This is a genomic window from Amycolatopsis azurea DSM 43854 (assembly GCF_001995215.1).
GTDB lineage: Bacteria > Actinomycetota > Actinomycetes > Mycobacteriales > Pseudonocardiaceae > Amycolatopsis > Amycolatopsis azurea.
Map to the genome: position 1 here is coordinate 1 of NZ_MUXN01000021.1, position 56174 is coordinate 56174.

Annotated in this window: 58 protein-coding genes and 1 tRNA gene (1 of these 59 running past the window's edge); 24 read left to right on the forward strand and 35 right to left on the reverse strand. The window is 68.8% G+C overall.

Annotated elements, in window-relative coordinates; translation table 11 throughout:
* The 4 genes from B0293_RS26850 to B0293_RS26865 all read right to left on the reverse strand — a co-directional run.
* Positions 1-2232: sensor histidine kinase (locus tag B0293_RS26850; protein ID WP_039919693.1), on the reverse strand; the 2232-nt coding region annotated here is incomplete at its 3' end.
* Between the two features lie 373 nt (positions 2233-2605).
* On the reverse strand, positions 2606-2956 hold the full coding sequence (locus B0293_RS26855) for a hypothetical protein (RefSeq protein ID WP_005166738.1): 351 nt from the start codon (positions 2954-2956) through the stop codon (positions 2606-2608).
* Positions 2957-3186: 230 nt separating this feature from the next.
* Positions 3187-4368, reverse strand: a complete 1182-nt coding sequence (locus tag B0293_RS26860) for a kynureninase (RefSeq protein WP_039919697.1) — start codon at positions 4366-4368, stop codon at positions 3187-3189.
* On the reverse strand, positions 4352-4999 hold the full coding sequence (locus B0293_RS26865) for a hypothetical protein (protein ID WP_005166735.1): 648 nt from the start codon (positions 4997-4999) through the stop codon (positions 4352-4354). The genes B0293_RS26860 and B0293_RS26865 overlap by 17 nt, the downstream gene beginning before the upstream one ends.
* Positions 5000-5148: 149 nt before the next feature.
* On the opposite strand from B0293_RS26865, the gene B0293_RS26870 reads away from it, so the two are divergent.
* Together B0293_RS26870 and B0293_RS26875 are read left to right on the forward strand one after the other, a co-directional pair.
* On the forward strand, positions 5149-7008 hold the full coding sequence (locus B0293_RS26870) for an AMP-dependent synthetase/ligase (protein WP_005166734.1): 1860 nt from the start codon (positions 5149-5151) through the stop codon (positions 7006-7008).
* 121 nt (positions 7009-7129) lie between these two features.
* Positions 7130-7786, forward strand: coding sequence for a maleylpyruvate isomerase N-terminal domain-containing protein (locus B0293_RS26875; protein ID WP_005166733.1), 657 nt, complete (start codon positions 7130-7132; stop codon positions 7784-7786).
* A gap of 120 nt (positions 7787-7906) precedes the next feature.
* Here the strand turns inward: B0293_RS26875 and B0293_RS26880 are convergent, their stop codons facing one another.
* Positions 7907-8800: an SDR family NAD(P)-dependent oxidoreductase gene (locus B0293_RS26880; protein ID WP_039919696.1), complete on the reverse strand. Its 894-nt coding sequence runs from the start codon at positions 8798-8800 to the stop codon at positions 7907-7909.
* Between the two features lie 370 nt (positions 8801-9170).
* Here B0293_RS26880 and B0293_RS26885 point away from each other — a divergent pair, with 370 nt between their 5' ends.
* Positions 9171-10385 carry an MFS transporter gene (locus B0293_RS26885; protein ID WP_005166731.1) on the forward strand — a complete coding sequence of 405 codons (1215 nt, stop codon included), beginning with the start codon at positions 9171-9173 and terminating at the stop codon, positions 10383-10385.
* A 401-nt stretch (positions 10386-10786) separates the two neighbouring features.
* Here the strand turns inward: B0293_RS26885 and B0293_RS44345 are convergent, their stop codons facing one another.
* The gene (locus tag B0293_RS44345; RefSeq protein ID WP_005166729.1) at positions 10787-10981 is read right to left on the reverse strand and encodes a hypothetical protein; all 195 of its coding nucleotides are present in this window, start codon (positions 10979-10981) and stop codon (positions 10787-10789) included.
* A 15-nt stretch (positions 10982-10996) separates the two neighbouring features.
* Between B0293_RS44345 and B0293_RS26895 the strand changes: the two genes are divergently transcribed.
* The 4 genes from B0293_RS26895 to B0293_RS26910 all read left to right on the forward strand — a co-directional run bounded on the left by B0293_RS26895 (position 10997) and on the right by B0293_RS26910 (position 16943).
* The gene (locus B0293_RS26895) at positions 10997-12280 is read left to right on the forward strand and encodes a GGDEF domain-containing protein (protein WP_005166728.1); all 1284 of its coding nucleotides are present in this window, start codon (positions 10997-10999) and stop codon (positions 12278-12280) included.
* 54 nt (positions 12281-12334) lie between these two features.
* Positions 12335-14497 carry a phospholipase A2 gene (locus B0293_RS26900; protein WP_077241393.1) on the forward strand — a complete coding sequence of 721 codons (2163 nt, stop codon included), beginning with the start codon at positions 12335-12337 and terminating at the stop codon, positions 14495-14497.
* 161 nt (positions 14498-14658) lie between these two features.
* A complete protein-coding gene (locus B0293_RS26905; protein WP_143254647.1) occupies positions 14659-16287 on the forward strand; it encodes an LCP family protein in 1629 nt (542 codons plus the stop codon).
* A 185-nt stretch (positions 16288-16472) separates the two neighbouring features.
* Positions 16473-16943, forward strand: coding sequence for a helix-turn-helix transcriptional regulator (locus B0293_RS26910; RefSeq protein WP_005165713.1), 471 nt, complete (start codon positions 16473-16475; stop codon positions 16941-16943).
* Positions 16944-17009: 66 nt separating this feature from the next.
* Here the strand turns inward: B0293_RS26910 and B0293_RS26915 are convergent, their stop codons facing one another.
* Positions 17010-18470, reverse strand: a complete 1461-nt coding sequence (locus tag B0293_RS26915) for a flavin-containing monooxygenase (RefSeq protein ID WP_005165709.1) — start codon at positions 18468-18470, stop codon at positions 17010-17012.
* A 103-nt stretch (positions 18471-18573) separates the two neighbouring features.
* On the opposite strand from B0293_RS26915, the gene B0293_RS26920 reads away from it, so the two are divergent.
* Together B0293_RS26920 and B0293_RS26925 are read left to right on the forward strand one after the other, a co-directional pair.
* Positions 18574-19149, forward strand: a complete 576-nt coding sequence (locus tag B0293_RS26920) for a TetR/AcrR family transcriptional regulator (protein ID WP_039919462.1) — start codon at positions 18574-18576, stop codon at positions 19147-19149.
* Between the two features lie 233 nt (positions 19150-19382).
* On the forward strand, positions 19383-19793 hold the full coding sequence (locus B0293_RS26925; protein ID WP_209437348.1) for a hypothetical protein: 411 nt from the start codon (positions 19383-19385) through the stop codon (positions 19791-19793).
* 2 nt (positions 19794-19795) lie between these two features.
* On the opposite strand, the gene B0293_RS26930 is transcribed toward B0293_RS26925, so the two are convergent.
* Positions 19796-20017: a DUF3618 domain-containing protein gene (locus B0293_RS26930; RefSeq protein WP_005165704.1), complete on the reverse strand. Its 222-nt coding sequence runs from the start codon at positions 20015-20017 to the stop codon at positions 19796-19798.
* A 125-nt stretch (positions 20018-20142) separates the two neighbouring features.
* On the opposite strand from B0293_RS26930, the gene B0293_RS26935 reads away from it, so the two are divergent.
* Positions 20143-20216: transfer RNA gene (locus B0293_RS26935), tRNA-Leu, on the forward strand.
* 52 nt (positions 20217-20268) lie between these two features.
* Here B0293_RS26935 and B0293_RS26940 read toward each other — a convergent pair.
* The gene (locus tag B0293_RS26940) at positions 20269-20625 is read right to left on the reverse strand and encodes a hypothetical protein (protein WP_005165703.1); all 357 of its coding nucleotides are present in this window, start codon (positions 20623-20625) and stop codon (positions 20269-20271) included.
* A 43-nt stretch (positions 20626-20668) separates the two neighbouring features.
* Positions 20669-21292, reverse strand: coding sequence for a nucleotidyltransferase domain-containing protein (locus B0293_RS26945; RefSeq protein WP_005165702.1), 624 nt, complete (start codon positions 21290-21292; stop codon positions 20669-20671).
* Positions 21293-21549: 257 nt separating this feature from the next.
* On the opposite strand from B0293_RS26945, the gene B0293_RS26950 reads away from it, so the two are divergent.
* Genes B0293_RS26950 through B0293_RS26960 form a run of 3 tightly spaced genes read left to right on the forward strand, consistent with a single transcriptional unit; the run spans position 21550 to position 22948 of the window.
* The gene (locus B0293_RS26950; RefSeq protein ID WP_039919461.1) at positions 21550-22188 is read left to right on the forward strand and encodes a caspase family protein; all 639 of its coding nucleotides are present in this window, start codon (positions 21550-21552) and stop codon (positions 22186-22188) included.
* 13 nt (positions 22189-22201) lie between these two features.
* On the forward strand, positions 22202-22513 hold the full coding sequence (locus B0293_RS26955; RefSeq protein ID WP_039919452.1) for a hypothetical protein: 312 nt from the start codon (positions 22202-22204) through the stop codon (positions 22511-22513).
* Between the two features lie 39 nt (positions 22514-22552).
* Positions 22553-22948 carry an effector-associated constant component EACC1 gene (locus B0293_RS26960; RefSeq protein WP_005165699.1) on the forward strand — a complete coding sequence of 132 codons (396 nt, stop codon included), beginning with the start codon at positions 22553-22555 and terminating at the stop codon, positions 22946-22948.
* 153 nt (positions 22949-23101) lie between these two features.
* On the opposite strand, the gene B0293_RS26965 is transcribed toward B0293_RS26960, so the two are convergent.
* From B0293_RS26965 to dnaE, 5 genes are all read right to left on the reverse strand, one after another.
* Positions 23102-23701, reverse strand: coding sequence for a dihydrofolate reductase family protein (locus tag B0293_RS26965; protein WP_005165698.1), 600 nt, complete (start codon positions 23699-23701; stop codon positions 23102-23104).
* A gap of 5 nt (positions 23702-23706) precedes the next feature.
* On the reverse strand, positions 23707-24507 hold the full coding sequence (locus B0293_RS26970; RefSeq protein WP_005165695.1) for a metalloregulator ArsR/SmtB family transcription factor: 801 nt from the start codon (positions 24505-24507) through the stop codon (positions 23707-23709).
* A 131-nt stretch (positions 24508-24638) separates the two neighbouring features.
* Complete coding sequence (locus tag B0293_RS26975; RefSeq protein ID WP_005165693.1) at positions 24639-25766, reverse strand: aminotransferase class V-fold PLP-dependent enzyme; 1128 nt, start codon at positions 25764-25766, stop codon at positions 24639-24641.
* A 69-nt stretch (positions 25767-25835) separates the two neighbouring features.
* Positions 25836-26423: an SDR family oxidoreductase gene (locus tag B0293_RS26980; protein ID WP_005165691.1), complete on the reverse strand. Its 588-nt coding sequence runs from the start codon at positions 26421-26423 to the stop codon at positions 25836-25838.
* 55 nt (positions 26424-26478) lie between these two features.
* Positions 26479-29991: a DNA polymerase III subunit alpha gene (dnaE, locus tag B0293_RS26985; protein ID WP_005165689.1), complete on the reverse strand. Its 3513-nt coding sequence runs from the start codon at positions 29989-29991 to the stop codon at positions 26479-26481.
* A gap of 120 nt (positions 29992-30111) precedes the next feature.
* Here dnaE and B0293_RS26990 point away from each other — a divergent pair, with 120 nt between their 5' ends.
* On the forward strand, positions 30112-31038 hold the full coding sequence (locus B0293_RS26990; protein WP_005165686.1) for a LysR family transcriptional regulator: 927 nt from the start codon (positions 30112-30114) through the stop codon (positions 31036-31038).
* Between the two features lie 7 nt (positions 31039-31045).
* Here the strand turns inward: B0293_RS26990 and B0293_RS26995 are convergent, their stop codons facing one another.
* Together B0293_RS26995 and B0293_RS27000 are read right to left on the reverse strand one after the other, a co-directional pair.
* The gene (locus B0293_RS26995) at positions 31046-31399 is read right to left on the reverse strand and encodes a hypothetical protein (RefSeq protein ID WP_005165684.1); all 354 of its coding nucleotides are present in this window, start codon (positions 31397-31399) and stop codon (positions 31046-31048) included.
* Positions 31400-31509: 110 nt separating this feature from the next.
* Positions 31510-32469: a glycoside hydrolase family 25 protein gene (locus tag B0293_RS27000; RefSeq protein ID WP_077241394.1), complete on the reverse strand. Its 960-nt coding sequence runs from the start codon at positions 32467-32469 to the stop codon at positions 31510-31512.
* A 130-nt stretch (positions 32470-32599) separates the two neighbouring features.
* Between B0293_RS27000 and B0293_RS27005 the strand changes: the two genes are divergently transcribed.
* From B0293_RS27005 to bcp, 3 genes are all read left to right on the forward strand, one after another.
* The gene (locus B0293_RS27005) at positions 32600-32782 is read left to right on the forward strand and encodes a hypothetical protein (protein WP_039919451.1); all 183 of its coding nucleotides are present in this window, start codon (positions 32600-32602) and stop codon (positions 32780-32782) included.
* A gap of 200 nt (positions 32783-32982) precedes the next feature.
* Positions 32983-33528 (forward strand): hypothetical protein, encoded by a 546-nt coding sequence (locus B0293_RS27010; protein WP_005165678.1) that lies wholly within the window; start codon positions 32983-32985, stop codon positions 33526-33528.
* 27 nt (positions 33529-33555) lie between these two features.
* The gene (bcp, locus tag B0293_RS27015) at positions 33556-34032 is read left to right on the forward strand and encodes a thioredoxin-dependent thiol peroxidase (RefSeq protein WP_005165677.1); all 477 of its coding nucleotides are present in this window, start codon (positions 33556-33558) and stop codon (positions 34030-34032) included.
* 369 nt (positions 34033-34401) lie between these two features.
* Here the strand turns inward: bcp and rdgB are convergent, their stop codons facing one another.
* The 5 genes from rdgB to B0293_RS27045 are packed head-to-tail and all read right to left on the reverse strand — an operon-like array spanning position 34402 to position 38070.
* Positions 34402-35007, reverse strand: coding sequence for an RdgB/HAM1 family non-canonical purine NTP pyrophosphatase (gene rdgB / locus B0293_RS27025; protein ID WP_005165674.1), 606 nt, complete (start codon positions 35005-35007; stop codon positions 34402-34404).
* Positions 35004-35780: a ribonuclease PH gene (gene rph, locus B0293_RS27030; RefSeq protein WP_039919459.1), complete on the reverse strand. Its 777-nt coding sequence runs from the start codon at positions 35778-35780 to the stop codon at positions 35004-35006. The genes rdgB and rph overlap by 4 nt, the downstream gene beginning before the upstream one ends.
* A gap of 23 nt (positions 35781-35803) precedes the next feature.
* On the reverse strand, positions 35804-36571 hold the full coding sequence (locus tag B0293_RS27035; protein ID WP_005165670.1) for an MBL fold metallo-hydrolase: 768 nt from the start codon (positions 36569-36571) through the stop codon (positions 35804-35806).
* A 30-nt stretch (positions 36572-36601) separates the two neighbouring features.
* Positions 36602-37408: a glutamate racemase gene (murI, locus tag B0293_RS27040; protein WP_005165668.1), complete on the reverse strand. Its 807-nt coding sequence runs from the start codon at positions 37406-37408 to the stop codon at positions 36602-36604.
* Entirely contained in the window at positions 37405-38070 is a 666-nt protein-coding gene (locus tag B0293_RS27045) for a rhomboid family intramembrane serine protease (RefSeq protein ID WP_052014588.1), read from the reverse strand. The genes murI and B0293_RS27045 overlap by 4 nt, the downstream gene beginning before the upstream one ends.
* Before the next feature lie 82 nt (positions 38071-38152).
* Between B0293_RS27045 and B0293_RS27050 the strand changes: the two genes are divergently transcribed.
* Positions 38153-39025 (forward strand): arylamine N-acetyltransferase family protein, encoded by an 873-nt coding sequence (locus tag B0293_RS27050; protein WP_039919449.1) that lies wholly within the window; start codon positions 38153-38155, stop codon positions 39023-39025.
* On the opposite strand, the gene B0293_RS27055 is transcribed toward B0293_RS27050, so the two are convergent.
* The 7 genes from B0293_RS27055 to clpS form a co-directional block, all read right to left on the reverse strand.
* Positions 38986-39699 carry an aspartate/glutamate racemase family protein gene (locus tag B0293_RS27055; protein ID WP_005165662.1) on the reverse strand — a complete coding sequence of 238 codons (714 nt, stop codon included), beginning with the start codon at positions 39697-39699 and terminating at the stop codon, positions 38986-38988. The genes B0293_RS27050 and B0293_RS27055 overlap by 40 nt on opposite strands.
* A 288-nt stretch (positions 39700-39987) precedes the next feature.
* A complete protein-coding gene (locus B0293_RS27060; protein ID WP_005165660.1) occupies positions 39988-40938 on the reverse strand; it encodes a PLP-dependent cysteine synthase family protein in 951 nt (316 codons plus the stop codon).
* 3 nt (positions 40939-40941) lie between these two features.
* Positions 40942-41214 (reverse strand): MoaD/ThiS family protein, encoded by a 273-nt coding sequence (locus B0293_RS27065; protein ID WP_005165659.1) that lies wholly within the window; start codon positions 41212-41214, stop codon positions 40942-40944.
* Positions 41215-41284: 70 nt separating this feature from the next.
* On the reverse strand, positions 41285-41692 hold the full coding sequence (locus B0293_RS27070) for a Mov34/MPN/PAD-1 family protein (RefSeq protein WP_005165658.1): 408 nt from the start codon (positions 41690-41692) through the stop codon (positions 41285-41287).
* Positions 41693-41820: 128 nt separating this feature from the next.
* Entirely contained in the window at positions 41821-42813 is a 993-nt protein-coding gene (locus B0293_RS27075) for a P1 family peptidase (RefSeq protein WP_005165657.1), read from the reverse strand.
* A complete protein-coding gene (locus B0293_RS27080) occupies positions 42810-43367 on the reverse strand; it encodes a DUF2017 domain-containing protein (protein ID WP_005165656.1) in 558 nt (185 codons plus the stop codon). Before B0293_RS27080 ends, B0293_RS27075 begins: the two co-directional genes overlap by 4 nt.
* Entirely contained in the window at positions 43364-43663 is a 300-nt protein-coding gene (gene clpS / locus B0293_RS27085) for an ATP-dependent Clp protease adapter ClpS (RefSeq protein ID WP_005165655.1), read from the reverse strand. Before clpS ends, B0293_RS27080 begins: the two co-directional genes overlap by 4 nt.
* 74 nt (positions 43664-43737) lie before the next feature.
* On the opposite strand from clpS, the gene B0293_RS27090 reads away from it, so the two are divergent.
* Genes B0293_RS27090 through B0293_RS27100 form a run of 3 tightly spaced genes read left to right on the forward strand, consistent with a single transcriptional unit; the run spans position 43738 to position 46288 of the window.
* Positions 43738-45042, forward strand: coding sequence for a nicotinate phosphoribosyltransferase (locus tag B0293_RS27090; RefSeq protein ID WP_005165654.1), 1305 nt, complete (start codon positions 43738-43740; stop codon positions 45040-45042).
* Positions 45043-45062: 20 nt separating this feature from the next.
* Entirely contained in the window at positions 45063-45638 is a 576-nt protein-coding gene (locus tag B0293_RS27095) for an isochorismatase family protein (RefSeq protein ID WP_005165653.1), read from the forward strand.
* Positions 45635-46288, forward strand: a complete 654-nt coding sequence (locus tag B0293_RS27100; protein ID WP_005165652.1) for a bifunctional 4-hydroxy-2-oxoglutarate aldolase/2-dehydro-3-deoxy-phosphogluconate aldolase — start codon at positions 45635-45637, stop codon at positions 46286-46288. The genes B0293_RS27095 and B0293_RS27100 overlap by 4 nt, the downstream gene beginning before the upstream one ends.
* 70 nt (positions 46289-46358) lie before the next feature.
* Here the strand turns inward: B0293_RS27100 and B0293_RS27105 are convergent, their stop codons facing one another.
* Positions 46359-47024, reverse strand: coding sequence for a choice-of-anchor P family protein (locus B0293_RS27105; RefSeq protein ID WP_005165651.1), 666 nt, complete (start codon positions 47022-47024; stop codon positions 46359-46361).
* Between the two features lie 153 nt (positions 47025-47177).
* Here B0293_RS27105 and B0293_RS27110 point away from each other — a divergent pair, with 153 nt between their 5' ends.
* The 3 genes from B0293_RS27110 to B0293_RS27120 all read left to right on the forward strand — a co-directional run bounded on the left by B0293_RS27110 (position 47178) and on the right by B0293_RS27120 (position 50362).
* The gene (locus B0293_RS27110) at positions 47178-47768 is read left to right on the forward strand and encodes a biotin transporter BioY (RefSeq protein WP_005165650.1); all 591 of its coding nucleotides are present in this window, start codon (positions 47178-47180) and stop codon (positions 47766-47768) included.
* A gap of 125 nt (positions 47769-47893) precedes the next feature.
* A complete protein-coding gene (locus B0293_RS27115) occupies positions 47894-49951 on the forward strand; it encodes an ATP-dependent DNA helicase (protein WP_039919447.1) in 2058 nt (685 codons plus the stop codon).
* 57 nt (positions 49952-50008) lie between these two features.
* Positions 50009-50362 (forward strand): hypothetical protein, encoded by a 354-nt coding sequence (locus B0293_RS27120; RefSeq protein ID WP_039919458.1) that lies wholly within the window; start codon positions 50009-50011, stop codon positions 50360-50362.
* Positions 50363-50422: 60 nt separating this feature from the next.
* Here B0293_RS27120 and B0293_RS27125 read toward each other — a convergent pair whose 3' ends face one another.
* From B0293_RS27125 to ctaD, 5 genes are all read right to left on the reverse strand, one after another.
* Entirely contained in the window at positions 50423-50827 is a 405-nt protein-coding gene (locus tag B0293_RS27125) for an OsmC family protein (protein WP_005165643.1), read from the reverse strand.
* Positions 50828-51013: 186 nt separating this feature from the next.
* Entirely contained in the window at positions 51014-52765 is a 1752-nt protein-coding gene (locus B0293_RS27130) for a serine/threonine-protein kinase (protein ID WP_039919445.1), read from the reverse strand.
* A 17-nt stretch (positions 52766-52782) separates the two neighbouring features.
* Positions 52783-53541, reverse strand: a complete 759-nt coding sequence (locus tag B0293_RS27135; RefSeq protein WP_005165638.1) for a peptidyl-tRNA hydrolase — start codon at positions 53539-53541, stop codon at positions 52783-52785.
* Positions 53538-54767 carry a phosphoserine phosphatase SerB gene (gene serB / locus B0293_RS27140; protein WP_005165636.1) on the reverse strand — a complete coding sequence of 410 codons (1230 nt, stop codon included), beginning with the start codon at positions 54765-54767 and terminating at the stop codon, positions 53538-53540. The genes B0293_RS27135 and serB overlap by 4 nt, the downstream gene beginning before the upstream one ends.
* An 88-nt stretch (positions 54768-54855) precedes the next feature.
* Positions 54856-56174, reverse strand: partial view of an aa3-type cytochrome oxidase subunit I gene (gene ctaD, locus B0293_RS27145; protein ID WP_005165634.1) — the 3' portion only. It continues 460 nt past the right edge of the window; 1319 of the gene's 1779 nt are visible here — the last part of the coding sequence; its start codon lies beyond the right edge, outside the window — the gene reads right to left on this strand; its stop codon occupies positions 54856-54858.

Here is a 56174-nt window from a genome sequence, read left to right on the forward strand (position 1 = left end):
GGGCGGCCAGGCGGGCGGCTGCGGCGCCTGCACCGGCTGCGGCCGGGCCTCGGCACGCGCGGGCTCCGGGCGGATCGGCTCGGGCCGCGGCGTCTCGGGCCGGGGCACCCTCGGCTGACGCGCGGGCAGCGGCGGCAACGTGCCACCGGGCTGGTCCTGCCGGTCCTGGAGCTGCGGCTGGGGAGCCACCGGCATCGGCACGGGCAGTTCGGGCCGTTCCGCGGGGAACTCGGTGCGGTGACGGGCACGACGGCCCGGGAGCAGCGGTGCGGCGTCCGGCACCTCGGTGCTCTCGGGGTCCACCTCGTCCTCCTGCTCATCAGACGGGACCGGCGCGAGCAGGTCGGTGCGGACGAGCACGATGGCCCTGGTGCCGCCGTACGCGGATTCGCGCAGGTGCACGGAGATCCCGTGGCGGGCGGCGAGGCGCGCGACCACGAACAGGCCCAGCCGTGGCTCGGCTGACAAGGCCATGATGCCGAAGTCCGGCGGATCGGCCAACATCGAGTTCAGCTCGGCGGCCTGCTCCGGCTCGATGCCGAGGCCCTGGTCCTCGACCTCGATCACGACACCCTTGCCGACCACGTTGCCCCGCAGCTCGACGCGCGACTGCGGCGGCGAGAAGGAGGTCGCGTTGTCGATCAGCTCCGCGAGCAGGTGCACGAGGTCGCCGACGACCGGGCCCTGCACCGCGACCGCGGGCATCTTCGCCGTCTTGACCCTGGCGAAGTCCTCGGTCTCGGCAGAGGCGCCGCGGGTCAGCTCGGCCAGCGTGACCGGCTTGCGCCACTGACGGCCGGGCTGGCCGCCACCGAGGATGATCAGGTTCTCCGCGTTGCGGCGGGCGCGGGTGGAGAGGTGGTCCAGCTGGAAGAGCGTGTCCAGCTGCTCCGGGTCCTCCTGCTTGCGCTCGGCCTGGTCGAGCACCTTGAGCTGGCGGTGCACGATGACCTGGCTGCGGTGCGCGATGTTGAGGAACACCGTCTTGGTGCCTTCACGGGTTCGGGCCTCTTCGACGGCGGCCGCGATGGCGGTCTGCTGCGCCTTGTTGAAGGCCTCGGCGACCTGGCCGATCTCGTCGTCGCCGTGGTCGAGGAAGTGACCCTTGTCGTCGAGGTCGACGGGTTCGCCCGCCCGCACCCGGTCCACCAGTTCGGGCAGCCGGATCTCGGCGACGTCGAGGGTGTCCTCGCGCAGCCGGGCCAGCCTGCCGATGAGCCGGTTGGACAGTCGCAGGGCGACGATGAACACGCCGATCGCCACGAGCAGCGCGATGGCCGCCGCGATGGCCGAGGTGATCAGCGTCCGGTCGGCCTCGTCGATGGCCTCGGTCGTCGCGGCACCACTCTGCTCGACGAAGCCGCGCATCATCGCGTCGCCGACGCCGCGCGCCGCTTGCAGCCACGTCTGCTCGGGGATGGGGAGCGTGGCCTTGCTGTTCTGCAGGAAGGTGTTCTCGACCGTGTTGACGGCCTTCCACGGATCACTCGCGACGAGCTGGTCGAACTTCGCCTTGACGCCCGGGGACATTCGCGTCACGGAAGACTCGAGCAGTGACCGGTACGAACCGACCTGGGTGACGTACGCGCGGTAGGTCTCGTCGGTGAAGCCGCCGCCCGCCACGGCCGCGGCGGCGAGGGAGTTCGCGCGCTGGAACTGGTCGATCGCGGTGAACAGCGGCACCGCGGTGATCCGCTGGTAGGCGTTCTCCGCGTTCGGCGCGTCCTGGGCGAAACCGGTGAGACCCTCGACGAACTGGTCGAGGATCTGGTTGTAGTAGGTGAAGGCGTCGAGTAGCGGCAACTGACCGGAGTCGGCCGACTGCCGGATCTGCGGCATCTTCTGGAAGAGCCCGCTCACCGTGGCGATGTTGCGCTGCACGCTGTCGGGCGAGTTGCCGACCAGGGTCTGGAGATAGCCGACGACACCTTGGGTGGCGGCGTCGGTCTTGGCGCGCTGCTCCACGAGCGCGGCGTGCTGCGAACGGTCGCCCGCGAGCTCGCGCAGCGTCAGCCGGCGCTCCTCCTGGATCTGACCGAGGAAGGGGACGGTGGGCGCTTCCGAGGCCCGGATCCGTTGCGCGTAGTCGCGGCCGTCGACCGCGTCGAAGATCAAATACCCGCCGATCGCGAGACCGACGAGCATCAGCGCGATGCTCGGAATGAGCGCGATCGTGAGAACGCGCGAACGAATCGAAGAGCCGCGGCCTCGTCGAAGGGAAATCTGCTTCACCGTGGTCCGTTTTCCTTCCGGCAGTTATTGGTGTCGGGTCGCCGGGGATCTCATACCCGCGGGATCCGATAGCCGGATCAACACAGCGTGGTCCGCTCCGCCCGCGAAGACGCTAGGAGACCCAAACGGGTGAGTCAAGTCCGGACGCGAAGGGTAGTCGCGTATGGCCGTGACCAGGTGACGAGAGGCCGCCCGACCTCGAAAGTCCACCACGTGGACCTGGGGACCCCGACAAGTGACTCGCCAGTAGATCACCTGGCGGTTTACCGCAGGCAGCGGCTTGATCGACGCTCATCGGACTCGATCAAGTAACACCTTCAAGCGTTCGCGCCCCGGCCGAAAAGCCGCCGAAAACTACTCGCCGTGACCTCGCTCACGCTTTCGGACCAGGGCTCCACATACCGTTCGGTTTGCGAACGACATCACCACGGAGCAACGCCGTCGTAACGCCGTTCGAACCACGGAATCGAGAATTTCCGAAGCTTTTCGCCGCCGTTTCGGCGAAATGATCTTCCCGGACACCGTCGAGCTCGTCCTCGAGGAGCGCGTCGACCCTCCCGGACGCGTCGCGGAGCATCCGGACACCGGCCCAGCACAAGGTCGCCACCCCGCAGACCAGGATCACGACGAGTGCTGTCTCGACCGGATATCGCGAGCCGAATTCATTGAGCAGGAAACCGGAGACGACACCGCACACGGCGACGGCGGTATAGGTGAACGACAAGATCCCCTCCTTCTCCGGGCGTCGCTGCCCGCGCCTTGCCACCGAGACGGGTGACGCGGGTTTCCCTTACGCCGCAGGGGAAGGATCTACGTCACACTCCCGGCGAGAGCGAACGTCGAGATTAACAGCGAATTCGCGAACGATCGCCATGTCTCCCCCGCTGGGGCGAGGTGATCACCTATTTGCCACCGATTCCCGAATGAACTTCACCCTTTTCGCCACAGCGAGTGTCATGCCCGGACGTCTCGGAGCGTCGTGACGGCGCGGAGCACCTCGCCGTAGGTCGTGTAGAGCGGCGCCAGGCCGAACCGCAGCACGTTGGGCGGGCGGAAGTCCCCGATGACCCCGCGGTCGATCAAAGTCGCCATCGTCTTGGCCGCGCCGTCGTCGACCACCGAGACCTGGTGCCCACGATCGGCGCCACGCGGGGTCGGGATCTTCGCGCCGTCGAGGAGTTCGTCCGCGCACCGGAAGAAGAAGTCGCCGAGCGCGAGCCCCTTCTCCCGCAGCGTCCCGCGGTCCACGCCGTCCCAGACGTCGAGGGCCGCGTCCAGCGCGAGCAGCGAAAGGATGTCGGGACTACCGGCGCGGCCACGCGCGATCCCGGCGTCCGCCTCGTACGCGCCCCGCATCGCGAACGGGTCGCGGTCGCCTGCCCAGCCGGCCAGCGGCTGTTCGAACCGGTCCAGCCATTTCGTGGCCACGTAAAGGAAAGCGGGCGCGCCAGGACCGCCGTTGAGGAATTTGTAGGTGCAGCCGACGGCGAGGTCCACCCCCGCCGCGTCCAGTTCGACCGGGAGCGCGCCGACGCTGTGGCAGAGGTCCCAGAGCGCCAGCGTCCCGGCACGGTGCAGCGCGTCGGTCAGCGCGGCCATGTCGTGGGCGCGCCCGGTGATGTAGTCGACGTGGTTGATCAGCGCGACGGCCGTCCGCTCGCTCACCTCGTCCGGCATGTCCTCGGCGACGACCCGGCGCACCGTGTGCCCGGTCAGGCGGGCGACCTCGTCGGCGATGTAGCCGTCGGTCGGGAACGTGTCCGCGTCGACGAGGATCTCGTCGCGACCGGGGTCGATCCGGGTCGCGGCGACCAGCGCCTTGAACAGGTTCACGCTGGTCGAATCCGCGACGACCAGCTGACCCGGCGCGGCGCCCACCAGCGGCGCGATCCGCTCGCCGACCCGCACCGGCGCCTCCCACCAGCCCTCCGACCAGGACCGGATGAGCCGTCCGCCCCATTGCTCACGGACGACCGCGGCGACCCGGCCGGCCACGTGCTTCGGCGGCGCGCCCAGCGAGTTGCCGTCGAAATAGGCGACGTCCGCGTCGAGGTCGAATTCGTTTCGCTTGTGCGCCAAGGGATCGGCCGCGTCCAGCGCCGCGGCCTCGGCTACGAGGTCAGTCACGTCCGCCATCGTCGGCGAGAGTGTTCCAGAAGTCCAGCTCGTACGCCTGGAACAGTCGCGCGTGGGTCCGGGCGTCCTTTTCGGACAGCCGTCCGGCGTCGAGCGCGGCCTGCACGGCCTCGACCGCCAGCTCCTCCAGCTCCGGCGACGGCGCGCCGAAGAAGTCGAAGAAGGCGCACGCCTCGTCGTCGAAGCCGTACCGCTTCCGCATCGCGGCGCCGATCGCGGCGCAGTACCGGCCGAAGGCGGCGAAGTTGGCGACGATCGCCACGATGACGTCCGCCGGTTCGCCGTTGAGCGCCAGCCAGGCGACGAACGCCGGATACGCCTGGCAGCCCGCACGCGGCTCGAAGCCGGGCGACTCCTCGGCGAGGGCGGGCAGCTTGCCGAGCGCCAGCCCCTCGCCCGAGGCCAGGGTCGCGAAGAACTCCCGCGCGTTCTGCTCCCGCGCACGCGACGCGAGGTGGAGGAAACTGCGCCAGTCGCTGCGGACGATCCGGTACTCCTCCGCGGCGATCGCGGCGAAGACCTCCCGTGACGCTTCACCCGCCTCGACCGACGGGACGAGCCGGTTGTCGTCGTCGTGGGGTGCGAGCTCCGCCTGCACCGCGTCGATCAGCTCACGTGCCGAACCGGTCATCGCCGAGGTTCCTCCTTGTTCGGTGCTGACGCGCTGAAAACGGAAAAGGTGGACATTTCGCGTGGCCCAACCGTGGCCGCGATTCTCTATCCACCACTGCCGGGAGCCCTTACAGTGTGCCTGATCAGGCAGCATCGAGGAGGCCAGCGTTGACCACCCAGCCGACCGTCGCCGAGCAGATCGAAGGCCAGACCATCCCCGCCCTGCTTCACCGCAACGCCCAGGAGTTCGGTGACCTGCCGGCGGTCACGTCGCTCGACATCGAGGGCAAGCCGACCCTGAACTGGCGTGAATTCCACACCGCCATCGCCGAGGTCTCCCGCGGGCTCGCCGGCCTCGGGGTCGGCGTCCGCGACCGGGTGCTGATCATGGCGCCGAGCAGTCCCGAACACCTGATCGCCGACCTCGCCGCCGCCCACCTCGGGGCGATCCCCTGCACCGCGTACGCGACGCTCAGCCCGGAGCAGATCGGGTTCGTCGCCCGGCACAGCGCCGCCGGCGTCGTCGTGCTCGCCGGTGCCGAAGAACTCGGCCGCTGGTCGCAGGTCCTCGACGACCTGCCCGCGCTTCGGCACGTCGTCCTGCTCGACGCGTCCGTGCTCCCCCAGGACGACAAGCGTTTCCTGTCGTTCGCCGATCTTCGCGCGGCGGGCGCGGAGGCGCACGCGGGCGACCCGGCGGCGTTCGAGACGACCTGGTCCGCGATCGGCCCGGACGACCCGCTGTCGATGATCTACACCTCCGGCACCACCGGCGATCCCAAGGGTGTCGTGCTGTCGCACCGCAACGCGATCCACGAGGCCAACGCGGTCATGCGGCTGCACGACTCGCCGATGCACGCCACGAACATCGCGTACCTGCCGCTCGCGCACATCGCCGAACGCGAACTGTCGATCTACATGCCGATCGTGTGGGCCGGGCACGTGCACACCGTCGGCGACCCGACCGCCGTCGTCGGCGCGCTGGGACAGGTGCACCCGCTGAGCTTCTTCGGCGTCCCGCGGGTGTGGGAAAAGATGGTCGCGGGCCTGAAGAACCTGCTCGGTTCGCTGCCGGAGGACAAGCGGAACGGCCTGATCGCCGCGAACGAGCTCCTGCAGCAGGGCTACAAACTGCGCAGTGACGGCAACGAGGTCCCGCCGGAGCTCGCGGAGAAGATCGCGCAGACCGACGCCGCCGCGCTCGCGCCCGTGCGGGCGATGCTGGGCCTGGACAAGATCGAGGTCGCCTCCAGCGGCGCCGCCGCGCTGCCGGTGGAGATCCTGTACTTCATCGCCGGGCTCGGCGTCGAGATCCAGGAGGTCTGGGGGCTGTCCGAGACCACCGGCGCGGTCACCTCGAACACGCCGTCGGCGTTCAAGGCGGGTTCGGTCGGCCGTCCGCTGGAGGGCGTCGAGGTCAAGGTGGCCGAGGACGGCGAACTCCTCGTCCGCGGCCCGATCGTGTTCCTCGGCTATCTCCAGGAGGACGGCTCGATCAAACCGGACGTCGACGCCGACGGCTGGCTCGCCACCGGCGACATCGGGACGATCGACGAACGCGGCTTCGTCACGATCACCGACCGCAAGAAGGAACTGATCATCACTTCGAGCGGCAAGAACATCGCCCCCACGAAGATCGAAGGGCTGCTCAAGGAGCACCCGCTGATCGGGCAGGCCGTCGCGATCGGCGAGAAACGGCCGTACGTCACCGCGCTGATCGTGATCGACGACGAGATCGCGCCGGGCTGGGCGACCGCGAACGGCGTCGAACTCGCCGAGGGCGAATCGCTCGCGGACAACGCGCGGGTGCTCGCGGAGATCGAGAAGGCGGTCGAGGCGGCGAACGCGCGGCTGGCCCGGATCGAGCAGATCAAGCGGTACCACGTGATCCCGAAGGCGTGGACGCCGGAAAGCGGCGAGGTGACCCCGACGCTGAAGCTGAAGCGGCGGATCATCAACGACCGGTACGCGCCGACGATCGCGGACCTCTACACCGCCGCCGCTCCGGCCCCCGCCGCCGGTTCCTGAGCACAAGTCCGTGAAGGACTCCTTGAGGGACTCTGGGTCCCTCAAGGAGTCCTTCACGGACATCGCCCCCATCCTGCGAAATGGGTCGCAGTGAGAGAGCGGCCGCTGCTAGCTTGCGGCCGTGGATCTCTTCTCCCGCTCTTGGGCCGCGCTCCTCGCCGCCGTCGCCGAAACCCCCGACGAAGACTTCGCCGAACCGTCCGGCTGCGCAGGCTGGCTGGTGCAGGACCTGGTGTGTCACCTGGTCATCGACGCCCAGGACGTCCTGATCACCCTCGCGACCCCCGCCGACTCGGAACCCATGCGGGACGCGGTCAGCTACTGGGAGGTCAGCGACGAGCCGCCCACCGGCGAGGACGACCTCGACGCGCTGATCGTGCGGCTCGCCGCCGCCTACCGGGAACCGCGGCTGCTCAAGTTCCACCTCGACGACGTCGGTTCCGCCGCGGGCAGGGCCGCCCGCCTCGCCGACCCGGCGACGCGGGTCGCCACCCGCGACATCGTCCTGTCCGCGGGTGACTTCCTGGCCGCGTACGTCCTGGAATGGACGCTGCACCACCTCGACCTCGTCGCGCATCTCCCGCATATCGACGGGCCGGCCGCCGACAGCCTCGCCAGGACGCGTCAGATCCTGGAAGAACGCACCGGGGAGAAGTTCCCCGAGTCGTTCTCCGACACCGACGCGCTGCTGGTCGGCACCGGCCGCCGCGAAGCGACCGACGCGGAGAAGGCCGCTCTCGGCGATCTGGCCGCGAAGCTCCCCTTCGTCATCGGCTAACGGACGACACACGTGACGGGACGGACGACTCGCGTGATCAGGTGGACGACACGCGAGTCGTTCACCTGGTCACACGTGTCGTCCGTCTGATCACATGTGTCGTCCGTCTGATCACGCGCGCTAGGCGGTCCGGGTCGACTCCGTCCACTTGCGCAGCCGGGGCGGGACACGCTTTTCGAGGCCGTAGTTCTCCAGGTGCGCGCTGAAGACCTCGTCGAACGCGCGCTGCACGGTCTCGGTGTCCCACACCGGCCGCTCGAGGATCGGCTGCTTCAGGTACGGCTGCCCCATGACGTGCAGTTGCGGCCCGTTGCAGCGGATCATCTGGCCGGTGATCCCGTCGGATCCGGCGCCGAGCAGGAAGAGCACGACCGGCGCGATCCGCGACGGCGTCCGGTCCGGCGGGCAGGACCGCAGCGATCGTTCGGACTTCCACACCATCCGGGTGTGCGCGAGCGGGCAGACGGCGTTCACCCGGATCCCGCTCTCCTCCAGGTCGAGCGCCCAGGAGTAGGTCAGCGACGCGACGGCGCCCTTGCTGGCGGCGTACACGCCGAGCTTGCGCTGACCGAGCGACGCCCCGGACGAGATGTTGACGATCGAGCCCGGTTCACCCCGCGCGACCATGGCCTTGATCGCGGCGAGCCCGGTGTACATGACGCCGAGGACGTTCACCTCGACCAGTTCGCGGGCCTGGTCGGCGTCGTCCTCCCACGGCAACGCCTCGTAGTTCAGGCCCGCGTTGTTGACCAGCCCGTCGATCGCGCCGAACTCGTCGAGACAGAGGTCGACGATCTCCTGCGCCTGTTTCGGATCCGCGACGCTGTGCCCGCTGGCGACCGCCCTGCCGCCGAACCGGCGGATGTTGTCCGCCGTCCGCCCGGCCAGCTCGGCGTCGACGTCGTTGACCACGACGGCCCCGCCCGCCCGCGCCACGTGCACCGCGAACGCCTCGCCGAGGCCCCGCCCGGCCCCGGTCACGACGACGGCCTTGTCGTCGAGCAAACCGCTCATCGCCTTCACCCCTTTGGCCCAGCCGGCCTCCACCTCCAGGCCGGTCTCTACTCAGTGTTGGCCCATTCGGCCCAACCTGAAATCAGGCGGCGACGAACGGCGTCCGGGCTGCGCCGAGCGAGGGCGGTGCGATCGGCGCAAGATACCGGCGGGCGAGTCAGCCCGACGTCACTCGCCGGTCAGACGGCGTAGCCCGATCGGCCCAACAGGCGAAGGATTCACCGGTGTTCTGTTCGTCTCCCTGTAGCCGGAGGCATACTGAACGTTGTTCGGCGGGACGACAACTGTGACTCCCTCGTCGGCCACGTAACAAGACAGGCAAGAATGCGAGGGAGCTAAGTTCACCCGATCGGGGGGAGGTGGTCACGGAGTGAAGACGAACGCGGCGCCGCGGATGACCGCCGCCCTGGCCAACCGCGAGTTCCGCGCGCTCTGGCTCGCCGAGGTGCAGTCCCTCATCGGGGACCAGCTCACCATCGTCGCGCTGGCGATCCTCGTCTACGACCGCACCGGCTCCGCGCTGCTGTCGGCGGTGGTCTACTCCCTGACCTTCCTGCCCGCGCTGGCCGGCGGTCTCGGCCTGTCGCAGCTGGCCGACCGCTATCCGAGGCGCACCGTCCTCGTCTACTCGTCGCTGATCCAAGCCGTCCTGATCGCGGTCATGGCGATCCCCGGCACCCCGCTCCCCCTGCTGTGCGGGCTGGTGGTGCTGGCCCGGCTGGCGAACGCGCCCGGCAACGCGGCGCAGAACGCGCTGACCCGCGAGGTCTTCACCGACGACGACCTCTATCTCAAGAGCCAGGACATCCGGGGCATCTCGACCAACACCGCCATGCTGCTCGGCCTGGCGGGCGGTGGTCTGCTGGTGTCACAGGTCGGCGCGAGCTGGGCGCTGGCCCTGGACGCCGCGACGTTCCTGCTGAGCGCGGCCGTGGTCCGCTTCGCCGTCTCGCGGCGGGCGGCGGCGTCCGACGGGAACGGCAGCTGGTTCGGCGCGGTGAAGCAGGTCTTCGGCAACCGTCATCTGCGGGTGCTGGTCTGGTTCTCGTGGCTGGTCGGCCTGGCCGTCATCCCCGAAGGGCTCGCCGCCCCGCTCGCTGCCGAGATGGGCGTGGGGAAACAGGCCGTTGGCTGGCTGCTGGCGGCCGACCCGCTGGGCTTCGTCGTCGGGGCGTTCCTGCTGTCCCGGTTCGTCTCCGCGGAACAACGAAGGAAGCTGCTCGGCGTGCTGGCGGCACTGCCGATGGTCGCGCTGATCGCCTTCGCGCTCAAACCGGGGCTGATCCCGGCATTGCTCCTGCTGGCCGCGGCGGGCGCCGCGGGGGCGTATCTGATCACGGTGAGCGCCACGTTCATCACCTGGGTCCCGAACGAGCTCCGGGGCGGCGCGGGCGGTGTCTATCGCACGGGGTTGCGGGTTGCTCAGGGAATAGGGGCGGGACTCGGCGGGCTCGCCGCCGATCGGCTCGGGGCGGCGACCTCGGCCATCGCGCTGGCAGGCGTGGTCGGCCTGCTGCTGGCCGTACTGGTCGCGCTCAGCTGGGGGCACCTCAACGGATCCAGCCCGGAACCGTTGCTGTCATGAGGAATCCACACTGGACGACCCCTGAGGCGGCACGGCCGCCCGGTGGGCTCGAACTCGGAAAACTCGACGGAACACTGCTTCCACACCTTGCTCTTCGGCAGCCGGGTGAAAAGAAACGACTCTCGATCAGAAGTCACGGCTCGACATGGTCTGACACCTCCTGGGAACCTCGCTGCGAACTAATACCTTGTCCGGGCTCAGAAGTCACGGCTGGACACTATCCGTCACCCCTTCCGTACCGCGTCTCGAAAAACATTCAGCCGTCAAGATCAGAAATCACGGGACACGATTGCCACCTCCGGACCGTGTTCGCGGGCACCCTCGCCGGTGTCGAACAACTGATGCGATGGGATGATACCGGCCGTGGAATACGAACGGTGTATCAGTCGGTACCGGTGAGATTACTCAACCGTGCCGTCCGCGCGGAAAAGAGGTAGCAATTGCCAGCCGAGACCGGCGACGGCCGCCAGCACGGCGACGGCACCGGCGACCTTGACGAGCGAGCGGCGGCGGCCGCCGCGGAGAGCGGCGTACCGGTGACCGAACGCGGGCAGGCAAGCCCGGAAGGTGACCAGGACGAGCCGCCGCAGCGCCATCCGTACGATCCCAGGGTGTGGGCGCTCTGGCAGCGGCCCAAGCGATTCATCGCGTTCCTTTTCGCGATGGAGGCCATCGGAATCGCGATCATGGTCTTCGCGACGATGAATTCCACGAATCCGGGAAAAACAGACTGGGTCCGTTTCGCGATTCTCGCCGTCGGCGCGACGGCGCATATTCAGCTCACTCAGCGACAAGAGGAAAGGCGACGTGATCGCAGCCGTACGGTCCTGATCGACCTCACCGCGGTCTGGACATTTCCGGCCGCGGTCATCCTGCCGCTTTCACTGACGCTTTCCATCATCGCGCTCGTCCGGATCCAGCATTGGTTCATCGCCCGGCGTCCGGCGCACAACTTCGTGTTCTCGTCAGTCACCCACGGTGTTTCGGTAACCTTGGCTTCGCTCACCTTCGCCGCGTTCGGACCGCATGAATGGGGACGGATTTCCGGCTGGGACACACTCGGCGAATTCGGCGTCCTGATCATCACCGGGATGGTCTTCGAAGCGGTGCAGATCGCCTACATCGGCGGCATCCTCGCGATCGGCTCGCCGAAGCGGCCGTCGATGTCGACCGTGCTCGGCAACGCGGCGGACAACCTGCTGGAGGCCATCACGATCGGCCTCGGCGCGGTCACCGCGGTACTACTGTTGATCATGCCGCCGATGGTGATCGTGATGGCCGTGGTGACGGTGGTGTTCAATCGCCTCGCCGAGATCGACCAACTGCAAAACGACGCGCGGACGGACCCGAAAACCGGTGTTCTGAACATGCGCGGATGGTCGGAGTCGGCCGATCGGGCGCTCGGAAGGACCGCCCGATCGGACGACAACCTGGCACTTCTGATGATTGATCTCGACCACTTCAAGTGGATTAACGACACTTATGGACACCCCGCGGGCGACGACGTCCTCCGTGATGTGGCACAGAAATTGGACGAGGTCACCCGGCCCGCCGACGTCATCGGCCGGTTCGGCGGCGAGGAATTCCTCGTGCTTCTCCCCGATATCGACGAAACGGCGGCGAAACTGGCCGCCGAGCGAGTGCGCAGCGCTATCGCCGAACTGCATATAGTGACTACCGACAAACGGGGCAGCCGCGTCACCATCTCGGGCCGGACCACCTCGATCGGGGCCGCGCTGTTCCCTCGTCACGGTGAATCACTGGAGGAACTCCTGCACGCCTCCGACGCCGCCGTTTACGTGGCGAAGGAGAACGGCCGGAACCAGGTGCGATTCGCCCAGGACGTGGAACGGCCTGCTCCTCCTCCCCCAGCCATCGGGCCACCCGGTGGGTGAACCCGGGGGTTATCCGGATGTCGGCCCCGATCGGCGGATGGCACCCTGGACGCCATGCCAGCGACAGCCGAAGCCGACGGCCAGCCTGCCCGGATCCGGCGTCCCTGGTCGACTTCCGGTTGGTTGTTGCTGGTCACGGTCCTGGTGTTCGGCTTCGGCCTGATCGCGTCGCGGCCCGCGTCGCCGCCGGACCTGGGGCCACCGACGGGGGACATTCTCGCCGCCCAGAACGCGGTCGACGCGCTGGTGCGGCCGGGCCCGGTCGAGAACGTCATCGCCGAACTGCCCGCCGACTTCACCGCGGTCAGCGGGATCACCCCGGGTGTGATGACGGCCCGCGACGGCACCGTGCGCGCCGTCCACACCGACGGCGGCTGCTCGGCGCCCTGGGGCGACGACAACACCAAATGGGACTACGCGATCCCGTGCAAGGCCCACGACCTGGGCTACGACATCCTCCGCTACGCCGAACGCAAGGGGCACCCGCTCGGCCAGGAGGCCAGGGCGTCGCTCGACGACCGGCTCTCGGCCGACATGCACAACGCCTGCGTCATCAACCCGATGGACTCGCGCGGCACCTGCGACGTCGTCGCCTCTCTCTACACCGCCGGTCTCGTGCTCAACTCCTGGCACCAGCGCTGGGGGCCGCCGATCGGTGACCCGGTGGGCCCGATGATCGTCGGCGTGCTGGTGATCGGCGCGCTGCTGGTGTTCCGCCTCCGCGGCTGGGTCCGCACCCGCCGGACCGCCGTCACCCTTCCCCGCGAACCGCGTCCGGTGGCCCCGGTCGGCCGGTGGGCGATGCTCGGGGTCGCCGGGGTCGTGCTGATGCTGCTCGGCGAATCCGCCGTCGCGCTCGTGCACTGGGCGGGCGTCCCGGAGCGGTCGTTGTGGCCGTTCACCTGGCTCGCGCAGCTCTGTCCGCTGATCTTCTTCGCGGTGGGCCGGATCAACGAGGCCGGCTGGCGGTCGATCCGCGCGTCCGGCGGACGCTATCCGCAGTACCTCGCCGACCGCGCGAGCCCGCTCCTGCGTCCGGCGCTGATCTTCGCCGTCGTCGCGCTGGTCGTCCCGCTCGCGCTGGAGGTGCTGGGGATCCCGACCGGGACCAACGCCACCGTCATGCGGATCGCGCTGCATCCGCTCTGGCTGCTCGGTGTCTTCCTGCTGACCGTCGTCCTCGCGCCGGCGCTGCTGGCGCTGTATCGCCGGACGCGCACCGCCTCCGTCGCCGGGCTGCTGGCCTTGACCCTGGCGAGCGAAGCCGCGGCGCAGTGGTCCGGCTCGGCCATCCCGCGCTACGCCGAGACGTTGTTCCTCGCCCTGTTCGTCCAGCAGCTGGCGTTCGCCCACGCCGACGGCGTCCGCCTGCCGCGCGGCGTCCTCGTGGCGACGGCGTTCACCGGCGTGGCCGGGCTGGGCCTCGCGGTAGCCGTGCGCGGCGAAGGGCCGATGCTGCTCGGCGGCCCCGGCGCCCCGGCCGCGTTGTCGGGCCCGCCGTGGGGCGTGCTCCTGCTGGGCCTGGTCCAGCTCGCGCTCCTCGGCCTGCTCGCGCGGCCGCTGGCCCGGCTCGGCGGACGCCCCGCGATCGCCGCCACCGCCCGGCTCGTCCTGCGCGCCCCGATGAGCCTCTACCTCGGCTTCCTGTCCGCGATGCTGCTGCTCGTGGCGGTCGTCTACCTGCCGGGCCCGCTCGTGGACGGGCTCAGCTGGCTGGCCAGGCCGAGGGTCCTGCTCGCGCTCGCCCTGCTGGCCGTGCCCGCGGTGCTCGTCTTCTGGTGGTTCGAGCGTCATTCGGGACCTCAGCAGCGCGCGGTCGACGAGCCGGGCCTGCGCGCCGCGGTGTTCTGCCGCGCGGCGGCGACGGTCGGGATGGCGTACGCGATGCTCGGCGTGTTCGGGTTCGCGCTGACCCGGTTCGGGGGCGCGTCGGCCGACGCCGACCTTCTCGGGATCCGGTTCGGACCGGTCCAGAGCCTGGTCAACCTGCTGCTCGGGGTGTATCTGCTGCACACCGTGCGGAACGGCACCAGCCGGATGACCGGGACCTGGCTGGTCTGCGCGGTCGCGTGCGCGCCGCCGCTGATGGGCGCCCTCGACGGGAAGCACGTCAGCGCCGCCTCGGTCGCGCTGCCGGTCGCGACGATCGTCGTCGCGATGCTCGCGGCGGCCGCCACGCTGGTCCCGGCCCGCGCCGCCCGGCGTGTCCTGTCCTGATCCATGCGGCGCTGACCAGGCGATCTCCGTACGATTGAGGCGAAACCGGTGGTGCGTGCCACATCTTCGGGGGGATGTGTAATCCTGCGACAACCCGCAACAGGCACCATGCGTCCCTTGAGAAGACCGTCGACCGGTAACGACCAGAAGGAGCAGACCGCGTGGAGTACCCGCCTCGGAATGGGTATGGGGATCGACGTCCCGCCCGGCCTAGGCAGGACGCGCCCGGACGCGTTCCTTCCCGCCCGGCCCCGCCTCGTGGCGCCCGCCCGGCGCCCGCCCGCCAGGCCGCGGAACCGCCGCCCCGGCGGCCGGAACCCCGGCGTGCCCCGCGACGGTCGTTCCGCGGGCCCAAGATCGCGCTGGTCCTCGTCTCGTTGCTGGTGATGGGCCTGACCGGGTACGCGTGGGCCGCGATGGACGGCTTGACCTTCGCGAACGTCGGCATCGGCGCCGACGAGGGCGAGAAGCCCGCCGACGGCGCCCGCGACATCCTGCTCGTCGGCCTCGACAGCCGCACGGACGCGCAGGGCAACCCGCTGTCCAAGGAGGTCCTCGCCCAGCTGCGCGCCGGGCAGGCCGACGGCGAGCTGAACACCGACTCGCTGATCTTCGTGCACATCCCGAACGACGGCTCGAAGGCCGTCGCGATCTCGCTGCCGCGCGACTCCTATGTCGACATTCCCGGCGGTTTCGGCAAGCACAAGATCAACTCGGCGTACGCCAGGGCGATGCTCGACGAGCGCAAGAAGCAGCAGGAGAACGGCGTCTCCGACCCGAAGGAGCTCGACCAGAAGGCCAACGAGGCCGGGGCGAAGACGCTGATCAAGACGGTCGAGCAGCTGACCGGCTCGACCATCGACAACTACGCCGCCATCAACCTGCTGGGCTTCAGCGAGATCACCCAGGCCATCGGCGGCGTCGACGTCTGCCTCAACGACGACGTCAACGACCAGTTCTCCGGCGCGAAGTTCACCAAGGGCCCGCACACCATCTCCGGGGTGGAGGCGCTCGGCTTCGTCCGGCAGCGCCACGGGCTGCCGCGCGGCGACCTCGACCGCGTCGTCCGGCAGCAGGTGTTCATGGCCGGGATGGCGCGGAAGGTGCTCTCGGCGGGCACGCTCGCGAACCCGGGCAAGCTCAACGACCTGATCGCCGCGATCAAGAAGTCGGTCGTGCTCAACCAGAACTGGGACATCTTCGGCTTCGCGCAGCAGATGAAGGGCCTCACCGGCGGGCAGCTCGAGTTCCGGACGATCCCGGTCGTCAACATCGAGTACAAGACCCCGAACGACGGCGTCGCCATCCAGGTCGACCCCAAAGAGGTCAAGAACTTCGTCCAGGGGCTCGCCGGCCCGCAGCCCGGAGAGCAGCCGCCGCCGTCCGCCGAATCGCCCAACAAGGCGATCACGGTCGACGTCCGCAACTCCACGCCTCGCGACGGGCTCGCCTCGACGGTGCTGAAGCAGCTCGTCGACAAGGGCTTCACCGCGGGGGACACGGCCACCGCGACCGCGCGCAAGAAGACGGTGGTCTGGGTCGCCAAGGGCGAGAAGGCGGCGGGCCAGGCGGTCGCCGCCGAGCTCGGTGGCGACCCGACGGTCCAAGAGGACAAGAGCGTCGAAGCCGGGCACGTGATGGTCTTCCTCGGCTCGGACTTCAAGACACCGAGCGGCGCGGAGGGCTCCGGCTCCTCGCAGAACGCCGCCGGTTCGCAGGCCGCCGTCCCCACGACCGAGCAGTCCGGCGAGAAGCCGATCACCGCCGAAGGCGTGCCCTGCGTCAACTGACGCGCCCTCGGAGCTGGATTTCTTCACCCGTTCGGCCCAGCAGGCCAAAATCGGTATGAAAAGCACCCCCGAAACCGCGTAAGAGCGGGCGACCTGCCGACTTTCATACACGTGAGTGCGCTCGTACCGCTTTTTGTCACAGGGAACGAGCCGGTGGAGAAGGTTGGCAAGGCAGGGGATGGGGAGTGCTGATCGACGCTGAGAGCTATCAGCGGATACTCGGAGACGAGCTCCGCAAGCTCCGCCGTAAACGTGGCTGGACACGCAAGGAACTGAACCAGCATCTGCAGAGCGAGATCTCGCTCCAGACGCTGGCGACCTACGAGCTGGGCACCCGCCACTGTTCGGTGGTGCGGCTGGTCGAACTGTGCGTCGCGATGGACGAGCTGCCACAGGATCTGCTGGCCAAGGTGCACCGCCGGGTGTTCGTGGACGAACCCGGCCGGGTCCGGGTCGACCTGCGCCTGGTGATCAAGGACGACCAGGAAGAGCTGCTCCCCCTGCGCCGGTGGGCCGACGACCGGCTCAAACGGTCGGGCGACAACGGCTCCGCCGAGGTCCATCTCGACTTCTCGGCGCTGGAGCGGATGGCCGAACTCTGTGGCATCCCCACCGTCGATCTCATCGGAAGGCTTCGCCGGCTCAACCCCTCATGAGCGCGGCGTTCCCCGGTCCGTGAAGGCCATGCCCCCCATCTTGGCTTTCACGGACCCTCCCCTCTTTCAGCCGAGGAGTTCGTAGTCCTCGCGCTTCACCTGGCGGGTGTCCAGCCAGTACCGCCAGGTGAAGCCCGGCCAGATCGTGCGGTTGACGCCCTTCGCGTCCAGGTACCAGCTCTTGCAGCCGCCCTGGGTCCAGATGCCCTTGGCGAGTTTGCGCTGGATCTCGCCGTTGAACCGCTCCTGCGCCTCCGGCCGCGGGTCGAGCGCCTTGCCCCGCGCGAGCCGCAGCGCCTGCGCGACGTAGGAGATCTGCGCCTCGATCATGAACACCACGGAGTTGTGCCCCAGCCCGGTGTTCGGGCCGAGCAGGAAGAACAGGTTCGGGAAGCCGGACACGGTGATGCCCTGGTAGGTCCGCATGCCCTCGGCCGCCCACTCCTTGCCGAGGTTGCGCCCGTCGCGGCCGATGATCTCCAGATCGTCGAAGGCGTCCGTGACGTGGAAACCGGTGCCGTAGATGATCGCGTCGACCTCGTGCTCGACGCCGGCGCCATCGACGACGCTGTGCTCGCGGACCTCTTTCACGCCGTCGGTGACGACATCGACGTTGTCCCGCGCGAGTGCCGGGTAGTAGTCGTTGGAGACCAGGACCCGCTTGCAGCCCATGGTGTAGTCCGGCGTCAGCTTCCGGCGCAGCTCGGGATCCTTGACGCTCTTGAAGATGTTGCGCCGCGCGATGCGCTGGCCGATCTTCATGACCCACGGCTGCCCGTTGAAGCCGATCGCGCGGGCTTCGAGGCCCCAGTAGAGGACGTTGCGGACGGCCCGCTGAAGCAGCGGCACCGAGGCGAACGCCTTCTGCAGCGCTGCCGGCATCTCGCGGTCCGGTTTCGGCATGATCCACGGCGGGGTCCGCTGGAAGAGCGTCAGCTCGGCGACGTCCTTCGCGATCCGCGGCACGAACTGGATCGCGCTCGCGCCGGTGCCGACGACGGCGACCCGCTTGCCCGCCAGGTCGTAGTCGTGTTCCCACTGCGCGGAGTGGAACGCGCGGCCCTTGAAGCGCTCGATGCCGGGCAGCTTCGGGATCTGCGGCAGGTGCAGCGCGCCGACCCCGGCGACCAGCGCGGGCGCGACGAACTCCTCGCCCGATTTCGACGCGACGTGCCAGCGGTTCTCGTCGGCGTCCCAGCGGGCGCCGGTCATCTCCTGACCGAAGCGGATGAAGCGGTGGAGGTCGTACTTCGCGGCGACGTCGCGCATGTAGCGCCAGATCTCCGGTTGCGGCGAATACGCCCGGGACCAGCCGGGGTTCTGCTCGAACGAGAACGAGTACATGTGCGAGGGGATGTCGCAGGCGCAGCCGGGGTAGGTGTTGTCCCGCCACGTGCCGCCCACGTCGTCGGCCTTCTCCAGGATGACGAAGTCCTCGCGGCCCTCTTTCCGCAGCTGGATGGCCATGCCGAGCCCGGAGAAGCCGGTTCCGACGATGACGACACCGGCCTCGGTGCGGTTGCCCATGACCCGACCTCTCGTTCGCGTTACCTGTTACCGGGAGTTCACCTTACTCGAAGTAGGTTACCTTCGGTAGAGTGTTGTGGTGACGACGGCGAAGCGCAAACGCATGCCCCGGGCAGAGCGCGAACGGCAGATGATCGAAATCGCCGAAGAAGTCTTCGCCGAACGCGGCTACAGCGCGGCGTCGATGGACGACATCGCGGAACGCGTCGGGGTCTCCAAGCCGATGCTCTACGAGTACTTCAACTCGAAAGAGGGACTGCTGCTGGCCTGCATCCAGCAGTCGCGGACGGCGCTGCGCGAGGTCACCGAACGGGCGACGGTCGGCGCGACGTCCGCCGAAGACGCGCTGCGGCGTGGCCTGTTCGCCTTCTTCGTCTTCATCCGGGAACGCCGGCAGGCCTGGTCGCTGCTCCGCCACGAGATGGCCTTGATCGGAACGGGCGCCGCCGACGAGATCGAGCAGACCCGGCGCCAGCAGACCGATCTGATCGCCGCCCTGATGAGCGGCTACTTCGACTCGGGCGACGACCTGCGAGCCGAGGCGTCCGCGGAGTTCGTCGTCGGCGCGTGCGAACGGCTCGCGATCTGGTGCGAGCGACACGAGGACGTCAGCCCCGAATTGGCGACCGAATACGCGATGGACGTCCTCTGGTCAGGCCTGTCCGCGAGGGCGCGCTGAAACGACTGTGAAGATGCGCGTGCATTAGGCCATTCGGTCGTCACTCAGAGCACATTGCCGCCAGTGTCTTGTGACACAGAGTTGTCCTACTGTATCGATGACACTGTAGAAACTCTGATGGACCTTCACGGCCTCGGTCAGGAGGGGGCGCCACCACCCGAAAGTGGCGTCATGACGAGGGCGTGGCGGAGTCCACAGAGTGACGCATGCTCGCGAGGAGAGGGGTGAGGCGGATGACCGAACCGATCACCGCGTCGTACGTCCAGGAGGACGACGACTGGAAGGTCACGGTCAGCGGCTCCGGCAAGGAACTGACCGGTCGCGCGCCGGGCATCATCGCCGCGCGGGACCGAGCCGACCAGCTGGTCGAGAAACTGTCCCCGCCGGAACGGTCGACCGTGGTGCACCTGCTCAACGGCAGTGCGCTCGACTTCACCGCCGCCTACATGACGGCGAGGCTGACGCTCCCGGAGATCGAACCGCTCGAGGTTCCTCCCCCGGCGAACGGCAAGGCCAAGGAGAAGACCGCCGTCAAGCCCCCGGTGCCCCAGGGCAAGGAACTCCCGAAGGCCGTCGACGAGGCGAAGGCCGAGGAGAAGCCCGAGCCTGCCAAGACACCCGCCAAGGCGGCCCAGACCTCCTGAAGCTACTTCAGGAGCTTGCGGATCAGCAGCACGCCGATCAGCACGGCCCCGCCGATGAGCGGGTACTTCACCTTGGGCTCGTCCAGCTTCGCGCGCAGACCGGTCTTCGCGGAATCCACGAGCTTCGCGGGGTTCGCCTTCGTGCCCAGCTGGTCGAGCGTGGCGACCAGCGCGTTCCTGGCCTGCTCGATCTCACGCTCGATGGTCTCGGGATCGCGAGCCACGTGTCCTCCTCGCCGCGACGGACTTGCTGGGAGCCCACGTTAGAGGACGCCGCCCCCGCCGGTGGCATCGGCCACGCCGAGAAGCGCCGAACGTGTCGCACGCTACGATTTCGGGGCAGCACTGGGGGCCCGTAGCCCAATTGGCAGAGGCACACGGTTTAGGTCCGTGCCAGTGAGAGTTCGAGTCTCTCCGGGCCCACCCAGCACGTCGACCGGCCGAGTGGCGCGCCCCCAGACTGAAGGCGAGTCACTCAACGGACAGTGGCCACCCGACGAGCCGTCTCGACCAGGGTCTGAGCCGCCCGGCCCGCGCGCTTGAACTCATCCGCTGTAGCCGGGGTGTGGCTGTAGCCCGCCTTGGTCTTCAGCTTGAGCAGCGTTCTCAGATGCTTCGCGCATTCCCTGTCAGCCTGGGTCAGCAAACTGATCGCTTCATCATGGTTCTCACCCTGCGCATGCTCGCCCAACCTGGCGCAACAGATGACGTCGGACGCCGCGATTCCGGCGTGGACACACAAGGTCACGTATGCGTCGGTCACGTCCTCGTGCCCGTCGGCGAGTTCGCGGATCATGTCCGCCGCCTCGATGAACTGGTTCGCCTTGTGCATACGCCCCCGCTGGACGCACCCGTCGCACTGTCTGGTTCGCACGTCAACCTTTTCTTTTTCGCAAGAGACCGGTCAGCCATGCCCTGCTCCCGGCCACGGTGAGCCCGTCACGTGCCACATCGCGCAGGACGGCCTCGTCGTGCGCCCGGTCGGCGAGTTCGGCTTCCGTGAACTCCAAGGGGCGAGTGTCGTTGCCGACCCAGCGAGTCACCTCGACAGCCAACTCGTGGACCTGCGTTTCCCACCGGTCGTCGTCGGCGTCGTCCGGCCGGATCAGCAGGAGGTCCACATCGCTGTCCTCCGTCATCCCGCCGCGTGCCGCCGAGCCGAACACCGCGGCGTAGACCGGCGGGATCTCCCAAGACTCCAGGCGGTCCTCAATGCGTTCCAAGAGCGTCCTTTCCATCCGGGCGAGCCCGATGATGTGCTCCGCCGCGAGGTGGTCACGGTTGAGCCGGTACGCGAAGGCGTTCCCGACCCGGTCGGACAACACGACACCCTGCTTCGTCAGGCGCCGCAGCACCTTGCGAATCCCCTCCTCCGAATGCCTCGCGAGAAGACGATGCAACTGCCCGGTCGTGAAGATGCCGTCATGGTTCGCGAGCACGGCGAGGACATCGCCGTCGAGCGTGGGGGTGACCGTCATCAACGGCCGGCTCAAGTCCATGGTCCAACTCCCCTGGAGACGCCTTCGCAAACTGCCAACTACAGTACCGGATGCCCAACTATAGTACGTGTATCAGTCTTATAGTTGACCAGCGGCGTCGCCGTCGGGATTCAATTACGGATCCGTCCGTCTCCAGGTCGTCTCGCCACGGATCCCACCGAGCTCCTCCGTACCTGACGGAGGCAGGTTTCCTGGTGGAATACTGACCCCGGTCAGTCGTCGCGGCCTCCAGGCCCAGAACTACGGATGTCAGCAGGGTGCGATTACCGGCTCCCGATCGCTCGTACGCCGTCCTTGTCGGCGCGAGCCGATACCACGACGCTGATCTGCCGAATCTTCCTGCGGTGTCGAACAACGTCACGACACTGGCGTCAGCTCTCACCAATCCCGACTACGGCGGCTTCGCCGCAGATCACTGCGCGATCGTGAGCAATCCCGCCAACGTGCGTGCCATGTACCGGCGGCTGCGGCAATCCGCGAACCTGGCCACCGACACGCTGCTGGTCTACTTCGCCGGACACGGATTACTTGGACCCGTCAAACAGGATCTCTACCTCGCACTGCCAGACACTGACATCGGCGAACTCGAAGTCAGCGCCCTGCCTTTCGACATCGTTCGGCAGATCTTCCTGAACAGCAAGGCGAAAAATAGAATTCTGATCCTGGACTGTTGCTTCAGCGGCCGCGCGGTGCACGACGTCATGGCAACCAAGACCGACGCCGTGCTCGGGCAAGCCGAGATCGCTGGCACCTACACCTTGGCTTCGGTGCCCGGGAATGCACTTTCTCTGGCACCGGCGGGTGAACAGTTCACCGTGTTCACGGGCGTCTTGCTGGACCTGCTGAACGAGGGCATCCCTGCCGGCCCCGAACTTCTTTCACTTGGCACGGTGTAAATCCACCTTCGCCATGCAATGCATCATCACCGTCTCCGTGGCGGCCGCGGCAGCGATGATCACCGCGATCACCGTCGCCATGATCGTCAGCTCGCCCGGCCCCACCACAGACGCCCGGGCGACGTCGCCGCTCTTCCCTACGCCGACTGCCTCCTCGTCGCAAGACTACGAGGAGGGCTTCAAGGCTATCTCCGTTTTTCTGTATAACAACTCAACGAAGGCCGGACTCGGCGAACAGGCGAGCGTGGACTTTACAGCCGACGGCTGGGATGTCCTCGTGGCAAAAGACCGCGTGGGGAAAGTCGCTACTTCAGCCGCATACTAGGAGTCATCGCGATCATCACGGATGACTACAGGGGAACCTATGACAGCGACTTCTGAACTTCACTTCGCCATCGACGGCGACAACGCCGACCGGTACTTCCAGTCGCTGAACTCCTGGCTGGCGAACGAAAATGACTTCCGCGGCCAGGTCAACGCCCGACAGCAGCCGATCCGGCCTGGCGAGATGGGCGGTGTCATCGACGTCCTCGTGGTCGCACTCGGCTCCGGTGGCGCCGGCGCGGTTCTCGCCCGCTCGGTGACCACCTGGCTCACGCAGACGCGAGCCGACATCACGCTCACGATCAAGAGTCGCGAAGGAACGCAGATAAAGATCGATGTGAACCGAGCGAAGGACGCGGAGGGCGTGATCCGCGAGATCGGTGAGCTGATCGAGAAGAGCGACAACCAGCGCCTCGTGAGTGGCGAGGACGGCTAAAAGCGGACAGTAGCTACTTACCCACGCCTGGCCAGCTCAAAGCAGCTGGTTCGGCCATCCAAAACTCTCCATCAGCGGACGACGGGGGAAGCCCACGTTCCAGGAGGTAAGGAAATAGGGTCGTTAAAGCCGCCCTCACCACCCACGAGAAGGTCACCGCGAACGGTCATAGACCAGCGCCATCTCTCCCAGCTCCCCGACCTCCTGATAAGCCAACTTCCACTTCGACGCGGGCAGACCGTCGACGAACAGCCGCTGCCCGCCGCCGGTGATCTCGGGGCAGATCATCAGGTACAGCCGGTCGACCAGGTCGTCCGCCAGCAGGGCCTTGATGACGCTGGCGCTGCTGTTGACCAGGATGTCGCCTTCCCCGTTCGCCTTCAGATCGGCGATGACGTCGGCGGCCGGGGCGTTCACGACGCGGGCGCGGTCCCAGGGCGCCTCGGTCAGGGTCGTGGAGAAGACGACCTTTTCGGCGTCCGTGAGCCACTTCGCGTAGGCGCGGTCGCGCGGGTCGGCGTTCTCGTCGGCGGCGATGGCCGGCCAGAAGCCCAGGAACCCCTCCGCGTTGAGCCTGCCGAGCACCGCGGTGGTCGCGGTTTCGTGGATGCGGGCGAGGTGCGCGCGGGCGACGTCGGTGGTGGCGTACGAGACGATCGCGCCCATGTCGCCGGGACCGCCGGGGCCGCTGTAGTGGCCGTCGAGGCTGAGGCTGATGTTCGCGGTGACGCGGCGGCCGGTCGAGTTCGTCATGTCGTTCAGTCCTTTTCCTGAGTGAGCCGGGCGGCGAGGTTGTCGAGCACCTGGCCCCAGCCGGTTTCGATCCCGGCGATGAAAGGCACGGCTTCGACGGTGGTTTCGGTGATGCGCAGATCGAGCCGAAGCCGGGTCCCACCCGGCGCGTCGGCGAACTTCAGGTCGTAGTGACCGGTGAAGAAGACGTCCCCCTTGGCGTCCAGCACCGAGAGGTCGAACTCGAGGTGTTCGAGTTCGGTCGCGGCGCGGACCTCGCCCGCAGAGCGATATCGCCCCTCCGCGTCGCGGTAGTCGAGCACCGCCCGACCACCGGCCCACGGCTCGATGACGCAGTCGGTGATCGTCATCGACGGCGGCGCCCACCAGGACGCGAGCAGCGCGGGCTCGGTCCAGTGCCGCCAGGCGTCGTTCCGCGGCGCGGCGAGCAGACGGTCGAACGAGAACGCCCGCCCGTCCGCCCACCGGTCGCGGTCCGCGGCCGCCGTGCTCTCGCTGATCGCGGCCTGATAGCGCGTGAGGACATCTCGCTCACCCTCGTTCGCCTCGATGGTCGCGATCAGCGCCCGCAGCTGCCCTTCGAAGTCCTTCAGCCGGGCGGCCTCCACCGCGTAGACACGACGCTGCCCGAGCGGGAAGACCGTCACGAGACCGACGCGGGCGAGGGTCTGGAGGTGCTTGGTGGTCTGCGGCTGCCGTAGGCCGGTCAGCTCGGCGAGCTCACCGACGGACCGGGGCCGTTCGGCGAGAAGCTCGACGATGCGCCACCTCGCTCCGTCTCCCAGTGCTGCTGCGATCTGCTCCATGCCCAGAAGTATTCACTCGGCAGAATATTCTTGTCAAGGAATATCTTGCCCTTGGAACTCCAGCAGGCCCGGTGGCGGCGACCCGTAGCGCCATCGGAGTCGCGAGCCCGGCCGGTGCGGTCGAGCGAAAATCAGCCGCGCTCTTCTCCGACCGCGACGATCAGGCGATCGATCTCGTCCTCGGTGTTGTAGCCGTGCGGCGAGATCCGGAGCCCGCCGGCTCTCGCCGAGCACGCGATCCCCCGCGCCTTGAGCCGTTCGGCCAGCAACGGGATCGGTATCCCGTCGACGTGCACGGACACGATTCCCGAGCGATACCCGGCATCGCCGTCCGACAGCACTGTCGCACCGATCCCGGCAAACCCTTCGCGCGCTCGTTCACAGAGACCGTCCACATGCGACCAGATCTCTTCGATCCCCGCGGCCAGCACCAGGTCGATCGAAGTGCCGAGTGCGGCGATCCCCGCGATGTTCGGCATGCCGCCTTCCAGTCGCCGGGCCGTCACGTCCGGTACGTAGGCCGGGTTGTCCCAGTCCTCCCGGTGGACGACCGAGTTCCAGCCCGGTTCCAGCGGCCGCAGAAGGTCCAAACAGGACTCCCGGACATAGAACACGCCACATCCCTGCGGCCCCAGCAGCCACTTGTGCCCGTCGGCCATCGCGAAGTCGACGCCCCATTCCTCCAGCCGTGCCGGGATCACCCCGAGCCCTTGGATGACGTCGACACAGAACAGCGCTCCGGCGTCGCGGCACACCCGGCTCAGCGCGGCGAGATCCACCCGGCGGCCGTGACCGAACTGGACCCAGCTGGTCACCACGATCTTGGGCGGTGGGCCCGCGGCGATCTTCTCGGCGAAGGCTTCGGTGGTGAGAGGTCCGCTCACCCGGTCCACCACGACACCGCGATCGGCGAGCGCGAGCCACGGATACAGCGTGGACGGGAACTCGCCATCGGGGATGACGACGCGGTCACCGGGCGCCCACTCCAGACCGTTCGCCACGAAGCCGAGGCCGGTGCTGGTGTTCTTCACGAAGGCGACGTCGCGGGACGAAACTCCCATCAACGTCGCCGCCGACACCCGCGCCCGTTCGATCGCCGCACTGTGCGCGGCGTAGGTGAACTCGCCATCCAGCGACACTTCGACGGCCTGCCGGCGCAGGGCCTCCACCGAGGACGACGGCAGCGGGCAGATCCCGGCGTGGTTGAGGTAGGCCCAGCGGTTCACGGCGGGAAACTGCTCACGCGGCAACGGAGTCATCGGACCCTCCTTAAGTGGACACTCTGCCCACTTCGAGGAAGTTAGCCGACAACCGGTCACCGTGTCCACTTACGGTGTCAGCGTCCGCCCCGTGAGGCCCGTGGTCTCCACCGCCTCGACGTAGCTCCGCGCGACGACCGCCGCCGGGGTGCCGCCGTCCGGTTCACCGAGCGCGGCGAGCGTTTCGCTCACCCAGCCGGGACTGACGGCGTTGACGCGGAGGCCGCGCGGCAGTTCGCGGGCCGCGGCGGCGACGAACGCTTCGAGGCCGACGTTGGTCAGGACGCCGAACGCGCTGCCGCGCAATGTCTCCGGGATCCGCCCCGCGGTCAGCGTGACCGAACCGCCGTCCGGAAGACGCGGGATCGCGTGCCGCAACAGGAACACCTGGCCGAGCAGTTTCCCTTGCAGTCCTTGGACGAACTCTTCGTCGGTGCCGCCGTCGACCGGGACCAGCGAGCCACTTCCCGCGCAGCACACGACGTGGTCGATCCCCGGTTCGGCGTCGAAGACCGCGTCCAGGGTGCCAGGCTGCTCGACGTCCACCTTGGTCTCGCCGGAACGGGACGCGGGGAGCACGATGTGCCCGCGTGCGCTGAGTGCTTCGGCGACCGCGGCGCCGATCGTCCCGGTGGCGCCGACAACGAGAATCTTCATACCCGCACCGTAATCCCCTCGCGGCGCGGTAGTCGCAGAACGGCGAAAGCCGGGATCACCCATGGCCTGGAGTGATGCCGGGAATGGACTTCAGCTCGCCAAGGAGCATCGAACTGACGGCGACGGGATAGTCGTCGAGCGCGTACAGCGAACCGGCGAGTTTCACCCGGACCGAGGTCTCTCCCTTGTGCGCCAGCAAAGTCCGTTTCAGTTCGAGGACCACGTCCTCGGTCAGCCGCTCGGCGACGGCGTGCAGTGTCAGCGGCGGTTCCCCGTCCCCCGCCGTGGAAAGATCCAGCGGCACCAGGCCACCGCCGAACACGGACATCCTGTCCTCCCGCCAGTTCACCCGGCCGCTGACGCGGACGGCGTTGTCCTCGGCCAGATCCCCCGCGAACAACGCGTACGCCTTGGGAAAGAACAGCACTTCGAGCGCGGCGTCCAGATCCTCGATCGTGCAGATGACCCACGGCTCGCCCTTTTTGTTGACGCGCCGCTCCAAGGACGTGATGAGCCCGGCGACGACCAGTTCCCCTTCCTTCGGCGGATTGTCGAGGATCGCGGCGATCGGGCGGGGCGCGTGCCCGCGCAGCACGCGTTCCGCCCCGTCGAGCGGATGCGCGGAGACGTACAGTCCGAGCATTTCCCGTTCGTGGGTGAGCAATTCCTTGCGTGGCCACTCCTCGACGCCGAACCTGAGGTGAGCGAGCGGCGAAGTGTCGTCCTGGCTCTCCTCGTCCGCGCCGAAGAGATCGAACTGACCCATCGCCTGCTTGCGCTTCAACGGCACCACGGCGTCCACCGCGTCCTCGTGCACCCGCAGGATCGAAAGCCGCGTATGCCCGAGCGAGTCGAACGCGCCCGCCTTGGCCAAGGATTCGACGACGCGTTTGTTGCAGGCCGGCAGTTCCGACTTGTCGAGGAAGTCGGTGAAAGAAGCGTACTTTCCCTTCTCCCGCCGCGTCGCGATGATCGACTCGACGACGTTCACGCCGACGTTGCGCACCGCGCCGAGACCGAAGCGGATCGCGTCCCCCACCGCCGAGAACCGGAGCCCCGACTCGTTGACGTCCGGCGGCAGCACCTTGATCCCCAGCCTGCGGCATTCCGAGAGGTAGACCGCCGACTTGTCCTTGTTGTCCCCCACCGAAGTCAGCAGGCCCGCCATGTACTCCGCCGGGTAGTTCGCCTTCAGGTACGCGGTCCAGTAACCGACCAGCCCGTAACCCGCGGCGTGGGACTTGTTGAACGCGTACCCGGCGAACGGCAGGATCGCGTCCCAGAGGGCTTGCACGGCCTCGCGAGAGAACCCGTTGCCGACCATGCCGTCCCGGAAGCCCTCGAACTCCTTCTCCAGCACCTCTTTCTTCTTCTTGCCCATCGCCTTGCGCAGCACGTCGGCGCGGCCCATGGAATACCCGGCGACGTCGCGCGCGATCCGCATGATCTGTTCCTGATAGACGATCAGGCCGTGGGTCTCGGCCAGGATCTCGCGCAGCGGCCCGGCCAGTTCCGGATGGATCGACTCGACCGGCTGCCTGCGGTTCTTGCGGTCCGCGTAGTTGTTGTGCGTGTTCATCGCGATCGGACCCGGCCGGTACAGCGCGTTCACCGCGATGATGTCGCCGAACCCGGTCGGTCCCATGCGGCGCAGCAGATCCCGCATGGCGCCCCCGTCGAGCTGGAAGACGCCGAGGCTGTCGCCGCGGGCGAGCAGTTCGTAGGTCGCCGGATCGTCGACGCCGAGCGTGTCGAGATCGATGTCCTCGCCGCGGTTGTCCTTGATGTTGTCCAGCGCGTCGCCGATGACGGTGAGGTTGCGCAGGCCGAGGAAGTCCATCTTCAGCAGGCCGATGGCCTCGCACGACGGGTAGTCCCAGCCGGTGATGACCGCGCCGTCGTCCCGCCGCCACAACGGGATCGCGTCGAGCAGCGGCTCGCTCGACATGATGACGGCGCACGCGTGCACCCCCGCGTTGCGGATCAGCCCTTCGAGCCCCCGGGCGGTTTCGAAGATCTTGGCCGCCTCGCCGTCGCCTTCGAGCAGCGCGCGGACCTCCGCGGCTTCGGCGTACCGCTCGTGGTCCCGCTCGACGATCCCGGCGAGCGGGATGTCCTTCGCCGCGACCGGCGGCGGGAGCGCCTTGGAGATCCGGTCCGCGATCGCGTATCCGGTCTGTCCATAGTGGACACGGGCGGAGTCCTTGATGGCCGCCTTGGTCTTGATCGTGCCGAAGGTGATGACCTGCGCGACGTGCTCGGCACCGTACTTGTCGGTGGCGTACCGGATCATCTCGCCGCGGCGCCGGTCGTCGAAGTCCATGTCGATGTCCGGCATGGAGACCCGTTCGGGGTTGAGGAACCGTTCGAAGAGCAGGCCGAGATCGATCGGGTCCAGGTTGGTGATGCCGAGCGCGTACGCGACGAGCGAGCCCGCCGCCGAACCCCGGCCGGGTCCGACCCGGATGCCGACGCGGCGGGCGTGGTTCATCAGGTCGGCGGTGATCAGGAAGTACGCCGGGAAGCCCTTGTCGGCGATCACGCCGATCTCGAAGCCGGCACGGGCGACGTAGGCGTCGGGAACGCCGTCCGGCAGCCTTCGCCGAAGCCCTGCCGCGACTTCCTCCCGCAGCCAGGACTCCTCGTCGTGCCCTTCCGGGACCTCGAAGACCGGCATGCGGTCGACGTGCCGGTAGACGTCGTCGTAAGGCTCGACCCGTTCGGCGATGAGCAGCGTGGAATCCGCCGCGCCCGGAACCTCGGCGTCCCAATACCGGCGCATCTCCTCCGCGGACTTGAGGTAGTAGCCGTCGCCGTCGAACTTGAACCGGCCCGGATCGTCGAGGGTCTTGCCGGACTGGACGCACAGCAGCGCCGAATGCGCGGCCGCCTGATCCTGGGTGACGTAATGCGAATCGTTGGTGGCCAAGGGTTTCAGGCCGAGACGGCGGCCGATGTCCAGCAGCCCGTCCCGCACGGAACGCTCGATCGGGAGACCGTGGTCCATCAACTCCAGATAGAAGTCGTCCGCACCGAAGATGTCGCGGTAGTCCGAGGCCGCCTGGATCGCCTCGTCCGGCTGGCCGAGCCGGAGCCGGGTCTGCACCTCGCCGGACGGGCAACCGGTGGTGGCGATGATGCCTTCGTGGTGCCGGGCGAGGAGTTCCCGGTCCATCCGGGGCTTGCGGTAGTAGCCCTCCAGGCTGGCCAGAGAGGACAGCTTGAACAGATTCCGCAGGCCGGTCGCGTTCTCCGCGAGCATGGTCATATGCGTGTACGCACCGCCACCGGAGACGTCGCCGCCGTCGCCGCGCCGTCCCCAGAACACCGGTTTCCGGTGGAAACGCGACTCGGGCGCGAGATAGGCCTCGATGCCGATCACCGGTTTGAGCCCGGCCCGGACGGACTGCCGGTAGAACTCGTCGGCGCCGTACATGTTCCCGTGGTCGGTCATCCCCACCGCGGGCATGCCGAGCCGCTCGGCCTCGGCGAACAGCGGCGCGATCTTGGCCGCGCCGTCGAGCATCGAGTACTCGGTATGAACGTGCAGGTGCACGAAGGAGTCCACCGGCCACTCCCCACGGTTGTACGATTCCGGTCCGACGCGGCGATTGGACCCGAGGCGTACAGGCGTTGTCCAACAAACGACACGCGAGCGGCGACAACCGGAAGTTGTAAGGAGTGCTCAATGGAGCTGGACCTGGGCGCGGTGCGCGCGTTCGTCGTGGTCGCGGAAGACCGGTACTTCAGCGAGGCGGCGATCCGGCTGGAAGTGAGCCAGCAGGCGATCTCCAAACGGGTCGCCAAGCTCGAAGCCGATCTAGGCGTACGGCTGCTGTCGCGGACGCGCGGCGGGGCCGAGCCGACCGAGGACGGCAAGGAGTTCCTCGTCCACGCTCGCGCGCTCATCAGTCTCGCGGACCAGGCCGTCGAACGTCTTCAGGGCAGGCGGCGACCGCTGCGCGTCGACGTCCTCGGCACCCGGCTGGCGACCATGGAGGTCATCCGGGCCTTCCACGCCGACCACGACGACGAACTGGAACTCGTCACGCCCGGCCTGGGCGCGGTGCGCCGGTCGATGCTGCCCGATTCGGTCGATGCCGCCTTCGCGCGCGTCAACACCGTGACGGACCCGGGAATCGGCCGCATCCCCGCCTACCTGGAGCCGGCGAACCTGCTGGTCGGACGGCGGCACCCGCTCGCCCGGCGGCGCCGGGTCGCGATGGCGGAACTCGACGGCCTGACGGCCTGGATGCCGTACAACGCGCGGGCCAGCGAGTGGGCGGAGTTCTGGCAGGAACTGTGCCCGGCGTTCGGCGTCCTCGTCGACACCGACGGTCCGAACTTCGGGCTCGAACACCACATCGAAGTGATCGGCCAGTCGAAGGACCGCATGGGTTTCGTCGGCGCGAAGATGCACGTGCCCTGGCATCCGGACGTCGTCCAGATCCCGCTCGTCGACCCGACGCCGGTGTATCCGTTCTCGCTGCTGTGGCGGCACGAGAACCGGCACCCCACGCTGCCGCTGCTGATCGAACACGTGCGGTCGGCATACCGGCCCTTTGATCCGGAACGGCACTGGCTCCCGGTGGCGGACCGGGAGGCCATGGCGTGAGGGACGGTCACCATCGGTCGTCGATGCGCTGGAGGTATCTCCGGAATTCGGGGGTGAGCCGTGCCGGGAGGGCGAGCAGGACGCCTTCGAGCATCTCCCTCGCGTCCCGGGGATCGCCGCAGCACTCCCAGATCCCGCACCCTTCACTGTCCACCCGGAGCCGTCGGTACGGGTCGGCGATGAATTCCCGGTAGAGGCGAAGCGCGGTCCAGATCGCACCGGCACCGAGGTAGCCGCGAGCGCGTTCCAGGCGGGAGAGTTCCGCGGCGAGCGCGGGCGTGAATTCCTGCTGGTCGCGGTGATCGGGCGGGTGCCGAAGTCGCAGCCCCTGCCGAACCCGCGCGGGCGCCCTACGCGGCATCGTCCTTTCGGAAGTCAATCATCCCGCCATCGTGCCACAAACCCGAAATCCGTGAAGGCCTCCTTCCCTACCCTCAAAGTAGGGAAGGAGGCCTTCACGGCCCTCCAGGTTCAGCCGATGATGTCGATCTCGAACTCCATGTCCGAGCTGTACTCGAAGTCCGCCCACACCGCGCCCGGCAGCGGGTACCGCCGGTGCGACACGGTTTTCGGGTTGAATCCGGGTGTCTGCAAGGGATTCCCGCCGACGCCGACCTTGTCGCTGCCCCAGGCGTAGATGTTGCCCTGCCACACGGGCGTGTCGGTGACGCCGTCCCCGTCGGTACGCGGGCGGACGACGATCGCGGCCGACTCGCTGCCGGACAGCAGCAACCGCACGGACGTGGTCGCGGTACTCGCCGGAATGGTCCTGCGTTCCATGAGTTCTGAAATCCCCTTCCGTTTCGGGGCGGCACCGCCGCCGGTCAAGTGGGCGTTCGTGTAGGACTCGTTGAGGTCGACACTGCTCGCGCGGATGCCGCCGACCTGGCCGGAGTCCGAGAACTGGTGGATGTCGTAGCGACCCGCGGCCGGATCGGGTTTCGCGCCGTAGCGCGCGATCCAGATGACCAGATCCGGCACGCCGAACTGGTCCGGGCGCAGCATCTTGGCGTGCGCGTTGCTCATGTAGACACCGGGCCGGAACCCGTGTCCCGCGACGCGGTTGCAGAATCTGATCGCGAAGTTGCGCTTCTGTCCGTCGGGGATGTTCGGCATCTCCGAACCGCGCGGGTTGTCCTCGAGGTCGAGCATCGGGACACATCCGGTGGCCCCGGTCCGCCGGACCTGCTCGATCAAGATGTCGGCCTGCGCCTCCGGCGAAGGCCTCAACTGGGCGAAGTGGTAACCGCCCACCGGGATCCCCACCGATCTCGCACCGGCCACCAGCGCGTCGCCGGTGTTGCGGCCGCCGTTCGGCAAACCACCACCGTCGGTGAGCTTGACGAAGACGAAGGTCACCCCGTGATCCTTGACGGCCTGCCAATTGGTAACGGTTTGAAAGCGACTGTAGATATCTATTCCCAGCGCCATCCTTACAGCCTGACGGGTGAACCAGTTGGCCAAAAGGGCCTAGTGGGCGATTACAAGTACGTCCGATTCGCCCTTTTGGGCGGCCCCTCCCTGGCTGACCGGACTCACCCGTGCCCGTACTGTGAGTGTCATGGCGTCTCGAAGCCCCATTCGCTGGATGACCCGGTGGGCGGACTGGTTCGAAGAGCGCGGCGTCTACGTCCCGGGCGAGGAGAGCCGGGCGGTCGACCCGATGCGCGATTTCGGCTGGTTGATCGTGGCGTGGGTGTCCGGTCTGGCGATCTTCATCCTGTTCTTCGCCTTCGCCGTTTGACGTCGACGGATGTGTCACCGGGGTGACCACTGTCACTAGCCGTGCCCTTCCGATCACGGATCGGCCACGGCTGTACACCAGGTGCGCCTCAACCCGGCCGTGCCGCTCCTCTCGGCTGCCGAAGACCGTCACTCTGGACTCTTCGGCACTAATGACTACCTCGAACGGCCCACCCGCACCGCCGACTGGAGTAACCGCACATGGCGCCCCCGCGCACCCCGAAGCTCTTACTCGCCGCCTGCTCACTGCTGCTGGCGGCCGCGTGCGGGGTTCAGGCACCGGAAAAGGGGGCCGCCGTGCTCGGCGCGGACGCCCCGGCGCAAGGGCTGGCCGCGACGCATGCGGAGGGTGACCTCGCGTTCGGCGCCGCGCACCGGTTCCCGACCGGGGTGACGATCGCCGTGTCCGCGGCGAAGTCGTTCCGTCCCAGCGCGTCGGCGTATCCGCAGAGCCCGCGCGCGGTGGCGTTCGGCATCGAGGTGACCAACGCGGGCGACGGCACGTACCGGCTGTCCGGCCTGTCCGTGACCGGCGAAGTGGACGGCGAAAGCCCGTTGGTCAAACAGGTCGTCGACCCGACGCAGGGCTACAACGGCATCGCGGACGCGGGCAAGGACGTGGCGCCCGGCCGGTCCGTCCATCTGACCCTGGCGTTCGCCGTTCCGGACAAGCCGGTGAGGCTGCGCTTGCAGGTGCGCCCGAGCCCCGCGGAGCCTGTCGCCGCGAAGTACTGCGGGAAGGTCTGACGCCGCCGATTCGCTACCGTGTGCGTCATGACCGAGCAGCGACTCTCCCCCGGCGACAAAGCGCCCGACTTCACCCTCCCCGACAGCGAGGGCAACGACGTCAAGCTCAGCGACTTCCGCGGCAAGTCGGTCGTCGTGTACTTCTACCCGAGCGCCGGCACGCCGGGCTGCACGAAGCAGGCCTGCGACTTCCGGGACAGCCTCGCGCAGCTCAACGACGCCGGTTACCAGGTCCTCGGCATCTCGCCGGACAAGCCCGCGAAGCTCGCGAAGTTCGTCGAGGCGGAAGGCCTGACCTTCCCGCTGCTGTCCGACACGGAGAAGACCGTCCTCAAGGCATACAGCGCCTTCGGTGAGAAGAAGAACTACGGCAAGGTCTACGAAGGCGTCATCCGCTCGACGTTCGTCGTCGACGCCGACGGCAAGATCGCCGTGGCTCAGTACAACGTGCGCGCCACGGGGCACGTCGCGAAACTGCTGCGGGACCTCGACCTGGCGTCCTGACTCGCGAGTGGCGATTCGGGTTATTTTGAGCAAAAAGGCAAGGTGTCCTGTCAGGTGCCAAGTCCGTGAAGGCCTCCTTGAGGGACTCTGGGTCCCTCAAGGAGGCCTTCACGGACCGGTGCTCGGTGGCGATCAGCGTGGTGAAGGGGACTTTCCCCTCATCGCACGAGCGGAAAGTCCCCTTCACCCAGGGTCATCCGTCCTCGTGGGCGGCGGAGTCCCCGAGCGTTGCGAAAGCCACTTTCGCAACCTTCAACGTTACGAAAGTGGCTTTCGCAACACCCGAGGCCGACGTACGGGCGAGCGACTGAACACGCCACACTTGCCTTAGCCCTCAAAATAGAACCCGAATCGCCACTCACGACCAACTCAGCCCGCCAGTTTCCGCAGTTCTCCCACCAACGCCCGCAACGCCTTCCCCCGATGCGAAGCTTCGTCCTTTTCGGACGGTTCCAGCTCGGCCGAGGTCCGCGTCCCGCCTTCCGGCACGAAGATCGGGTCGTACCCGAATCCGTTGGCGCCACGGCGTTCCCGGATCAGCGAGCCTCGCCATTCCCCGCGCACCACGGTTTCGTCGCCGCCGGGGACGACCAGCGCGGCCGCGCAGACGAAGGCCGCGCCCATCCGCTCGTCGGGCGTGTCGGAAAGCTGAGCCAGCACGAGGTCCAGGTTCGCCTCGTCGTCGCCGTGCTTGCCCGACCAGCGGGCCGAGAGCACGCCCGGCATGCCGTTGAGCGCGTCCACGGCGATGCCGGAGTCGTCGGCGATGGCCGGAAGGCCGGTCGCGGCGGCCGCGTCCTGCGCCTTCGCGAGCGCGTTGCCCTCGAAGTCCGGTGCGGTTTCGGGCGCTTCGGGGAACTCGGGGACGTCGGCGAGGCCGATGACCTCGACGCCCTCGATCCCTTCGGCCACCAGGATGCGCCGGAGTTCGCCGAGCTTCTTCGCGTTGCGCGTGGCAAGGAGCAGCTTGGTCACTTCGCGCCCTTCTTCTTGTCCGGGCGCGGCTCGGGGAGTTCGCCGGGGTACGGCAGCGCGAGGGCCTCGGTCTGGAGCCGGGTCAGCTCCTCGCAACCGGCCTGCGCCATGTCCAGCATCGTGTCCAAAGTGGACCGCGCGAAGGTGGCGCCCTCGCCGGTGCCCTGCACCTCGATCAGGGTGCCCGCGTCGGTGGCGACGACGTTCATGTCGACCTCCGCGCGCGAGTCCTCTTCGTAGGGCAGGTCGAGGCGCACCCGGCCGTCGACGACGCCGACGCTCACCGCGGCCACCGAAGACGAAAGCGGCTGCGGGTCGGCGAGGCGGCCTGCCGCGCCGAGCCAGGTGACGGCGTCGGCGAGCGCGACGTAGCCGCCGGTCACCGCTGCCGTGCGGGTGCCGCCGTCGGCCTGGATGACGTCGCAGTCGATGACGATCGTGTTCTCCCCCAGCGCCGCCAGGTCGATGCAGGCGCGCAGGGACCGGCCGATCAGCCGGGAGATCTCGTGGGTACGGCCGCCGACGCGGCCCTTGATGGATTCGCGGTCGCCGCGGGTGTTGGTCGCCGACGGCAGCATCGCGTACTCGGCGGTGACCCAGCCGAGGCCGGAACCGGCCCGCCAGCGGGGGACGCCTTCGGTGACGCTCGCCGCGCACAGCACCCTGGTGTCGCCGAATTCGATCAGCACCGAGCCCGCGGGCCACCGCTGGAAACCCCGGGTGATCTTGATGTCGCGAAGCTGGTCGTCGTTCCTGCCGTCTTTTCTCGCCACGGCCGCCACTCTAGAACCCCGCGTCAGAGGTCGTAGACGGCGCCCTGTTCGACCAGCTCGGCCGCGGGGTACGCGACGGCGGCCTCGGCGAGGACAGCGGCGCGGTCGGTCCACGGCGCGACGTGGGTGAGCAGCAGCCGCCCCACCCCGGCCTTGCGGCCCAGTTCCCCCGCTTCCTTGCCGGACAGGTGGACACCGGCGGGCCGCGCGGGCGAGTCCGTCCAGGACGCTTCGGACAGCAGGACGTCGACGCCGCCGGCGAGGTCGGTGAGGGTGTCGCAGACGCCGGTGTCACCGGTGTAGGCGAGGGTCTTGCCGCCGTGCGCGATCCGCAGGCCGAACGCCGGCGTCGGGTGGTCGACCGGGACGGCGGTGACCTCGAACGGTCCGATCCGCGTCGGCTCCGCGCTCAGTGCGTGGAAGGCGAAGACGTCGGAGAGATCGGTGGCCGCCCGCTCCTCCTCGTTCGCCGCGTAGGCGTAGGCGAGCCGCTCGTGCACGTCCGACGGCCCGTACACCGGCAGCCGGGCGGGCCGCGCCGGGTACGGCAGCGCAGGGTGGTAGCGCCGCAGCACCGTGAGCGCGCTGACGTCGGCGCAGTGATCGGGGTGGAGATGCGACAGGATCAGCGCGTCCAGGTCGAACGGGTCGCGCAGGGCCTGGAGCCTGGCGAGCGTCCCGTTGCCGAATTCGAGCCCCAGGACGAACCCGTCCGCCTCGAGCAGATAGCCGGACGCGGCGGCGTTGGGCCCGGGGATGCTGCCTGAGCAGCCGAGGATCGTGAGACGCACTGTGACACCTTAAGCACGGAATCGGCGGATTTACGCACTGGTGGGAGCGAGCACACCCGGCGCGAAGCCCATGAACCGCTGAGCGAGCCTGGTGAAGGGCTCGGCGGATCCGGTGGCGACGAACTCGTGCCGTGGCGGGGTGTCGCGCTCGGCGAGGAGATCGTCCTCGGTGAGGACACGCACGAGGTCACGCGCGGTCTCCTCGGCGCTGGACACCAGCGTGACGTCCTGGCCCATGACGATCTGCAGCACCCCGGACAGCAACGGGTAGTGCGTGCAGCCCATGACCAGCGTGTCGACCTGCGCGTCCAGCAGCGGTTCCAGGTAGCCCTGCGCGAGCCCCAGCACCTGGCGCCCGGTGGTGATCCCGCGTTCCACGAAGTCCACGAACCGCGGGCACGCGACGCTGGTGATCTCGACGTCCTGCGCGGCGTTGAAGGCGTCGTCGTAGGCGCGGGACCGGACGGTGCCCTCGGTGCCGATCACGCCGATCCGGCCGGAGCGCGTGGCGGAGACGGCCCGGCGCGCGGCCGGGAGGACGACCTCGACCACGGGGACGTCGTAGCGCTCCCTCGCGTCGCGAAGGCAGGCGGCCGAGGCGGTGTTGCAGGCGATGACCAGCGCTTTCACCCCGCCTTCGACGATGTCGTCCAGCGCTTCCAGCGCGTACTGGCGTGCCGTCGCGATGGGAAGCGGGCCGTACGGGTTGCGGGCGGTGTCACCGACGTAGCGCAGCCGCTCGCCGGGCAGCTGCTCCAGGATCGCCCTCGCGACGGTCAGCCCGCCCACTCCGGAATCGAAGACCCCGATCGGGGCGTCGGCGCTCGGCTTGGTCACGCGGCGAGGCTACCGGGACCGGTCGCTTTCCTGGCCTGGGACCTGTCCATCCGCGCCATCACCCAGGCCGCGAAGACCCCGGACAGCGCGCCGAAGAGGTGGCCCTGCCAGGAGACGCCCGGATCACCCGGAAGCAGTCCCCAGAGCATTCCGCTCCAGATGCCGAGCAGCACCACGGCCACCAGGATCTGCCCGACCGCGCGATTGAAAATGCCCCTGACCAGCAGGAACGCGAGCCAGCCGAAGGCGACCCCGGACGCTCCCACGGTCACCGTGCCGCTCGGCGCGATGAACCAGACGCCGAGGCCGGAGAGCACCCAGATGATCGCGGTGACCAGCACCCACCTGCCGATGCCCGCGGCCATCGCGAGGAAGGCGAACACCAGGACCGGGACGGTGTTGGAGAACAGATGCCCCCAGCCCGCGTGCAGCAGCGGCGCCCAGATGACGCCGTCGAGCCCGGAGAAGTCGCGGGCGAGGATGCCGCCCTGGTCGAGGTCGGCGGGCAGCACGACGTCGACCAGCTCCACCAGGTAGAGCAGCACGGTGAAGGCCAGCGCCACGATCGCGGCGGCCTTCGGGTTCGGCGGCAGGACGCGTTTGGCCGGGTCCGCACCGGGCGACTCGCTCGCCGGGACCGGCTGGGGAGGCAAAGTGGTCACCTCCCCAGGCTACGACGTGGAACGGCGAGGTCGCCTCGGTGAGAACCCTGATTTGTCGGTGGGTGCCGCTACGGTCGCTCGCATGGGGTTCCCTTCTTCCGAGCACGTCGACGTGCCCGCCTACCTCGCGCGACTCGGCCTCGAGCACGAGCCGCCGGGCCTCGACGCGCTCTTCCGGCTGCACAGGGCACACGTGGAGCGGGTGCCGTACGAAGATTTCGAAGTCCAGCTTGGCCGGGTGACCTCGCTGGATCCGGCGGTGTCGTTCGGCCGGATCGCCGCCGGTCGCGGCGGCTACTGCTATCACCTCAACGGCGCGTTCTCGGCGCTGCTGAGCGCCCTCGGCTACCAGGTAACCCGGCATCCGGGTGGGGCGCAGATGCCGGGCGACCCCGCCGGGATCCACCTCAATCACCTGCCGCTGACCGTGTCCGGGCTGGCGGAGACGCCGGAAACGAGCTGGTTCGTCGACGTGGGGCTCGGCGACGGCATCCACGAGCCGCTCCCCCTGATCGAGGGCGAGTACAAACAGGGGCCGCTGGTGTTCCGCATGCGGCCTTCGGAGGTCACCCCCGGCGGCTGGCGGTTCGACCACGATCCGCAGGGCAGTTTCACCGGGATGGATTTCGCGCCGGAGACGGCCGTGATGGCCGACTTCACCGAGAAGCACGTCGAGCTGTCCACGTCCGCGGACTCCGGGTTCGTCCGCACCCTGGTGCTCCAGCGGCGGGACGCCGAGGGCGTGGACTCGCTGCGCGCGCTGACCTTGAGCGGTCTGCCGGGCGGCAGGACCGTGCTGGAATCACCGGCCGAGTGGTGGACGGCGATCGAGGACGTCTTCGGGGTGCTTCGCGGCGGCTTCACCGCTGAAGAACAGGACAGGCTGTGGCGGCAGGCCGTCGACCAGCACGAACGTCATACGGCGGGAGGGAGCGAGGACTTGCCCAACGCGTAGTCCACGGCCGCTTCGGCGTGCAGCCTGGTGGTGGGGAAGGTCGGCACCGGACTGTCTTCGGGGCCGACGAGCAGTTCGATCTCGGTGCAGCCGTAGATCACGCCCTCGGCGCCTGCTTCGACGAGCCTCACGATGACCTCGCGGTACCGCTCGCGGGAGTCCTCGGTGACGACGCCGTGGACGAGTTCGTCGTAGATGACCCGGTGCACCGTTTCGCGGTCTTGTTCGCCCGGGACGAGCACATCGAGCCCGTGCGCGGCGAGGCGGTCGCGGTAGAACGGCTGGGCCATGGTGAAGCCGGTGCCGAGAAGGTCGACACGGCCGACGCCGGCGGCCTTGATCGCGGCCGCCGTGGCGTCGGCGAGGTGCAGCAGCGGGACGCCGAGGCCTTCGGTGAGCTGGTCGGCGACCTTGTGCATCGTGTTGGTGCACAGGACGACGAAGTCCGCTCCGGCGGCTTCGAGACCGCGCGCGGCGCGGTTCAGTTCCCGGCCGGCGTCGTCCCAGCGGCCTTCGGCCTGCATCGCCTCGATCTCGGCGAAGTCCACGGAGTAGAGCACGGTACGCGCCGAGCGGAACCCGCCGCGCAGCTCCCGGACGCGCTCGTTGACCAGCCGGTAGTACTCGGCCGACGATTCCCAGCTCATCCCGCCCAGCAACCCGATGACCTTCATGCCGTCATCGTGCCAGCGCGGGTAAGGGCGCCCGTACCGAGTCGGCCGGGTGGGTCGTGAGTGGCAAGTGGGGTTAGAACGACACTTACCACTCACGACCCGCTGGACCGGCGCGGTTCAGCGCGCTGGAGCGGAAGCTGGTGTTGTGAAAGCCACTTCCGCAACCTTCAACGTTGCGGAAGTGGCTTTCACAACACCGTCCGGCGAGACCCGTCTGCCCGGTGAGCAGTGGCGGCCACCCGAACTTTGCTCTTCTGCCCGAAGAACCCGAATCGCCACTCACGACAATCAGGCCCAGAGCTGCCCGTCGAGCCTTTCGGCCGCTTCGTCGAGCGAACCGGAGTAAGCGCCGGTGGAGAGGTACTTCCACCCGGCGTCCGCGACCACGAAGGCCACGTCGGCGGGCTTACCCGCGGCGGCGGCCTTCTCGGCGACGGCCAGCGCAGCGTGCAGCACCGCACCGGTCGAGATGCCCGCGAAGATGCCTTCGTGCTCCAGCAGCTCACGAGTCCGGCGGAGCGCGTCGTACGCGCCGACGGAGAACCGGCCATTGAGCACCGAAGCGTCGTAGAGCTCCGGGACGAAGCCCTCGTCGAGGTTTCGCAGGCCGTAGACGAGTTCGCCGTAGCGCGGTTCGGCCGCGATGATCTGCACGTCCGGCTTCGCCTCGTGCAGGTACCGCCCGACACCCACCAGGGTGCCGGTGGTGCCGAGGCCGCCGACGAAATGCGTCAGCGTCGGCAGGTCCTTGAGCAGTTCGGGTCCGGTGCCGCGGTAGTGCGCGTCGGCGTTGGCCGGGTTGCCGTACTGGTAGAGCATGACCCAGTCCGGGTTGGCCTCGGCCAGTTCCTTCGCCCGGCGCACGGCCTCGTTGGACCCGCCCGCGGCCGGGGAGAAGACGATCCTCGCGCCGTACGCCTGCAGCAGCTGCTTGCGTTCGGTGGAGGTGTTCTCCGGCATGACGCACACCAGGCCGTAGCCCTTGAGCTTCGCGGCCATGGCGAGCGCGATCCCGGTGTTCCCCGACGTCGGCTCCAGGATGGTGGAGCCGCGCCGGAGGATGCCTTCACGCTCGGCGGCTTCGATCATCGCCAGCGCGGGGCGATCCTTGATCGAACCGGTCGGGTTGCGATCCTCCAGCTTCGCCCACAACCGCACGTCGTGCGTGGGCGAAAGCCGGGGAAGGCCGACCAGCGGGGTGCCGCCGAGCGCGTCGAGCAGGGACTCGAAGCGAGCCATCGATCAGCCTCCGGCCACGGCGGGCAGGATGGTCAGCGTGTCGCCGTCCTTGACCTCGGCTTCGAGGCCACCGGAGAAGCGGACGTCCTCGTCGTTGACGTAGACGTTGACGAAACGGTGCAGCTTCTCTTCCTTGACCAGGCGGGCCTTGAGGCCGCCGTGGCGGGACTCGATGTCGTCGATCACCTCGAGCACGGTCTTGCCGGTCGCCTCGACGGACTTCTCGCCGCCGGTGTGCGTACGCAGGATGGTCGGGATGGACACGGTCACGGCCATGGTTTTCTACCTCCGGTGGGTTCTCTCTACGCAGACGTTCGGGCCGGTCCGGGTTATTCCGGACGGGGGTTCAGCCGATGATCTCGACGGGCTCCTCGGTGATCTCCCCGTCCACGATCCGGTACGACCGGAACTGGTGCGAATCGGGGTCCTTGGTGGAGACGAGCACGTAGTGCGCGTCGGGTTCCGAGGCGTACGAGACATCGGTGCGGGACGGGTAGGCGTCGGTCGCGGTGTGCGAGTGGTAGATGACCACCGGGACCTCGTCGTTGGCGTCCATCTCGCGGTAGAGCCTGAGCAGGTCGCCCGAGTCGAACTCGTAGAACGTGGGCGAGCGCGCCGCGTTCAGCATCGGGATGTATCGCTCGGGGCTGTCCGACCCCTCGGGGCCGGCGATCACCCCGCACGCCTCATCGGGGTGGTCACGACGGGCATGGGCGACGATCTCGTCGACGAGTTCACGGCGGATCCGGAGCACATGCACATCTTAGGTGCTGGACGGGGCTGGTCCACTCTCTGAGATTGCTGCCACTCAATCCCGCGTTTCGTCCTCTGGACGCGGTAGTTGCGCGTGCAAGGACCGCGTCCAGAGGACGAAATGCGTAATCAGGAGAGGGCTTCGGGCCAGACGTCGCGGTAGGCGCGCATGCCTCCGGCGGAAGTGGCGTTCAGCACGCCGTGCACCATCGCCCGCCCGAACGCCCGCGCGGCCGCCGAGCACAGCGTGTCCAGCACCATCGCGCGCCGCGTCGCCGCGATCGGACCCGCGCCGCCGGGCAGTTCCCGGTCGCCGGTCGCCAGCGCGAACACCGTGTCGCCGTCGAACATCGTGTGCGCCGGGCGGACCGCCCTGGCGAGACCGTCCTGCGCGGCCACCGCGAGCCGTCGAGCCTCCGCTTTGGACAGCGCCGCGTCGACCGCGACCACGCCGATGGTCGTGTTGAGCCCCGCCGCCTTCGCCGCGACGTCGCCGGGCCGGTCGGGCCAGCGGACGCCGAACTCGCCGTCGACCTCGTGATCCGCCGCGTAAGGCCGGCCGGTCGAGAGGTCGACGGCCTCGCCGGCGGCGTTCACGGCGGCGACGACGCCGACGGTGAACTCCCCGACGCGCTCCGAAGCGGTCCCGATCCCACCTTTGAGTGATCCCGCCTTCGCCCCGGCGCCCGCGCCGACGGTCCCCAGCGGAACAGGACCGCCGACAGCCGCTTCGCAGGCCGCGTAGCCGAAGGACGCGTCCGGACGGTTGCCCCAGTCCCCGCGCGGCAGGTCGAACAGCACCGCCGCGGGCACGATCGGCACCACCTCGTGCGGTTCCGTGCCCACCGGGATCCCCAGGTTCCGCTCGGCGAGCCAGCGCATGACGCCGTCCGCCGCGGCCAGGCCGTATGCGCTCCCGCCGGACAGGCAGATCGCGTTGACGTGCTGGACCAGGTTCTCCGGCTCCAGCAGATTGGTCTCCCGCGTGCCCGGCGCGCCGCCGCGCTGGTCGACGGCACCGACGGCGCCCTCGGGGACCAGCACGACCGTCGTCCCGGTCGCCCAGCCGTCGCCGACCCGCTCGTGGTGCCCGACCAGCACGCCGGGAACGTCGGTGATCACGAGGTCAGCGACTGGATGAGGGTCTCCTGCACCCACGTCAGCCAGTGGTAGACGCCGAGATGCGGCGCGCGGGGATCGTCCTCGGGCAGTTCGTCGGGCATGTCCTCGGTGACGTCGAGCGCGGTGCCCAGCGCCAGCCGGACGTCGTTGAGCGCGCCCAGCCACGCGTCGGCCTGCTCGAAGGTCAGCCGCACGTTCCCGCCGTCGCGCGGCAGGGTGTCCAGCACGATCTTGGCGACGCCGACCTTCTTGTCCAGAAGATCGGGCTCGTGGAGCGACCGCATCGCGGCGGCGGAGTCGATGTCCTCGCGGGTCGGGTTGTCCGGGTCCAGCTTGTGGAAGTCCGGCAGCAGCCGCGAAAGCACGGGATCGTCCGGCGACTCCGTCGGTCCGGTCCGGATCCCGGTCAGCTCCGCCAGCTCGTCCTGCGGCGCCTCTTCGGCGCGCGCGGTGAGCATGTCCTCCAGCTGGCTGACCAGACCGCGCAGGACCGCGGCCTCTTGCTGTTCGAACCCGGCGACGATGGTTTCGCCCTTGCGGCGCCATCCGTTCATGAAGGTTGCTCCATAGTGGCCCAGAGGCCGGCCGCGTGCAGTTTCGCGACGTCGGTCTCGACCTTCTCCTTGGAACCGGAGGACACGATCGCCTTGCCCTTCTGGTGCACGTCGAGCATCAGCTTCGTCGCGTGGTCCCGGCTGTACCCGAACAGCTTCTGGAACACGTACGTCACGTACGACATGAGGTTCACCGGATCGTTCCAGACGACCGTCCGCCAGGGCTTGTCCTCAGAGACGACCTCTACTCCCTGTGGATCAACCTGCGTCTGCTCGGATGCGACAGGCGTGGACATGCACTCCATGGTGTCACGGGCCCAACCCGGTACGGGTTGGCAGGTCCGGCCATGTGGGTGAATAGGCTGGCGGCATGGGTTTCCCCGAGGCGGCCACTGGCGCCAGCACCGCGCTGCTCACCGACCACTACGAGCTGACCATGCTGGCCAGCGCCCTGTCCGACGGGACCGCGGACAGGCCATGCGTCTTCGAGGTCTTCGCACGTCGTCTGCCCGACGGCCGCCGCTACGGCGTCGTCGCGGGCACCGGGCGGGTCCTCGACTCGATCGCGGACTTCCGGTTCACCGACGCCGAGCTGAGCCAGCTGGAAGCGACGGCAGTAGTCGATGACGCCACCCTTTCGTGGCTCGCGGACTACTCCTTCTCGGGGAACATCGACGGCTACCCCGAAGGCGAGCTCTACTTCCCCGGCTCCCCGATCCTGACCGTCACCGGTTCCTTCGGCGAGGCCGTCGTCCTGGAGACGATGATCCTGTCGATCCTCAACCACGACAGCGCGATCGCGTCCGCCGCGGCGCGGATGTCGGGCGCCGCGCACGGCAGGCCGATCATCGAGATGGGCGGGCGCCGCACGCACGAGTACGCAGCCGTCGCCGCCGCGCGGGCCGCGTACCTCGCCGGTTTCGCGACGACGTCCAACCTCGAAGCGGGACGCCGCTACGGCATCCCGACACGGGGCACCGTCGCGCACGCGTTCATGTTGCTGCACGACAGCGAGGAGGAGGCGTTCCGCGCGCAGGTCGACAAGATGGGCGCCGACACCACGCTCCTGGTGGACACCTACGACATCACCAAGGGCATCGAAACGGCCGTGCGGGTGGCCGGGACCGAACTCGGCGCGATCCGCATCGACTCCGGCGACGTCGGCCCGCTGGCGCGCAAGGCCCGCGAGCAGCTGGACTCCCTCGGCGCCAAGGACACCCGCATCGTGGTGTCCGGCGACCTCGACGAACACGCGATCGCCGCGCTCCGGGCGGAACCCGTCGACGCGTACGGCGTCGGGACCTCGGTCGTCACCGGCTCCGGCGCGCCGACCGCCGGGATGGTCTACAAGCTCGTCGAGGTCGACGGGAAACCGGTCGCCAAGCGCAGCGCGCACAAGGAATCCCGCGGCGGACGGAAATCCGCGCTGCGACGGCACCGCGAGACCGGCACCGCCGTCGAAGAGGTGATCCGGACCGCCGGCTCGGCGGTACCGGAACGGGGACCGAACGACCACGAATTGCAGATTCCGCTGGTCCGGGACGGCCGGACGGTGGATGATTTGCCCACGCTGGACGACGCGCGCCAGCGGCTTCGGCGGGCGCTGGTGAGCCTGCCGTGGGAAGGGCTCAAGCTCTCGCACGGGGAGCCCGCCATCCCGACCGTATTCGTCTAAAGAGAACTCAGGAGCAACACATGGGGACCGCCTTGATCGTGGTCGATGTGCAGAACGACTTCTGCGAAGGCGGGTCGCTCGGCCTGCCCGGTGGCGCAGCCGCCGCCGAAGCGATCTCCAAGCAGGCCGCGGAAGGTGGCTACGAGCACGTCGTCGCCACCCGCGACTACCACATCGACCCGGGCGACCACTTCAGTGAGACGCCGGACTTCAAGGACAGCTGGCCGCGGCACTGCGTCGCGGGTACCTCCGGCGCGTCGTTCCACCCCGCGCTCGACGTGGTCCCGATCAGCGAGGTCTTCTCCAAGGGCGAGTACTCCGCCGCGTACTCCGGCTTCGAGGGCAACGCGCGCGACGGCAAGACGCTCGACACGTGGCTGAAGGAGCGCGACGTCACCGAGGTCGACGTCGTCGGCATCGCGGCCGACTTCTGCGTCCGCGCGACGGCGCTCGACGCGGCGAAGGCGGGCTTCAAGGTCCGGGTGCTGCTCGATCTCACGGTCGGCGGTTCGCAGCCGACGGTCGACGCCGCGCTCAAGGACTTCGACGAGGCAGGCGTCACCTACACCGGAAAGGCGCCGGTCCCGGCCGCATGATCCAGCACGACCTCCAGGACACCCTGATCGAAAACCGGCTCGTCGCGATCCTGCGGGCCGCGGACGCGAGCCGGTTCGCCGACGCCGCGACGGTGCTGCACGCGGCGGGCGTGCGGGTGCTCGAAGCGGCGTTGACCACGCCGGGCGCCACGGACGCCATCACGACCATCCGCAAGAAGCTCGGCGACGACGCGTACATCGGCGCCGGGAGCGTCCGCGAGGTGTCCGATGTGGACATCGCGGCGGACGCGGGCGCGACGTTCCTGGTCACGCCGACGGTGAACCCGCTGGTGCTGGAACGCGCGCACGAACGCGGGCTGCCGGTGATCTGCGGCGCGCTGACGCCCACCGAGATCGACCAGGCGTGGCGCCTCGGCGCGGCGGCGGTGAAGGTGTTCCCGATCGCCGCCGTCGGCGGGATCGCCTACCTGCGGGCGATCCGGGCGCCGATGCCGGACATCCCGCTCGTGCCGACCGGCGGCGTCCACCTGGCCGAGGTCTCGAAGTACCTCGAAGCGGGTTCGATCGCCGTCGCGGCCGCCACGCCGCTGCTCGGTGACGCGCTCACCTCCGGTGGGTCGCTGACGGACCTGGCGACCCGGGCGAGCGAGTTCGTAGCCGCAGCCGCGAAGCACGTCTCGCGCGTCTGACGCGTTGGTCCTCTGAATGCGGTAGTTGCGTGTGCAAGGACCGCATTCAGAGGACGAAACGCGGAGGAGGTCAGGGCTTCTTCTTGCCGTAGGGGTCGCAGCGCGCGGTGCCGAGGTAGATGTCGCCCTTCGCCGGTCCGTCGCCCTGCGGGAACAGCTTGATGTGCAGCATGTGCGTCACGAGGCTCCCGTCGGGCGGCGTCGGCGTGACGGTCTCGTTGACCGTGAGCGACGCCAGCGCCGTCCCGCCCTTTCCGCCGGCGATGGTCAGCCGGTAGTTCTGCGGGATGTTCTCCGGCAGCGTGAACCCGGTGATGTCGCCGAACTCGATGTACCCGAGGCTGCCGTCCTTGGTGGTACTGCATTTCGCCATGAACGTGCGGACCTTGATCACCGGGCCGCCGAACCGCTTGAGCAGGGTGGTCTCGAAGCGCCGCCCGGCCGCCTCGCCGATGGCCGCCGCACCGTTCCTGCCGCAGCGCGACTCACCGCCGCCGAACCGGGCGAAGTCACCGGTGGACCCGCCCCGGGTCGTCGCGGTCAAGGGACCGTCGACGTCGCACGGCGCGAGCTCGCCGGTGGCCACGCGCTCGTCACCGATCTCCACGTCGAGCGAACCCACCGACGCGGACGCCGTCGCGGGCGCCGGATCGGCCGACGCGACCGCCGGCCCCCCTGTCACCAGCGCCCCGGTCAGCATCGTCACCGACAACAGCCTCGAAACGGGTTTCCTCATGTCCGGCAGCCTCCACCAAGAGTCCGGCCCGCGCAGGCCCATGCCACCCGGACGAGTGGACGGGCCATGACCGTGAGGTGGCCGACATTCGGTCCAAGGCCTGTCTTCTGCCGTTAACCTCGGTTCACATTCGTGTACTCATAGGAGGTCTGAGTGTCTTCGCTGTCCGTGGCCGGTTCCCGTCCGGTTCTCGCCGACCTCGTTCCCGGCGCGCTGGTCCGTGACGCCGTCCTGGTCGCCGGTGGTGCCGCGCTGACCGGCGCGGCCGCCCAGATCCTGATCCCGGTGCCCGGCTCGCCGGTGCCGATGACCGGCCAGACGTTCGCCGCCCTGTTCGTCGGCGCGGCGCTGGGCTGGAAGCGCGGCGCGCTGTCGATGGCGCTGTACCTCGCCGTCGGCGCGGCGGGCTTCGGCTGGTTCCAGAACGGTTCGTCGGGCCTGTTCGGCGCCAGCGCCGGCTACATCGTCGGGTTCGTCTTCGCCGGCGCGCTGGTGGGCGCGCTCGCGGGCCGCGGCGGGGACCGCACGCCGCTGCGCACGGCGGGGACGATGGTGCTGGGCAACCTCGCCATCTACTCGGTCGGTGTGCCGTGGCTGATGGCGTCGACCGGTTTCGGTCTGTCGACAGCGCTCGAAAAGGGGGTCGTGCCGTTCCTGATCGGGGACGCGCTGAAGATCGCCGTCGCGGCGGCGCTGCTCCCGGGCACCTGGGCGCTGGTCGCTCGCTTCCGCAAGGAGTCGTGACCGGCCCTTTCGCCGCTCCACGCATTGCCGTGAACGGCCCGTTCCCCGCGAATCCGGCGGGGAACGGGCCGTTCATCGCACGGGGCGGACGATCTTGACGGTGCCCCCGGCTATCGTCTTGTCCCGTGCCCTCCCGTGCTGATTTCCCCGGTGTCCTCGAACTCCTGACCCACGCGGTCGAGTCCGTGGGCGGTGCCGAGCGCGAGGGCCAGGTCCAGATGGCGGACGCCGTGGGCCGTGCCATCCGCACCGGCGAGCATCTGGCCGTCCAGGCGGGCACCGGCACCGGGAAGTCGTTGGCCTATCTCGTTCCCGCGATCCGGCACGCGGTCGAGAAGGAGGCGACGGTCGTGGTCTCCACGGCCACCATCGCGCTGCAACGCCAGCTGGTCGACAGGGATCTCCCCCGGCTGGCGAAGGCGCTCAAGAAGCCACTGGGCCGCGAACCCACCTTCGCGATCCTCAAGGGCCGCCGTAACTACCTCTGTCTCCACCGGCTCGATTCCGGCGCCCCGGACGAGCCGGAGGATCAGCAGCTGTTCGACCCGTTCGCCGTCTCCCGGCTGGGCAAGGAGGTCACACGGCTGCGGGAATGGTCGTCGGACACCGAGACCGGAGACCGCGACGAGCTGGTCCCCGGCGTCTCGGACCAGGCGTGGCGCCAGGTGTCCGTCACGGCCAAGGAATGCCTGGGCGCCTCGCGCTGTCCCATCGGCACGGACTGCTTCGCGGAACGGTCCCGCGCCGAGGCGGGCAAGGCCGACGTCGTGATCACCAACCACGCGCTGCTGGCGATCGACGCGCTGCAGGGCTACCAGGTGCTCCCGGAACACGACCTGGTGATCATCGACGAGGCGCACGACCTCGTCGATCGCGTGACCTCCGTGGCGACCGGCGAGCTGACCAGCGGCATGATCTCCGCCGCCGCCCGGCGCTGCGGGAAGCTGGTCGACGACGAGGTGGCGGACCAGTTGCTCGAGTCGAGTGACGGGCTGGCCCTGATCCTCGACGACATGCCGTCGGGCCGGATGGATTCGCTGCCGCAGGCCCTCACCGGCGCGATCCCCGCGGTCCGCGACGCCGCGCACCGCTGCCTCACCTCGCTCGGCAAGGACCGGAAGGAGGACGTCGACGAGGCCACCGCCCGCAAACTGGCGCGGTCGCTGCTCGAAGAGGTCCACGACACCGCGGTCCGGCTGCTCGAAGCCTTCGACGACGACAAGGCGCATCAGCGTGATGTCGTCTGGCTGACCGGGGACCGCTTCTCCTCGAACCCGCGCCCGCCCGCGCTGAAGGTCGCTCCGCTGGGTGTCGCGGGCCTGCTCCGGGAGCGGGTCTTCAACCAGCACACGACCGTCCTCACGTCGGCGACGCTGACCCTGGGCGGCACGTTCGACACCATGGCCCGGCAGTGGGGTCTCCCGCCCGGCGGGGCCAGGGTCGAGAAGGCGCCGGGCGCGGCGACCGACAAGGCCGCCCCCGCCGACACCGACGACGCCGAAGGCCCGAAGTGGACCGGTCTCGACGTCGGCTCCCCGTTCGACCACAAACGCAACGGCATCCTCTACCTGGCCAAGCATCTGCCGCCGCCGGGCCGGGACGGGCTGCAGCCCTCGACCATGGACGAGCTGGCCGAGCTGATCGAGGCCGCGGGCGGGCGCACGCTCGGCCTGTTCTCCTCGATGCGCGCGGCGAAGCAGGCCACAGAGGAGATGCGGGAGCGGCTCGACCTGCCGATCCTCTGCCAGGGCGACGACGCCACCGGGCTGCTGGTGCAGAAGTTCTCCGAGGACGCGCGCACCTGCCTGTTCGGCACGCTGTCGCTGTGGCAGGGCGTGGACGTGCCCGGTCCGTCGCTCCAGCTCGTGGTGGTCGACAGGATCCCGTTCCCGCGCCCGGACGACCCGGTCTCGTCGGCCCGGCAGCGAGCCGTGGAGGCCAGGGGCGGCAACGGTTTCCTCACCGTCGCGGCCACGCACGCCGCGCTGCTGCTCGCCCAGGGCACCGGACGGCTGCACCGCTCGGTCACCGATCGCGGCGTCGTGGCGATCCTGGACTCACGGCTGGCCACCGCCCGCTACGGCGGATTCCTGCGCGCCTCGCTGCCGCCGTTCTGGCCGACCATGGACCCGAAGGTCGCCCGCGACGCACTACGCCGCCTCGACGCCGCCGCCCCGGCCTGAGTGGCCTGGAACACGGCCGAGTACCGTGAACGGAACGCCGAAGACAGGGAGAACCGGTTGTCCCACGAGTCGCCCAGAGCACAATCCCGGACCGTCAGCGTCGATGACACCGGAGTGCGGCGCCAGCTCGCGGACGGAAGCGAGGAAGCCGTCACGTGGTCCGAGCTGTCCGCGGTGGTGGTCAGAGTGATCCCTGAAGGCCCGTGGAAGGAAGACGTCTTCTTCATGCTCGCCGGCGCCGACGGGAAGGGCACCGCGATCCCCAGCGGCGACCCGGCCGCCGACGCGCTGATCGAGCGGCTGCAGACGTTGCCGGGCTTCGACAACGAGAAGTTCATCGAGGCCATGACCACCGACGCCGACGAGGCGTACGTGGTCTGGAGCTCCGAAGGCCACGCCGCGAAACACTGAGCCGAACGCGATGAACGGTCCTTTCCTGGCCAGGAAAGGACCGTTCATCGCGTTCGGGGCTTATTCGGTGGGGAAGCTTTCCGTGACCGGGATGCCCTTCTTGAGCGTCCGGCTCACCGTGCACAGCCGCTCGATGGCGCGGTCCACCGCCGTCGCGAGCGCCTCCCGGTCTTCGGCCGCGAGCGAGGACACGTCGACGTCGAAAGCCACGTGGACGGCGTCGAGCTCCGAAGCGCCTTCTCGCCTGTCCGCGGTCACGCCGACCCGGAACTTCGAGTCCTCGCCGATCCGGCGCGTGATGAGGTTCTCGGCGGTGACGGCCGAGCAGCCCGCCGCCGCGATCTGAAGCAGTTCTGCGGGCGAGAAGGCGCCCTCGGCACCCTTGCGGCCGATCACGACCTCGGCACCGCGTTCGTTGCGGCCGATGAACCGGTGCTCTCCGTCGCGCTGGACTTCCAAAGACACGGGCTTCCCTTTCAGTGTCTGTCGGTGAACCCGCGTCCGCGATCGACGTCGGCAGGACGTGACCTGGTCTTCCCCGTCACCGGGGCGATCGGGACGTCCTGCCACCGCGATAGCGGGGCCTTCGGCCAGGGCGGGTTCACGCGTGTGGTCACCTTCCGAACAAACGTCCCTGCTCCGCTACTCCTTTCAGAGTGGCGGCAGCCTGGGGGCGATCTCGCCGGCGAGCCGTTCCGCGGCCGGGCACATCTCCTCCGGCCGCTTGACCTTGTCCGAAACGTAGATCTCCACCGTCTCGATCATGGCACGGCCGTCACCGGTGAACGTCCGGTGCGGGATCTCCGCCTGGCAAGCCTTCCACTCGGACGAGACTTCGACGAAGGCTTCCCGCGATCCGAGAGCGACGCGCCTGCCGTCGTCCTCGAACGGCGCCCACTCGCGTTCGAACCGGATCGTCACCTCCGTCTCCCGGTGGTTCCAGTAGCACTCCCAGTTGCCGAAGACCGGATCCGGTGTGGCCGGACCGCCGACGACCGCCTGCGACAGGTTTTCGCCCAGCACGCAGGCGTCGAGACTCCCGAGTGTCCCGGCGGGGAAGGGCGCGGGACGGCGCTTGAGCGGCTCCCGGTTCAGCACGGCCACCGCGTGCGCGGCGACCGGGTCGACGAAGTCGCACAGGTGCGCGTGCCAGTTCTGGATGTGCCGGGCGTGCACCCAGACCTGGTTGCCGTCCGGCAGCGGGATGGCCCGCTGGCACTTCTCCTCGGTGTCGCTCGGCAACTCGCGCACGATCAGGCTCCCGGGGGCCGGCTTCTCCAGCATCGGTGACCCCGGAATCGTCAGTTCGAGCCGGATGTCGACGATGTCCCCGTCGTCGGGGCTCATCCGCAGCAGGATGCCGCAGGAGTTGAAGGTGCCGTCGGCGGTGTCCAGCTGAGGCGTCCCGAACCGCTTCACCACGGACGGGTCCACCAGCGCGCACGGATCCGCCGTTCGCGGGTCGCCGACCGAATCCATCGGCGTCGTGGCGGCCGCCATCGACTCCGGTTCCCTCGTGACGTAGATCAGGCCACCGGCCAGCAGCAGCGCGGCCGCGACGGCTCCGATCACGACGGCCCGCCTGGTCACCCGGAACCTTCGCGACCGCGCGGGCACGCCGACGTCCGCGATCTCGGACAGCAGTTCGGTGGCGCGGACGGCGTCCGGCCGTCCGGCGGGTTTGCGCCTCAGCAGCTCGGTCAGCACCGACGCCAGCGGTCCCGCCCGGCGGATCGGCTCCAGGGTGTACGAGGTCGCGCGCCGGAGCTGGACGAACGGCCCCACACTCGCGTCACCCCACACCGAGGTGCCCTCGACGGCGGTGAACAGCGTCGCGCCGAGCGAGAACACGTCCGCGGCGGCCCCCGCCTGCTGCCCTTCGGCCATCTCGGGCGCGACGTAGCCGGGGGTCCCGACGTCGAGGCCGCCGCCGGTGCGGGTGACCTCGGCCCACTGCGCGATGCCGAGGTCGGTGAGTTTGGCGGTGCCGTCCTCGGCCACCAGGACGTTGCCCGGTTTGAGGTCGCGGTGGACCATGCCCTTCTCGTGCATGGCCGCGAGCGCCGAGGCGAGCTGGACGCCGATCTTCGCCACCTTGCCGGGGGAAAGCGGCCCTTCGGCGTCGATGATGTCGGCGAGGCTGCGCGACGGCAGGTACTCCATGACGAGCCAGCGGTCGTCACCGTCGATCACGGCGTCGAACACGGTGACCACGTTCGGGTGATGCAGACCCGCGCCGATCCGCGCCTCACGCCGGATCTGGCCGCTGTCCCCGGCCTGCGAACGCTTGAGCGCGACGACCCGGCCCAGGTCCTGGTCGGTGGCACGCCAGACGACGCCCATCCCCCCGGCGCCGATCCGCTCCTCCAAGCGATAGCGCCCGGCAATCAGCCGGTCACCCATGCGGGGAGTATAAAAGGTCAGGCCCGTTGAGCCAGGACCGTGACTGTTCCGGGATCGACTTCGGTGAATCCGGCGTCCCGGACCGCGACGACGCCGTCACGGCGCCACGAGCCCTCGGGATCCTCGACCGGGCACAACGCCTTCCAGGTCGCGACCGGCGGGGTCCGCACCGAGCACCGGAACCCGGTCTCGGCCCAGGCCGCCCGTTCGGCCTCGTCCAGCAGCGAAGCCAGGATCATCGTCGCGTGCCCGACCTGCGCGGAGCCCTTGCCGACGGTCATCGTGACCTCGGGGTTCAGCAGCAAGCGAGGAAGTCCGGCCGGTGCGGGGCCCGGCTCGTCGGCCGGGAGCTCGCTCCCGGAGATCTGGAGCCGCGACACCTCTTTCGGCGTATCGACGACGCGGCCGGGGACCAACGCCCTGGCCTCGGCGCCGTCGACCTCGATCGTGATACCCGGCAGCTCCTGGACCGCCTGCCAGTGCGCGCCGCGGGCCCGCCGGGCCACCTTGCGGATCCGGCCGTCGACCCACGCCTTGAGCGGCTCGTGCCAGTCACCCTCGGGCGCGGCGCGATCGTCGAGGCAGACCGCGACCGCGGCCGCCGCGGCGGCCTCCAGCAACGCGGTCCGCGACGGCGGTTCGGCGCGTTCCATCCGCAGGATCACCGGCATGGCGCGGACCTCGGCGGGGTCCTCGTCGGAGGTGTCCACCGTGTCCTCGGCGGGCAGGCCCAGCCAGTACGCGTAGCGCGCGGCCAGCGGGTCCAGGACGCTCATGGCCGGGAAAGCTCGAGACCGTCGGCCGCGTCGGCCGCCTCGATCTCGGCCCTGGTGACCCCGAGCAGGAACAGCACGGCGTCGAGGTACGGATGCGAAAGCGCGGTGTCGGCGACCTCGCGCAGCGCGGGCTTCGCGTTGAAGGCGACGCCCATCCCGGCGACCGACAACATGTCGATGTCGTTCGCCCCGTCGCCGACCGCGACGCACTGCTGCAGCGAGATCTCGTACTCATCGGCGAAGCGGCGAAGCGCCTTCGCCTTGCCCGCGCGGTCGACGACCTCCCCGACCACCCGGCCGGTCAGCTTGCCGTCGACCACTTCGAGCTCGTTCGCGGCGGCGAAGTCGAGGCCGAGGTCGTCCACGAGGGACTGGATGATCTTGGTGAACCCGCCCGAAACGACCCCGCAGCGGAATCCCATCCGCTTCAGCGTGCGGATGGTCGTGCGCGCGCCCGGGGTGAGTTCGATCGACGCGGCGACCTCGTCGAGCACCGTTTCCGGGAGCCCTTCGAGCAGCGCGACCCGGCGCTCCAGCGACTCGCCGAAGTTCAGCTCGCCGCGCATCGCGGCCTCGGTGATCTCGCGGACCTGCGGTTCGACGCCGGCGTGCGCGCCGAGCATCTCGATGACCTCGCCCTGGATGAGCGTGGAATCGACGTCGAAGACGACCAGGCGCTTGGCGCGGCGGGCGAGCCCGGCCCGCTCGACCGAGATGTCGATCCCGGCTTCGACGGCGGCGTCGGCCAGCGCGGTGCGCAGCGCGGCGTCGGCCTCCGGGGTGTCCTGGGCGAGCGAGGCGTACAGCTCCAGCCCGGTCACCGGGTAGTCGGCGACACTGCGGATCGAGTCGATGTTGACGTCCAGCGCGGCGAGGCGGCGCGCGACGTCGGAGAAGGCCCGCGCGGTCACCGGGCGGCCGAGCATCAGCAGGACATGCGTCGAGTCCTTCTGGCCGATGGCGAACGGGTCGGCGCCGATGGCCGAACCGATCTTGACCTCGACCTGCATGCCGACCGACGCCATCGCCTGCTCGACGTACTCCTGCAGGCCCTCGGGGTCGCGGTACACCCCGGCCAGCACGCCGAGCACCAGCTGGCCGCGGATGACCACCTGCTCGACGTCGAGGACGTCGACGTCGTGGCGCGACAGCACGGCGAACAGCACCGAGGACACGCCCGGCTTGTCAGGACCGGTGGTGGTGATGAGAACTGGTGTCTGCGTCACGGGCGTCAGTCTTCCTTAGCCGGACACGAAAAAGGCGCGTGCCTTGCCTCGGTGTGAGGCAGGGCACGCGCCATTTCCGCTTATCGGGTCACTTCTCGCTGGAGTTGTCCTTGGAGTGGTCACCCGGCATGGCCGCCTCGGTGAGCACCTGGGACGGCGCCCGGTGGGTGTTGACCTTCTGCTTCCCGAAGAAGCCGATCTCACCCTCCTTGTGGATGCGCTCGACCATATGCGGGTAGTGCAGCTCGAACGCCGGCCGCTCGGACCGGATCCGGGGCAGCTCGGTGAAGTTGTGCCGCGGCGGCGGGCAGGACGTCGCCCATTCGAGCGAGTTGCCGTAGCCCCACGGGTCGTCCACCGTGACGATCTCGCCGTACCGGTAGCTCTTGAAGACGTTCCAGATGAACGGCAGCGTCGAGGCACCGAGGATGTACGCGCCGATCGTGGAGATCGTGTTCAGCGTCGTGAACCCGTCGGACTGCAGGTAGTCCGCGTACCGGCGCGGCATGCCCTCGGCACCCAGCCAGTGCTGCACGAGGAACGTCGCGTGGAAGCCGATGAACGTGGTCCAGAAGTGCCACTTGCCGAGCTTCTCGTCCATCATGCGGCCGGTGATCTTCGGGAACCAGAAGTAGATCCCGGCGAACGTGGCGAACACGATCGTGCCGTAGAGCACGTAGTGGAAGTGCGCGACGACGAAGTAGCTGTCCGACACGTGGAAGTCGATCGCCGGCGCGGCCAGCATGATGCCGGTCAGACCGCCGAAGAGGAACGTGACGATGAAGCCCATCGAGAAGATCATCGGCGTCTCGAAGGACAGCTGGCCCTTCCACATCGTGCCGATCCAGTTGAAGAACTTCACGCCGGTCGGGACCGCGATCAGGAAGGTCATGAAGGAGAAGAACGGCAGCAGCACGGCGCCGGTCGCGTACATGTGGTGCGCCCACACGGCCACCGAGAGCGCGGCGATCGCCAGCGTCGCCCAGACCAGGCCCTTGTACCCGAAGATCGGCTTGCGGCTGAAGACCGGGAAGATCTCAGACACGATCCCGAAGAACGGTAGGGCCACGATATAGACCTCTGGATGGCCGAAGAACCAGAAGAGGTGTTGCCAGAGGATCACGCCGCCGTTCGCGGGGTCGAACACATGCGCCCCGAGATGCCGGTCCGCCAGCAGGCCCATCAGCGCCGCGGTCAGGATCGGGAACGCCAGCAGGATCAGGATGCTGGTGACCAGGATGTTCCAGGTGAAGATCGGCATCCGGTACATCGTCATACCCGGGGCGCGCAGGCAGACCACCGTGGTGATCATGTTGACGCCACCGAGGATGGTGCCGAGACCCGACACGACCAGACCGGAGATCCACAGGTCGGCGCCGACGCCGGGCGAGTGGATGGCGTCCGACA

What these genes read in the sequence shown, in the direction of transcription:
- B0293_RS27100 (WP_005165652.1), top strand. Translation starts at nt 45,635, where the DNA reads ATGATCCAGCACGACCTCCAGGACACCCTGATCGAAAACCGGCTCGTC.
- B0293_RS26920 (WP_039919462.1), top strand. Translation starts at nt 18,574, where the DNA reads ATGCCCCGGGCAGAGCGCGAACGGCAGATGATCGAAATCGCCGAAGAA.
- B0293_RS26940 (WP_005165703.1), bottom strand. Translation starts at nt 20,625, where the DNA reads ATGCACAAGGCGAACCAGTTCATCGAGGCGGCGGACATGATCCGCGAA.
- B0293_RS26990 (WP_005165686.1), top strand. Translation starts at nt 30,112, where the DNA reads ATGGAGCTGGACCTGGGCGCGGTGCGCGCGTTCGTCGTGGTCGCGGAA.
- B0293_RS27130 (WP_039919445.1), bottom strand. Translation starts at nt 52,765, where the DNA reads ATGGGTGACCGGCTGATTGCCGGGCGCTATCGCTTGGAGGAGCGGATC.
- clpS (WP_005165655.1), bottom strand. Translation starts at nt 43,663, where the DNA reads ATGTCCACGCCTGTCGCATCCGAGCAGACGCAGGTTGATCCACAGGGA.
- B0293_RS26900 (WP_077241393.1), top strand. Translation starts at nt 12,335, where the DNA reads ATGCCAGCGACAGCCGAAGCCGACGGCCAGCCTGCCCGGATCCGGCGT.
- B0293_RS44345 (WP_005166729.1), bottom strand. Translation starts at nt 10,981, where the DNA reads ATGGCGCTGCGGCGGCTCGTCCTGGTCACCTTCCGGGCTTGCCTGCCC.
- B0293_RS26925 (WP_209437348.1), top strand. Translation starts at nt 19,383, where the DNA reads ATGACCGAACCGATCACCGCGTCGTACGTCCAGGAGGACGACGACTGG.
- B0293_RS27105 (WP_005165651.1), bottom strand. Translation starts at nt 47,024, where the DNA reads ATGAGGAAACCCGTTTCGAGGCTGTTGTCGGTGACGATGCTGACCGGG.
- B0293_RS27065 (WP_005165659.1), bottom strand. Translation starts at nt 41,214, where the DNA reads ATGGCCGTGACCGTGTCCATCCCGACCATCCTGCGTACGCACACCGGC.
- B0293_RS27050 (WP_039919449.1), top strand. Translation starts at nt 38,153, where the DNA reads ATGGGGTTCCCTTCTTCCGAGCACGTCGACGTGCCCGCCTACCTCGCG.
- B0293_RS26915 (WP_005165709.1), bottom strand. Translation starts at nt 18,470, where the DNA reads ATGGGCAACCGCACCGAGGCCGGTGTCGTCATCGTCGGAACCGGCTTC.
- B0293_RS26860 (WP_039919697.1), bottom strand. Translation starts at nt 4,368, where the DNA reads ATGGCGGACGTGACTGACCTCGTAGCCGAGGCCGCGGCGCTGGACGCG.
- B0293_RS27000 (WP_077241394.1), bottom strand. Translation starts at nt 32,469, where the DNA reads ATGGCGCTGGGAATAGATATCTACAGTCGCTTTCAAACCGTTACCAAT.
- B0293_RS27135 (WP_005165638.1), bottom strand. Translation starts at nt 53,541, where the DNA reads ATGAGCGTCCTGGACCCGCTGGCCGCGCGCTACGCGTACTGGCTGGGC.
- B0293_RS27005 (WP_039919451.1), top strand. Translation starts at nt 32,600, where the DNA reads ATGGCGTCTCGAAGCCCCATTCGCTGGATGACCCGGTGGGCGGACTGG.
- B0293_RS27090 (WP_005165654.1), top strand. Translation starts at nt 43,738, where the DNA reads ATGGGTTTCCCCGAGGCGGCCACTGGCGCCAGCACCGCGCTGCTCACC.
- B0293_RS26955 (WP_039919452.1), top strand. Translation starts at nt 22,202, where the DNA reads ATGCAATGCATCATCACCGTCTCCGTGGCGGCCGCGGCAGCGATGATC.
- B0293_RS26945 (WP_005165702.1), bottom strand. Translation starts at nt 21,292, where the DNA reads ATGGACTTGAGCCGGCCGTTGATGACGGTCACCCCCACGCTCGACGGC.
- B0293_RS26975 (WP_005165693.1), bottom strand. Translation starts at nt 25,766, where the DNA reads ATGACTCCGTTGCCGCGTGAGCAGTTTCCCGCCGTGAACCGCTGGGCC.
- B0293_RS26880 (WP_039919696.1), bottom strand. Translation starts at nt 8,800, where the DNA reads ATGAGCGGTTTGCTCGACGACAAGGCCGTCGTCGTGACCGGGGCCGGG.
- B0293_RS27095 (WP_005165653.1), top strand. Translation starts at nt 45,063, where the DNA reads ATGGGGACCGCCTTGATCGTGGTCGATGTGCAGAACGACTTCTGCGAA.
- B0293_RS26960 (WP_005165699.1), top strand. Translation starts at nt 22,553, where the DNA reads ATGACAGCGACTTCTGAACTTCACTTCGCCATCGACGGCGACAACGCC.
- B0293_RS27060 (WP_005165660.1), bottom strand. Translation starts at nt 40,938, where the DNA reads ATGGCTCGCTTCGAGTCCCTGCTCGACGCGCTCGGCGGCACCCCGCTG.
- B0293_RS26965 (WP_005165698.1), bottom strand. Translation starts at nt 23,701, where the DNA reads ATGACGAACTCGACCGGCCGCCGCGTCACCGCGAACATCAGCCTCAGC.
- B0293_RS26980 (WP_005165691.1), bottom strand. Translation starts at nt 26,423, where the DNA reads ATGAAGATTCTCGTTGTCGGCGCCACCGGGACGATCGGCGCCGCGGTC.
- B0293_RS26970 (WP_005165695.1), bottom strand. Translation starts at nt 24,507, where the DNA reads ATGGAGCAGATCGCAGCAGCACTGGGAGACGGAGCGAGGTGGCGCATC.
- bcp (WP_005165677.1), top strand. Translation starts at nt 33,556, where the DNA reads ATGACCGAGCAGCGACTCTCCCCCGGCGACAAAGCGCCCGACTTCACC.
- B0293_RS26995 (WP_005165684.1), bottom strand. Translation starts at nt 31,399, where the DNA reads ATGCCGCGTAGGGCGCCCGCGCGGGTTCGGCAGGGGCTGCGACTTCGG.
- B0293_RS27080 (WP_005165656.1), bottom strand. Translation starts at nt 43,367, where the DNA reads ATGAACGGATGGCGCCGCAAGGGCGAAACCATCGTCGCCGGGTTCGAA.
- B0293_RS27010 (WP_005165678.1), top strand. Translation starts at nt 32,983, where the DNA reads ATGGCGCCCCCGCGCACCCCGAAGCTCTTACTCGCCGCCTGCTCACTG.
- B0293_RS27055 (WP_005165662.1), bottom strand. Translation starts at nt 39,699, where the DNA reads ATGAAGGTCATCGGGTTGCTGGGCGGGATGAGCTGGGAATCGTCGGCC.
- B0293_RS26865 (WP_005166735.1), bottom strand. Translation starts at nt 4,999, where the DNA reads ATGACCGGTTCGGCACGTGAGCTGATCGACGCGGTGCAGGCGGAGCTC.